This is a genomic window from Paenibacillus xylanexedens (genome assembly GCF_007676705.1).
In the GTDB taxonomy this organism is placed as follows: Bacteria; Bacillota; Bacilli; order Paenibacillales; family Paenibacillaceae; genus Paenibacillus; species Paenibacillus xylanexedens_C.
The window spans coordinates 1-57671 of record NZ_VEBF01000005.1 but is presented as its reverse complement, the minus strand read 5'-3'; the positions used below and the strand labels follow the sequence as shown (position 1 = coordinate 57671).

At 44.5% G+C, this 57671-nt stretch carries 39 protein-coding genes (1 of these 39 running past the window's edge); 35 read left to right on the top strand and 4 right to left on the bottom strand.

Going from position 1 to position 57671, the window contains the following annotated elements:
* From FS628_RS23130 to FS628_RS23110, 5 genes are all read left to right on the top strand, one after another.
* On the top strand, nt 1–235 hold the final stretch of the coding sequence (locus tag FS628_RS23130) for a nitrite reductase (RefSeq protein WP_186327934.1). The gene continues 395 nt to the left of window position 1, outside the view; 235 of the gene's 630 nt are visible here — the last part of the coding sequence; the start codon falls outside the window, past its left edge; its stop codon occupies nt 233–235.
* Nucleotides 236–240: 5 nt separating this feature from the next.
* Nucleotides 241–444: a heavy-metal-associated domain-containing protein gene (locus FS628_RS23125; RefSeq protein WP_145325339.1), complete on the top strand. Its 204-nt coding sequence runs from the start codon at nt 241–243 to the stop codon at nt 442–444.
* Nucleotides 445–477: 33 nt separating this feature from the next.
* The gene (locus tag FS628_RS23120) at nt 478–717 is read left to right on the top strand and encodes a glutaredoxin family protein (RefSeq protein WP_145325338.1); all 240 of its coding nucleotides are present in this window, start codon (nt 478–480) and stop codon (nt 715–717) included.
* Between the two features lie 92 nt (nt 718–809).
* Nucleotides 810–1043, top strand: coding sequence for a ferredoxin (locus FS628_RS23115; protein ID WP_145325337.1), 234 nt, complete (start codon nt 810–812; stop codon nt 1041–1043).
* 77 nt (nt 1044–1120) lie between these two features.
* A complete protein-coding gene (locus FS628_RS23110) occupies nt 1121–1450 on the top strand; it encodes a metal-sensitive transcriptional regulator (RefSeq protein ID WP_047843212.1) in 330 nt (109 codons plus the stop codon).
* A gap of 1002 nt (nt 1451–2452) precedes the next feature.
* Here the strand turns inward: FS628_RS23110 and FS628_RS23100 are convergent.
* Nucleotides 2453–3823 (bottom strand): TolB family protein, encoded by a 1371-nt coding sequence (locus FS628_RS23100; RefSeq protein WP_145325336.1) that lies wholly within the window; start codon nt 3821–3823, stop codon nt 2453–2455.
* Between the two features lie 147 nt (nt 3824–3970).
* Here FS628_RS23100 and FS628_RS23095 point away from each other — a divergent pair, with 147 nt between their 5' ends.
* The 10 genes from FS628_RS23095 to FS628_RS23045 all read left to right on the top strand — a co-directional run bounded on the left by FS628_RS23095 (nt 3971) and on the right by FS628_RS23045 (nt 22512).
* Nucleotides 3971–4906 carry a copper amine oxidase N-terminal domain-containing protein gene (locus FS628_RS23095; RefSeq protein ID WP_145325335.1) on the top strand — a complete coding sequence of 312 codons (936 nt, stop codon included), beginning with the start codon at nt 3971–3973 and terminating at the stop codon, nt 4904–4906.
* Between the two features lie 928 nt (nt 4907–5834).
* The gene (locus FS628_RS23090) at nt 5835–6803 is read left to right on the top strand and encodes a LacI family DNA-binding transcriptional regulator (RefSeq protein ID WP_145325334.1); all 969 of its coding nucleotides are present in this window, start codon (nt 5835–5837) and stop codon (nt 6801–6803) included.
* A gap of 180 nt (nt 6804–6983) precedes the next feature.
* The gene (locus tag FS628_RS23085) at nt 6984–7934 is read left to right on the top strand and encodes an ABC transporter permease (protein ID WP_145325333.1); all 951 of its coding nucleotides are present in this window, start codon (nt 6984–6986) and stop codon (nt 7932–7934) included.
* Between the two features lie 12 nt (nt 7935–7946).
* Nucleotides 7947–8843: a carbohydrate ABC transporter permease gene (locus FS628_RS23080; protein WP_145325332.1), complete on the top strand. Its 897-nt coding sequence runs from the start codon at nt 7947–7949 to the stop codon at nt 8841–8843.
* Nucleotides 8844–8957: 114 nt separating this feature from the next.
* Nucleotides 8958–10574, top strand: coding sequence for an ABC transporter substrate-binding protein (locus tag FS628_RS23075; RefSeq protein WP_145325331.1), 1617 nt, complete (start codon nt 8958–8960; stop codon nt 10572–10574).
* 166 nt (nt 10575–10740) lie between these two features.
* A complete protein-coding gene (locus FS628_RS23070) occupies nt 10741–12264 on the top strand; it encodes a glycoside hydrolase family 32 protein (protein ID WP_260871170.1) in 1524 nt (507 codons plus the stop codon).
* A 29-nt stretch (nt 12265–12293) separates the two neighbouring features.
* Nucleotides 12294–14543: a GH32 C-terminal domain-containing protein gene (locus FS628_RS23065; protein ID WP_440131308.1), complete on the top strand. Its 2250-nt coding sequence runs from the start codon at nt 12294–12296 to the stop codon at nt 14541–14543.
* 197 nt (nt 14544–14740) lie between these two features.
* Complete coding sequence (locus FS628_RS23055) at nt 14741–19327, top strand: GH32 C-terminal domain-containing protein (RefSeq protein ID WP_260871152.1); 4587 nt, start codon at nt 14741–14743, stop codon at nt 19325–19327.
* 93 nt (nt 19328–19420) lie between these two features.
* On the top strand, nt 19421–21091 hold the full coding sequence (locus tag FS628_RS23050; protein ID WP_145325328.1) for a glycoside hydrolase family 172 protein: 1671 nt from the start codon (nt 19421–19423) through the stop codon (nt 21089–21091).
* On the top strand, nt 21088–22512 hold the full coding sequence (locus FS628_RS23045) for a glycoside hydrolase family 32 protein (RefSeq protein ID WP_145325327.1): 1425 nt from the start codon (nt 21088–21090) through the stop codon (nt 22510–22512). The genes FS628_RS23050 and FS628_RS23045 overlap by 4 nt, the downstream gene beginning before the upstream one ends.
* Nucleotides 22513–23104: 592 nt before the next feature.
* Here the strand turns inward: FS628_RS23045 and FS628_RS23040 are convergent.
* Complete coding sequence (locus tag FS628_RS23040) at nt 23105–23899, bottom strand: helix-turn-helix transcriptional regulator (RefSeq protein WP_145325326.1); 795 nt, start codon at nt 23897–23899, stop codon at nt 23105–23107.
* 217 nt (nt 23900–24116) lie between these two features.
* Here FS628_RS23040 and FS628_RS23035 point away from each other — a divergent pair, with 217 nt between their 5' ends.
* A complete protein-coding gene (locus FS628_RS23035) occupies nt 24117–26354 on the top strand; it encodes a helix-turn-helix domain-containing protein (RefSeq protein WP_145325325.1) in 2238 nt (745 codons plus the stop codon).
* A gap of 63 nt (nt 26355–26417) precedes the next feature.
* Here FS628_RS23035 and FS628_RS23030 read toward each other — a convergent pair whose 3' ends face one another.
* Nucleotides 26418–27302 (bottom strand): carbohydrate ABC transporter permease, encoded by an 885-nt coding sequence (locus FS628_RS23030; protein WP_145325324.1) that lies wholly within the window; start codon nt 27300–27302, stop codon nt 26418–26420.
* A gap of 419 nt (nt 27303–27721) precedes the next feature.
* Between FS628_RS23030 and FS628_RS23025 the strand changes: the two genes are divergently transcribed.
* The 7 genes from FS628_RS23025 (at nt 27722) to FS628_RS22995 (ending at nt 39712) form a co-directional block, all read left to right on the top strand.
* Nucleotides 27722–28579, top strand: a complete 858-nt coding sequence (locus tag FS628_RS23025) for an ABC transporter permease (RefSeq protein WP_145325524.1) — start codon at nt 27722–27724, stop codon at nt 28577–28579.
* 80 nt (nt 28580–28659) lie between these two features.
* Nucleotides 28660–30165 (top strand): extracellular solute-binding protein, encoded by a 1506-nt coding sequence (locus FS628_RS23020; RefSeq protein ID WP_145325323.1) that lies wholly within the window; start codon nt 28660–28662, stop codon nt 30163–30165.
* Between the two features lie 33 nt (nt 30166–30198).
* Nucleotides 30199–31341 carry a glycoside hydrolase family 88/105 protein gene (locus FS628_RS23015; protein WP_145325322.1) on the top strand — a complete coding sequence of 381 codons (1143 nt, stop codon included), beginning with the start codon at nt 30199–30201 and terminating at the stop codon, nt 31339–31341.
* A gap of 225 nt (nt 31342–31566) precedes the next feature.
* Nucleotides 31567–36672 (top strand): pectinesterase family protein, encoded by a 5106-nt coding sequence (locus tag FS628_RS23010; protein ID WP_145325321.1) that lies wholly within the window; start codon nt 31567–31569, stop codon nt 36670–36672.
* A 24-nt stretch (nt 36673–36696) separates the two neighbouring features.
* Nucleotides 36697–38301, top strand: coding sequence for a glycoside hydrolase family 43 protein (locus FS628_RS23005; RefSeq protein ID WP_145325320.1), 1605 nt, complete (start codon nt 36697–36699; stop codon nt 38299–38301).
* A gap of 254 nt (nt 38302–38555) precedes the next feature.
* A complete protein-coding gene (locus tag FS628_RS31490) occupies nt 38556–38732 on the top strand; it encodes a hypothetical protein (protein ID WP_186327933.1) in 177 nt (58 codons plus the stop codon).
* Between the two features lie 176 nt (nt 38733–38908).
* Complete coding sequence (locus tag FS628_RS22995; RefSeq protein WP_145325319.1) at nt 38909–39712, top strand: undecaprenyl-diphosphate phosphatase; 804 nt, start codon at nt 38909–38911, stop codon at nt 39710–39712.
* A 123-nt stretch (nt 39713–39835) separates the two neighbouring features.
* Here the strand turns inward: FS628_RS22995 and FS628_RS22990 are convergent, their stop codons facing one another.
* Nucleotides 39836–40438 carry a hypothetical protein gene (locus tag FS628_RS22990; protein WP_145325318.1) on the bottom strand — a complete coding sequence of 201 codons (603 nt, stop codon included), beginning with the start codon at nt 40436–40438 and terminating at the stop codon, nt 39836–39838.
* Nucleotides 40439–41571: 1133 nt separating this feature from the next.
* Here FS628_RS22990 and FS628_RS31480 point away from each other — a divergent pair.
* From FS628_RS31480 to FS628_RS22930, 12 genes are all read left to right on the top strand, one after another.
* Complete coding sequence (locus tag FS628_RS31480; RefSeq protein ID WP_440131307.1) at nt 41572–42678, top strand: exosporium leader peptide; 1107 nt, start codon at nt 41572–41574, stop codon at nt 42676–42678.
* Between the two features lie 870 nt (nt 42679–43548).
* The gene (locus tag FS628_RS22980) at nt 43549–44967 is read left to right on the top strand and encodes an MFS transporter (protein ID WP_145325316.1); all 1419 of its coding nucleotides are present in this window, start codon (nt 43549–43551) and stop codon (nt 44965–44967) included.
* A 138-nt stretch (nt 44968–45105) separates the two neighbouring features.
* On the top strand, nt 45106–45774 hold the full coding sequence (locus tag FS628_RS22975; protein ID WP_145325315.1) for a transaldolase family protein: 669 nt from the start codon (nt 45106–45108) through the stop codon (nt 45772–45774).
* A gap of 110 nt (nt 45775–45884) precedes the next feature.
* The gene (locus FS628_RS22970; protein WP_145325314.1) at nt 45885–46556 is read left to right on the top strand and encodes a DUF4867 family protein; all 672 of its coding nucleotides are present in this window, start codon (nt 45885–45887) and stop codon (nt 46554–46556) included.
* Between the two features lie 37 nt (nt 46557–46593).
* On the top strand, nt 46594–48630 hold the full coding sequence (locus tag FS628_RS22965; RefSeq protein WP_186327932.1) for an alpha-glucosidase: 2037 nt from the start codon (nt 46594–46596) through the stop codon (nt 48628–48630).
* 114 nt (nt 48631–48744) lie between these two features.
* Nucleotides 48745–50148, top strand: a complete 1404-nt coding sequence (sftI, locus tag FS628_RS22960; protein ID WP_145325312.1) for a sulfoquinovose isomerase — start codon at nt 48745–48747, stop codon at nt 50146–50148.
* Between the two features lie 30 nt (nt 50149–50178).
* Nucleotides 50179–50910 (top strand): GntR family transcriptional regulator, encoded by a 732-nt coding sequence (locus tag FS628_RS22955; protein WP_145325311.1) that lies wholly within the window; start codon nt 50179–50181, stop codon nt 50908–50910.
* Between the two features lie 20 nt (nt 50911–50930).
* On the top strand, nt 50931–52364 hold the full coding sequence (locus FS628_RS22950; RefSeq protein WP_145325310.1) for an aldehyde dehydrogenase family protein: 1434 nt from the start codon (nt 50931–50933) through the stop codon (nt 52362–52364).
* A gap of 79 nt (nt 52365–52443) precedes the next feature.
* Entirely contained in the window at nt 52444–53346 is a 903-nt protein-coding gene (locus tag FS628_RS22945) for an AEC family transporter (protein ID WP_145325309.1), read from the top strand.
* 352 nt (nt 53347–53698) lie between these two features.
* Nucleotides 53699–55192, top strand: coding sequence for a spore germination protein (locus FS628_RS22940; RefSeq protein WP_145325308.1), 1494 nt, complete (start codon nt 53699–53701; stop codon nt 55190–55192).
* A gap of 3 nt (nt 55193–55195) precedes the next feature.
* On the top strand, nt 55196–56290 hold the full coding sequence (locus FS628_RS22935; protein WP_145325307.1) for a GerAB/ArcD/ProY family transporter: 1095 nt from the start codon (nt 55196–55198) through the stop codon (nt 56288–56290).
* Nucleotides 56287–57414: a Ger(x)C family spore germination protein gene (locus FS628_RS22930; RefSeq protein ID WP_145325306.1), complete on the top strand. Its 1128-nt coding sequence runs from the start codon at nt 56287–56289 to the stop codon at nt 57412–57414. The genes FS628_RS22935 and FS628_RS22930 overlap by 4 nt, the downstream gene beginning before the upstream one ends.
* The last annotated feature ends 257 nt before the right edge of the window (nt 57415–57671 follow it).

The following is a 57671-nucleotide window of genomic DNA, read 5'->3' as shown; positions in this document are numbered from 1 at the left end:
GGTCGTAAAGATGCGCGATAAGTTCGATGTTTATGTTGGTGGCGAGTCGAAGGGGCTTAAAACCTCCTTCGCCATGCTGCTAAGTTCCGGACTAACGGAGGATCAGCTTGTTCCCTTCGTTACCGCAATTATTGATTATTATAAGGTGCATGCGAAAGCCAAAGAAAAGTTCAGCAAATTCATAAATCGAATGACACTGGAGAACTTGAAGGCTATGACGCTTGAAAGGGGGTGAAAATATTGAAAGAAGCAACTGTAAAAATTCAAGGTATGTCTTGCCGTTCTTGTGTATCTAAAATTGAAGGTGCAATTAGCGCTCTTGGCGCTGAAGGTCACGTTAATTTTGAACAGGGAACAGTAGAAGTTCGATTTGACGAATCTAAAGTTCAAATCGCTGAAATTGAAGAAGCGATCCGTAGAAAAGGATATAACGTCGGAGCGTAATATATATTGAAATACAAGGGAGAGTAATTGGGCATGACGGAATCCATTCAGATTTATTCAATCCCAACCTGTAGCGATTGCAATTATGCTAAACGTTACTTTAAAGAGCGTGAGCTTCCCTATACGGATTACAATTGTGAAGAAGATGTCAAGTACGCTGAGGAAGTCTGGAAGTTGACTGGCAAGCAGGTTGTTCCAACCATTGTCATTGGAGATAAGGTCTTTGTAGGCTTTGCCGAAAATCTCACTGAAATCAGTGAGTTAGTGAAGTAACTCTTATGACCCCGGTCAACATTCGACCGGGGTTATTCTTAATAGAAATAGACCGTTGACTGATATATCGTAGTAGGAGGGGAGGGTATAATATGTCTAAATATACTTGTGTAGATAAAGATACTTGCATCGCTTGTGGTGCATGTGGAGCAGTAGCGCCTGAGATTTTTGGTTATGATGATGAGGGTTTGGCACATGTGATTTTTGAAGGAGACGACAACCGCGGTATGTCACTAATAGGTCCGGGTTGGCTGGAAGACTTACAAGATGCAGTAGATGGTTGCCCAACCGATTCGATCTTGGTTGATGACAAGCCGTTCTCTTAGCACGTACCATGATACTTCTTGCTCCCTTTACATAGGGTAGGGGGGGATGGTAATGTGTAATAAAGGAGTTGATCTACTTGGATGATACGATACTTGAGGCCGCCTCATGTGACCATACATCTTCAAACGAGCGGAAAAGCCATCATTCGGAGAGTACGAAGCGAAAATTAATTAGCCGGTTGAATCGGATTGAAGGGCAAGTGCGTGGAGTAAAAGGAATGATTGAGAAGGATACGTATTGTGATGACGTGTTGCACCAAATTGCCTCCATTCAATCCGCGTTGAATGGAGTAGGAAAGCAGCTTTTGGAACATCATATGAAAAGCTGTGTCATTGAACGCATTTCAGAAGGCGATCACAAAGTTTTGGATGAACTGATGATCACTGTAAATAAGTTAATTAAATAAGTTAGAATCAGGGAGATACCCTCTTGTTTTATTCAGGCAAATGGCCCATCCAGGCTTACATCAACGTTATTTATTATGGCTAGTGATGAAAAAAATGTCGGGAACAAGAACATGTTCCCGTTGGAGTCGCTATTTTAGCGGCTTTTTTGTTTTATCGGTACAAGTTCGTGTACCGATCCAAGGACAAGAACTTGTACCGTCACATCAATTGACAAGCCAAACAGGAGAATCAAGATTGTTCGGGCAGAAGAAGATTACAGTTGGCCTAAATCAAGCAAAAGAGAAAAGTTGATCCTCAATTAACTCATAGCTATTAATCATCGGAACACACTGTAGCATTGAAACTTTCGGGTCCCAGGCGAACGTTGTTAACACTGAAGCTTGGATTATAGGTGAATGTAGCGTACGCAGAATAAATAAGTTGACCATTTCCAGGGGGAGGCACATTGTAATCAGAACCTTCGAAACTTGCGATTATAGTGTTGGTGGAAGTGAATAAAGGCTGGGAAACGACATAAATAGGTTGGCCTGTATTAGTGGCCCCCCTGAAGATTTCCAGTCGAATAGTAGAGGGCAACGAAGATAAACTGGCCACTGAGAATCGATAGGTCCCATTAAACTGAGTACGGATGAGCGGTCCTGGATTAACAATGTTGAGTCCCACGATCCCAAGCAGGGTAGGTGTGTTTGATGGAAGTGGGATGTTGAGCGGAGTAATCCCTGTGGATGCGAGAGAAGACAGAAAACGGAATTGAAAAGTACACTGTCCCGCCCTTTTTTAACAATTTCGTTATTGAACCAGGGAAAGGTAATCCTCCGTATATAAGGGTTCGATTAGAAGCAACGTGGCAAAGAAGCAATCAACCGGAGGGGATAGTAGAAACAAATCTTTATTTTGTTACAGCTCCTGAATCAACTCCATTGAGTCCTCAAAACAAAAGACCTATTTCTCAAACACAAATATCCCAAACAAAAATAATTTATGGAGACTTATTCAACGTATTAACTTTGATAGTTAAAAGTAAGTGTCTTTCCCAGTGAAATCAAGTGATTTTGATCAGCCCATAAAATGAAATATGAATACGTATTTCCCTGAATCACAACGGGAGCAGGATATTTTACAATAAGTGCCGCCTGATTTCTCATTTCCACGGGTTGGTCTTCCGAAGGAAATATGAAACAGGCTTCTTGTGCTTGAATAACAGCAGGGAAAATTCGGGGGTTTGCCCCGTAGGGTTTCAACATATGAAAAGCTTCCGCTCTGCATACCTCGTGAATTCCTTCCTCAGAAGAGATCGCGGATATCTGAAAAAATCCGTCCGCTCCTTCGAATCGTTCTTCGGTAACTTTGTGCCAGCTTCGCGGATAATAGAAAGATACCTTGTATACCTGATTGAAATATAATCCATTCGGATGAACATCATGCACTCGTGGTGACCATCTAAGAGCTGTAATCCACCTTGCTTCAACAATTTTGATCGGATTATTAGGGTTTCTTATATCAATAATCCAAATTTCGGTTGCTTGTTCTTGATTATTGCATCCTGATAAGTAAGCGATTCGGTTCCCATCCGGCGACCAACTTAAAGGGGTAGAGAAGCAGGTGGAGACCGCCCATGTTTTTTGTTGCCCTCCAACTCGGCTGTCGGTCTGGATTAAAGAAACATATTGATTATCCACGAAGTCGGTGGCACTGTATGCGATGAGTGAAGAGTCCGGGGACCATTCGGGGAAATAGTTTTTCGCCTGAGGGCCACCATTAAGTTGGTAGCTCGCTCCTGTTGTCAGGTTCACCGTCGTGATCAACGAAATGCTGGCTCCCGGGGATGTATATAGGGCAAACTCTCCGTTAGGTGATATTCTGACATTGTGGAGAGGACCCTCCGTATTTTGAGTTAATTGATGTTTGTTCATGCCATCTCGGTTGATTTTATATAGTTGGGTATTGCCTGCTTCATCCGGAGCTGCAAACAGGAGAGCCTCTCCTGAAGGAAACCACTGGACATCGGTGGCTCCTTGTTGAACGATTGAACCGCTGGCATGGGAGTAGATATTGTAGATCACAATTCGTCCGTTTTTTACATAACTCAAGTATAGACTATCCGGCGACCAGCTCAGTAAAGTATAAGGGTCAATCTGATCAATTTGTGCCCATGCCCTGCTGTTTAGATTAAATACATACACGATATTTTTCTTGCCGATAAAGGCGATGTTCCGGACATCTGGCGACCAATATGGAATTGTAAATGCCTCACCAAGATCCTGGGTTAGTTTAATGGTCTGACCTGTTAAAGGTTGATAAAGCCAAATGTCGTACGAACCACCCCCAACATTTGAAGTAAAAAGAATCGCTTCACGATAAGCAAAATTCATATTTGATGCCGCCCTTCAGGTTTGATTTCACTACATTGTATTCAAGAAAAGGAGATAGGCGAATTATTCGTAAAATTCCTATCAGAAAGTATTTATTCTGCCGATAATGAAGGAGCATATATTTTTTTACTTCAGGAGGAATCGTCAATGAAAAAAACAGTCATCTTGCTAACCAGTCTGGCGCTAATGCTTGCCACCGCCGCAGGCACAACCTCAGCCAAACCGGGAAACACTCCACCCGGACAATCAGGTAAAGAGGTATCGTCAAAAGCACCAAAAGACAAAGAAACTCAAATTGAGGAGAAACAGACCGAGGAAGTCGAGTCTGCTGACACGGTCAGCACTGAAGAAGACAAAGTTAAGGATCCCTCAACATCGGAGACAGAGAATACAACCAACAATACAACCGAACCAACCGAATCCAAGAAAAAAGGCTCCAAAGGATACAAAGGTTTGCTAAATGCTATTCAACATGTGGAAGATAAACCGGCAGGTGCTGTACTAGCCGATATTTTGATTACAAAATATGCGACTGAGCTGACGGACGAACAAATCAAAGAACTTGAAGCCATCATTGAAAAGGACAAGGCGTTGGAAACTGCAGCAGAAATGCTCGAAAAAAACGGTAGTGTGACTGACGCGGTGTATTTGCAGGAAGAGGCCATTAAAGCCAATTTTAAAAACCTGGACCTGTACAAAACAATGGGAAAACTCAATGAAAAGGCGGGTAAAAAGAATGGGGTGAAGCTGTATGTGAACGGGGAAGCTTCTGACTCCGAACCTTTTGTCAAAAAGGGCAACACGTTTGTTCCTTTTCGCGCCATAGCTGAGTCTTTGAAAGCCGAAGTGGCATGGAATCCCGAAGAACGCTCCATCATTGTCACGAAGGATGGGGTGAGCATTAAACTTGTGGTTGACAGTAAGACTGCAACAGTTAATGGCAAAAACGTCTCTTTGGATGCGCCAGCCACTATTACAAAAGGCAGTACTTATGTACCCGTACGTTTCATAAGTGAGGCATTGGATGCAACCGTGCAATGGGAAGAAGAAAGTAAAACCGTCGTTGTTTATGAAGAAGAATAATATTGGATGATTAAAATTCGACTTAAAGAGGGCTTGGTTGCTATGGGCAAGACGATTACCGAAACTCTTGAAGGAAATGATTATCAAGATATATTTGCAATAAATGTAAATATACTAATGTGAGACAATAGTTCAAAAACAAGGAGGCAGCCGATCAACGTGATCGGCTGTTTTTTGTTTAACTAACTTGAATGAAAACTGTGTTACAGGTGGGAGTTCTCATGATGGAGAAGTGTCGCGGGACAAGAACTTGTACCGATTGCCGAAAAAATGGCATTTGATTGAACGCCCTGAGCATTAAGCCAGATTAGCTCATGATCGAGTAGAGACCTCGTCTGGGTATAAACAAGCCTGCAAGGAGGTAATGGTAAGAAACGCACGTTTAGTTTAAAAAACACACAATGGTAGTGAAGCACGAGTCATTTTTAGGTTGTTGTTACACAAACTCCTTATCACGCGACCTGCAACAGTTGTTTGAAAGAAATTATATCGGCAGGGTACTGCGATTTTGTATTTCCGTTCGTAAAAAATTTTCATAAAGAGAAGGATGCTACCCTTGTAATGAAACGTTGCTCCAACATTGTTGTATAACGTTTACATAGTACCAACTCCGTCTTATACTTGCCAAGGACATGATAAAAATAGCTAAACGGAGGCAAACATGAAAAGAAAACTCATCCAACCTGAAATGCTTGACAATCATTAGCTGGTTTTTGTTTAAACGATGCAGCTTCTTGTCCATAGCTTAGAACTTGAACTGACAAGAACTTGCATCTATAGCCAATTAGATAATTACCTAAATGTAACCGTAACCAATCCCCATTCAGTAGGTAACCTAAACAGAAGAAAGCGGTTCAAAATTTATATTGAAACGTTTCCAATTCGATGATATGATGATTTTCATAAAAGAGATTAAGTGGGGGGTTAAATGTCAAGTATTAAAGATGTAGCCACCTTAGCTGGTGTAGCTGTGGGGACTGTGTCCCGAGTCATTAACAATTCAGGCTCTGTTAAACCCTCAACACGCAGAAAAGTTGAGAAGGCTATACAAGAGTTGAATTATATCCCTAATGAGATTGCACGAAATTTCAAAATGCGGAAGTCCAAGATGGTAGCCCTATTGCTCCCAAGTATCTGGCATCCCTTTTTTTCTGAACTGGCTTATTACATCGAAGATGAGTTGGACAGGGAAGGTTTTAAGCTTATGCTGTGCAACAGCGGCGGCAAACCTGAAAAGGAAATGTATTATCTGGATATGCTTCAGCAAAATAAAGTGGCAGGTATTGTCGGCATTACGTACAACGATATCGAAAATTTCGTAAGCAATGACATTCCGATTGTCAGTATCGACAGGCACTTCAACAAGAAAATCACATGCGTTACTTCGGACAATTATGAAGGTGGACGTCTGGCGTTAAGGGAACTTGTCAAAGCGGGAGCCCAAAAACCGGCTTTTCTGGGAAGTGTCACATCCGTTTTCAGCGAAACTATGAATCGGAGAGAAGGTTTTATTCATGAAGCCAAAGCAATGGGAGTCGACTATGTTATATACGAAAAGCCAGACCCGGTTGTAGATGATGATGCCTATTTTGGCGAGTTTCTAAAAGATCATCGGGATGTGGACGGCATTTTTGCCATTACCGATATGTTCGCCGCCAAATATATTGAAAGGGCAGGCAGGCAGGGCATTCGCGTTCCGGAGGATGTAAAAGTCATCGGATATGACGGCATTCAGGATCATACTTATTTCCATCCGATATTGTCAACGATCAGACAACCTGTAGAGGAGATGGCTCGTACGACGATCAGACTGCTCTACAAAAAGATCGATGGCGAAACATTGGACAGTGAAGTTTATCGTCTTCCGGTCATATTTAGACAAGGCGAAACGACTTGATTATTCCTCGAAAAAAATAATATACCTTTTAATTATTACTAGAAAAACATCAGCTGTTACGGCTGTTTCACCGGTGGAATTACCGGATGACGTTTTTCTTATACTAAATTGGAAACGTTTCATTTTTTTTGGAAACGTTTCAAAAACAAAATACATTCTATGAAGAAAGGGAGTATGAGGATGAATTCAAGAGATTTCGGGGGAGATCCACCCCTGATCAAAGAAAATCGCAAAACTTGGAGTCGAGTCAAACGCGACTATGAACTGTATCTGTTCCTTCTACCGATCATTCTGGTTTACCTCCTGTTCAAGTACTATCCGATGTACGGAGTACAAATTGCATTTAAGGATTTTTCACCGAGCCAGGGAATTTGGGGCAGTGAATGGGTGGGGTTCCGGCATTTTGTTGATTTTTTCAATTCTTATAACTTTTGGGCGATCATAGAAAACACGGTAACACTTAGTTTTCTATCGCTTGTGTTCAGCTTCCCTGCCCCAATTATTATCGCAATCATGCTGAATCAGATGTTGGGCAAGCGATACAAGAAATTTATCCAGACGGTCATTTATGCACCGCACTTTATTTCTACTGTTGTCCTCGTCGGTATGCTCCATGTTTTTTTATCGCCAAACAGCGGGATCGTGAACCACATTATTACCTGGTTCGGTGGAGAACCCATTCTATTCATGGCTGACGAGGGATGGTTTCGTCCTTTGTACATTTTGTCAGGGATATGGCAAGAGACTGGTTTTGCCACGATTATTTACCTGGCTGCCCTTGCCGGGGTTAATCCCGAACTGCATGAAGCCGCGATTGTGGATGGAGCAAGTAAATGGAAGCGTGTATGGTACGTTGACATTCCGTCCATCTTGCCGACCATCGTTATCCTGCTAATTCTCGCACTCGGGAACGTCATGAGCATTGGTTTCGAGAAAGCATTTCTTATGCAAAGCGATCTGAACTATGCCACCTCGAATATTATTCCAACCTATGTATATGAATTGGGGATTCAGAAGGCGCAGTACAGCTTTTCTACCGCGGTCGGACTGTTTAACTCTGTCATCAATATCATCCTGATTGTCATCGTCAATCGGATCGCCAAAAAATTAACGGAAACCAGTTTGTGGTAGGAGGGATTCACTTTGAACCAATTTTTGAAGAGAAAAACCAGAGGGGACGCATGGTTTGACGCTATCAACTATTTTTCTTTGACCGTAGTTATGCTGATTGTTTTATTTCCGCTGTATTTTGTACTGATTGCTTCATTCAGTGATCCCAATCTGATTTATTCGGGGGAAGTATGGCTATTTCCAAAGGGCTTCACGCTCGATGGCTATGAACGAATATTCAGTGACTCTTCCATATGGATCGGATATGCCAACTCTTTGTTGTACGCGGGTTTAGGAACCTTGATCGGAGTAGGTGTTACCGTATTTGCAGCTTATCCGTTAGCTCGTAAGAATCTGGTTGGAAGATCCGCCATCATGTGGTTTTTACTAATCACCATGTTTTTTAGCGGCGGGTTGATCCCTACGTATTTGTTAATCAAGGATCTTCATATGCTAAATACGATTTGGGCACTTGTGATCCCCGGTGCTGGCGGCATCATGAATGTCATTATTGTAAGGACTTTTTTTCAGTCCTCCATCCCCGATGAAATGTGGGAAGCCGCTTCAATCGACGGTTGTTCAAATACCAGATTCTTTTGGAGTATTGTATTGCCTTTATCCAAGTCAATATTAGCCGTCATGGTGCTGTATCATGTCGTCGGGTTCTGGAATGGTTTCTTTGACGCTTTGATCTATTTAAACGACGAAAATAAATATCCGCTACAACTGGTGCTTCGCAATATTCTCGTCCAGAATCAGGTAAACTCCGGCATGATGGTAGATGTGGAATCCTATGCGGCGAAGATGCGCGTAACGGAACTGATCAAATACGGTGTCATCATGGTATCCAGTCTGCCGCTGCTGATTTTGTATCCTTTTCTGCAGAAATACTTTGTCAAAGGCGTAATGATCGGCTCGATCAAGGGATGATATTGTCATGGTACTTGAAAGGGGGGATGTGCAGCAGTTTCGATACATCAATACAGAGGTAGGTCAAAGAAAGGTATCTAGCTTGTGCAATGATCTAAAGGGAGGTTATGTACGATGAAATCTGTATTCAAAAGAGCGGGAATTCTTATGATGGCCGGAGCTTTTGCGCTGAGTGGATGTTCAGGAGACTCCAAGAACCAGTCGGAAAATTCCGATCAGGCTGCGAGTTTTAACAAAACGGGTCTTCCAATTGTGAATGAACCAGTATCGTTAAGGATGGTGTCCCCGAAAGCTGCTTTGGCACCGGAGTACTCGCAAATGGAAATTTTCAAGCAGCTGGAAGAGCAAACCAACGTTAAGATCGAGTGGGAGAACATCCCGGATACCGACTTTACCGAGAAGAAAAATTTGCTGCTGGCCAGCGGAGATTTACCTGACGCTTTTTATGGAGCCGGATTCTCGGATTACGAGCTGGTTAATTACGGCACAGACGGAACGATCCTTCCGCTGGAGGATTTAATCGATCAATATGCGCCTAATCTGAAAGCGCTTTTAGAACGCAGACCTGACATCAAATCCTCGATCACGGCACCGGATGGGCATATTTACGGACTGCCTTCTTGGGAAGAGAACAATCTTGGAACGAACCCCTTCTTTCACGTCATCAATAAAAAATGGCTCGACAAACTGGGCATGAAAATGCCGCAAACATTGGATGAATACACGGAAGCATTGGTTGCCTTTAAGACACAGGATCCAAATGGTAACGGCAAAGCCGATGAAATTCCGTTAAGCTTTATGCACATGCAGTGGTGTATGGATATTGCTGGCATATTCGGAGCTTTCGGACTTCCGGATAATATGGAACATCGGGTCGTGCGCGACGGAAAAGTGATCTTTACCGCTACGCAACCTGAATATAAGGAAGCATTGAACTATTTTCATGAAAAATGGTATAAGCAGGGCCTGATTGACCCTGAATCGTTCACCCAGGATGCCGCTCAGTATCTGGCCAAAGGGAAAACGACAATCGAAACGCTTGGCTCCTACATCTGGTGGGAAGCCGATGAGGTTGTCGGATCGGAGCGAAGCAAGGTTTATGCTTTACTGTCTCCGCTCAAAGGACCGAACGGGGATCAATTGATCGGTCGCGGTAATGGTGGCGGTCCAGGACGCGGCGCTTTCGTGATTACAAAAGAGAACCAGAATCCGGAAATCACAATGCGTTGGATCGATCAGCAGTATGAACCGTACATGGCTGCTCAAATCCACTGGGGTCCGCTGGATATCGTATTTAAGAAGGACGAGAATGGGAAGTTGGTAAACCTGCCGCTTCCTGAAGGAACTTCCGCAGGCGAATTCCGTCAAAAGGTGGCTCCAGGGGCAGGCGGACCTGGCGTTATTACCATCGAAGACTTGGGGAAAGTAGTTGATTTGGAGCCTAGAGCCCAACAGCGAGTTAAAGATTTGGAGAAATATTACGATCCCTATATGGAAGAGGAAAACTATCCGAGTATCTTCTTTGAGCCGGAGGAACTGGACAAAATCAATAGAATTGAGCCCGAATTGATTAAATATGTAAATACCCAACGAGGAAAATTCATTGTTGATGGCGACGTGAATGAACAGTGGGACAGCTATTTGAAGAACCTGGAGAAGATGGGATTGAACGAATTGATGGAGATCTATCAAAATGGGCTGGATCGTTATAACGCAAATTTAAACAAATAAATAATCAAACGTTGGGTGGGGAGAATCTGTGCTTGATGTAATAGCCGACGAGGGAGTATTGATAGACTTATAAGTTGCTGACTTTGCCAATGCTGGCGGTGCGTTATTAACAATACGGAAAGGGGCTCTTCAGTCTATGCCGACAACAGATGAAATTAATAAGATAATGCAGTTAAATAAACAGCATGTGGATGATGGATCTAGACCGGGATTTCATTTTTCGCCTCCATCTCATTGGATGAACGATCCGAACGGATTAGTCTATTACGAGGGAGAATATCATCTTTTTTATCAACATCATCCCTATAGCAATACATGGGGGCCAATGCACTGGGGCCATGCCGTAAGTCGAGATCTGATTCATTGGCAGCATGAACCTATCGCTCTATTCCCGGACGAACATGGAGCTATTTTTTCCGGATGCTGTGTGGTTGACTTTAACAACAGTAGTGGATTTTTCGAAGGTGCTCATGGATTGATTGCAATCTTTACCCATGCGGATACATGTCCAGAGACCGAACAGCCGCGCCAGCGGCAAAGCTTGGCTTACAGCAGTGATAATGGAAGGACCTGGCACAAATATAAGGGGAATCCGGTGCTTGCCGAACCTGCTCTGGCAGACTTCCGGGATCCGAAGGTGTTCTGGCATTCGCAAAGTGAGCGGTGGGTCATGACGATTGTCGCGGGAGATCATGTTCGGTTTTATGGATCGAAAAACTTGCGTGAATGGTCACTAACAGGGGAGTTCGGTCATGAGGAAGGCTCGCATGATGGCGTTTGGGAATGCCCGGATCTCTTTGAATTGTCAGTCGATAACAGTGGGCGTTCCAAATGGGTACTTGTCATTAGCATTGGGGATAACCCCTCCTGTCCGGAAGGATCACGCACGCAATATTTTATTGGAGAGTTTGACGGAAATACCTTCATCAACGACAACCCTGCCGATCATATCATGTGGCTGGACCACGGTCGGGACAACTATGCAGGGGTCACCTGGTCGGATATGCATGAACTAGACGGACGTCGCGTGATCATTGGCTGGATGAGCAACTGGAAATATGCCAACGAGACGCCTACGGGAGACTGGAGAGGTGCCATGACGCTGCCTCGTTTCTTGTCCTTAACCAATCGGGATGAGGGTATCGTGTTAACCCAAATGCCTGTCCAGGAAATAGAGCAGCTTCGAAAAGAATCGATAAGCTGGTCTGATACCACGGTTACTCCGGAGGTGCCGTTTAGGCTAAAGACAAAGGATGATCTCCTGGAGATCGAAGCGGATATCGATATTAGATCTGCGGGAGGGGTTCGTATCCAAATGCAATCGTCCGAGCAGAGTGAAACCATCATAGGATATGACCCTGGGCGCCAATGGCTATTCATTGACCGATCCAAATCGGGCATAACGGACTTCCATCCTTCGTTTGCATGTCAGCATGGAGTCAGGCTGGTTCCGGAAAACGGGAAAATTAAGCTACATATCTGGCTGGATCGCAATTCGGTTGAAGTGTATGCGAATGAAGGCCTGGTTGTGCTGACGGATCAAATTTTTCCGGATGCCCCGATGGATCATATTTCAATAAGTACGGAATCAGGGCAAGTTGTACTGAATTCGCTGTATGTCCATACACTTCAGTCCATCCATATTTCTAATAACAACACAACAAAGACATCCAGGAGGGATGAATCGTGAACGAAATACCCGACAATCAGGGTTTGATTATGTCTTGGGCCTTCGATGAAGGAACCGGAGCCAGCACGATGGAGAACGTCTCTCTAGATCGGGATGATATTCAGTACGTATTTAATCAAACGGAGTTTACCGAACCGTGCGATCCGCAGTGGAGACAGGGAGTTTTGGGAAGCGGCCTCCTGTTCGACGGTTACTCGACTAGCATTGCTCATACATTCAAAAAAGAGGGAGATTCGAACCGCGAGCCGGAATATCGGTCAGCGCTAAGTATCGGAGTATGGGTAGCGCCCCGCTCCTATGAATGGGGAGATGAAGGCAAGTTATCCGCCATTGTGAATCGCTACAACATGGATCGCAAGCAGGGTTATCTGCTTGGCATGTTTCGTCACGGCACCTGGTCCTTCCAAGTCGGTCTGGAAGGGGGGAGCTGGAAGGAAGTTTGGTCGTCGGACGGCCATGAACTGTCTAAGAATGAATGGTCTTACGTGAGTGCCGTGTTCGATGGGGACCAAGGGGAAATGAAGCTGTATTTGAATGGCAGCGAAATCGCTTCGGCCGTCTTGCCTCGTGGTTCCCGCTTGGCCGAGGCTGTGGACGAGGATCTGCTCATCGGCAAAAATAATCACGGCAGCCTGCTGGCGGGAGTATTCAGCCTGCACATGTTTAGCGGTATCATCGATGAGCTCAAGATTTATAATCGGCCTCTGAGCGCGGACGAGGTGGCCGCTTCCTATCGGCATGTGCTGGACACCGCCCATGGAGGAAGCCATCCGCAATTAACGTATGATGAGATCAACCTGGATCGGACGCCTCTGCTGCAGGATCGGCACAGACCACAATATCATGTCAGCCCGCCGGCCCATTGGATGAATGAACCCCACGCGCCGATCTATTTTGACGGACAATATCATTTATTTTATCAGCACAACCCGCTCGGACCTTTCTTTCATCAAATCCACTGGGGACATTGGGTAAGCAAGGACCTGGTACATTGGCGGGATCTTCCCGTGGCCCTAGCACCCGAAAAAGATCAACTCGCACCGGACGGGATTTGGTCGGGAAGCGCGACCTATGATGCAGAAGGCCTGCCTGTCTTGTTCTTTACGGCGGGAAATGACAGTGCTTCGCCGAATCAGAGCGTGGCGCTTGCCCGAAGCACCTATTCCAGAGATGGAGATCCGGATCTGGTTCAATGGGTCAAACATCCGGAGCCGTTGATTGTACAGAAGAAGGGCATGGGCGTATTCGGAGATTTCCGGGATCCATTCGTGTGGAAGGATGATGAAGGTTGGTTTGCCTTGGTCGGGTCCGGGATCGAAGGCGAAGGTGGAGCAGCGCTGGCATTTTCGTCCCAGGATATGCTGAATTGGACGTACAAAGGGCCATTATTTAAAGCGGAGATTCAGAAGTTCCCTTATCTTGGACCGATCTGGGAGCTGCCCGTGCTTCTTCCACTTGGCAGCGATAAACAGGGAGTGAACAAGCATCTTTTACTGGTCAGCCCTGTGGGACAAGGAGCGGATGTCGAGGTATTCTACTGGATTGGGCAGCTCGATAAACAAAATCTTTCGTTTATTCCAGATCAAGAGGAGCCGGAACTGATTGATGTCGGTGATTTCCATTTTACCGGCCCGAGCGGCATGGTGGACCCGAAGACCGGCAGAAAGATCATATTTACAATAGCCCAAGGCGACCGGACGTCTGAGCTTGAATATCAATCGGGCTGGGCTCATAACGGAGGCTTGCCTCTCAGCGTGTATTTGCGGGATGACGGACGGCTGGGAATCGAGCCGATTCAAGAGCTTCAATCCTTGCGTGGTGCCAAACGGCTAGCGCTCCGGGACAAATCATTGGCTGAGGCTAATGAACTGCTTCAGGAAGTTCAAGGCGACATGCTTGAGATTCAAGTGGAACTGGAGCCGGGCAGTGCCAGCCAACTCGGAATCAAAGTCCGGTGTACCCCGGATGGAGAAGAAGAAACGCTGCTATTTTATGATCTAAATGAAGCTAAGCTCTTGGTTGATCGGACGAAAACGACGCTGCATCCGGGAGAAAGGTGTAACGGGGTTCAGGGAGGTCAACTGGAGCTGCTGGGGGAGAATCTGAAGCTGCACATCTATTTGGACCGCTCCATGGTCGAAGCATATGCCAACGGATTGAAAAGTCTGACGACCCGGGTGTATCCGAGCCGTAAGGATGCTCTGGGACTTGAGATCTGGGGCGATGGGGAACCGCTGGTTAAGTCCATGGAAATATGGGATATGCAATCCATATGGTAACGTGAGCGCCTAGGCGCTCCTTACTATACCATATGGGTAATGTAACTAACACTTAAGCCACTTAGCACCCCTCGGGATGGAAACGCTTCATTCACGCCTCTCTTACTTCATGACTATGCATCCTTGTATACGGAGAGCCATTTCAAAATTACGTATGAATGTTTGCATGAATAAGAAATGACGAAGGAGGCTCGTAGATGAGAGAAGCCAAAAGAAACAAAGTATGGATCTCCAGAATGGTTATAGGGGTGATGGTTCTTCAGCTTGCAGCTCCCGGAATCTCGGTCGCAGCCGAATCCATGGCTGATGTTGAGGAAGCACTCAGTCTACAGGTGAACATGGGATTGTCGGTTACGGATTCGGTCTATCATATTCCCAAGGCTGACGAGGGGTTGTCAGTTACGGATACAGTCTATCAAATCCAAAATCCAAGCTTCGAAACTGGGGATATGTCAGGCTGGACGGTTGTCAGAGGTCAAGCGTTCGGTCAGGACAGCGTATCGAATGAAACAACCTGGTGGGCGGAACAAATCCCGTACAATCAGGAAGGTACTTATCATCTAAACGGCTGGAAGCATGACGAGGCTGCGACCGGTGTGCTTCGTTCCAGCACCTTCGAGCTGGGCGGCAGCGGCTGGATCAGCTTCAAGCTTGGCGGTGGCAAAAATCCAAACAAGGCATATGTAAATATCGTGGAAGCCCAGACGGGGCAGGTCATTGCCCGGTATGGCAATAGCGCCTTCGCTGACGTTGGCTTCCCGAATCCCGACCAGGGCTTGCGGCTTGCCAATATGGAGCAATATAAGGCGGATCTTTCCGAATATTTGGGCAAAAAGTTGTACGTGGAGATCGTCGATAATGCAACCACGGACTGGGGCGTGATCTTTGCGGATGCATTCTTCATGTATCATGAATCCGAGCCGGCTGAAGGAATTATCGCCACGGATATCAAGCCGGATTTCAAACGCTATCAAATTGAGAATCCCAGCTTTGAAACCGGGAACTTAACAGGCTGGACGGTTGTAGAAGGAGAAGCGTTTGGTCCGAACAGCGTGTCGGACGAAACCACCTATTGGGTTGAACAAATCCCGTATAACCAGGAAGGCACATATCATTTAAACGGATTGAAGTATAACGAGACTGCGACAGGTAAGCTTCGTTCCAGCACCTTCGAGCTGGGCGGAACAGGCTGGATTACCTTCAGACTGGGCGGAGGCAAGCATACGGATCAAGTGTATGTGAACGTCATCAATGCGGACACAGGTGAACTGATTGCCAGGTACGGCAACACCGAATTTAACGAGTCCGGGTTCCCGTATCCGGCACAGGGCCTGAGACTCGCGAATATGGAGCAATATAAAGCCGATCTCTCCAAGTATATCGGGAAGAAGCTGTATGTGGAGATCGTCGATAATGGGCACGCGGATTGGGGAGTAATCTTTGCGGACGCCTTCCACACCTTCAATGAACTCGTGCCGGAAGAAGGAGTCATGGCAGATAACATTATGCCGACTGAAATCCAGAATCCCAGCTTTGAAACCGGGAATTTAGAGAGCTGGACCGTTGAGGACAACGCTTTTCAAGTGAAGAATGATGCCCAAGCTGGTAAAGAAGGTAACTATTATGCCAAATCCTCCTTGGAAGGACAGGGCTCGATTACCTCCAATACCTTTACGCTTCGAGGGACCGGGACAATTAACTTCACTGTTTTAGACATCGTTAATCCACAGGAAGCCTACGTGGCATTATATGATGCCAGCACTAACACGTTGCTTGAGAAGACCGGGGATGTCAATGCGAATGAGAAGATTTCATGGAAAATGCAGAAGCACTACAATAAGAGACTTTATGTCAAAGTTATCGATCAATCCAATCAAGCACGTATATCCGTTGACGCTTTTCAAGCGAATAGTACGGGAACCATTTTCTACATGAATCTTGATGAAGGCGTAGGAAAAAAGGCGCTTGAGCAAGTAAGCAATCTTGAGCATGATGTAAACTACGTGTTTAATAATGCCAGATATATGGACTCCAAAGATCCAAGATGGACTCCGCGCGGAGTAAAAGGTGGCGCCTTGCTATTCGATGGATACTCAAATGATATCGAGGTCAACGCAAAGGATGCCGTGCCAGTAAGTGACGCGTTAACGCTTGAAGCATGGGTCGCTCCGCGCAGCTACGAATGGGGAGACGGAAACAAGCTGTCTGCTATCGTAAACCAGTCTGATCAGGATAAGACAGAAGGATTTGCTTTGGGGATGTACCGGCACGGCACATGGTCAATGCAGGTCGGAATTAGCGGACAGTGGATTCAGGTATGGGTCAAAGACCATCCACTCGAAAAATACAAATGGAATTACGTGGCAGCTACGTTCGACAAAAAGGACGGAATCATTAAATTATATTTAAATGGTCAGGAAGTAGCTTCTCAAGCAACCCCTGTCAACGTTCCGATTACACCTTCTACGGAAAAGCTGATAATCGGAAAAAACAATAGATCTGCAGAGTTTGCGGGATTATTCTCCTACAATATGTTCAGCGGACTTATCGATGAAGTGAAACTGCAGAACAAAGCGCTCACGGGTCAAGAGATCCTTGCTGAGTATGAGAATGTGAAGGCGCTTCACGGCGGTGCGGTTCCGGAAATTCCAAATGGTGACATTGACGAGGATCCTAGTGTGTTTGAGGGTGATCAGCACCGTCCGCAGTATCATGCGATGCCTCCTCAAAACTGGATGAATGAAGCGCATGCACCGATTTATTATAACGGCAAGTATCATTTATTCTATCAGCATAACCCGCAAGGTCCATTCTGGCATCAAATCCACTGGGGACATTGGGTGAGTGACGATATGGTGCATTGGGAAAATGTGAGGCCTGCACTTGCACCAGAAGCGGGAACTCTTGATCCGGACGGTGCATGGTCAGGTAGCGCAGCGTATGATCGTGAGGGCAATCCTGTTCTGTTCTATACCGCTGGAAATGACTCTTTGTCACCAAATCAAAGAACGGGCCTGGCGACTCCAGCTGATCTGTCGGACCCTAATTTGGAGCAATGGGTGAAATATCCTGAGCCGGTAACGGAGCAGAACGGCAATGGTATCCATAATGAGTTCCGTGATCCTTTTGTATGGTATGACCAAGAGACCGACAAGTGGTATCAGCTGGTGACATCCGGTCTTAAAGACTTCAGTAGTGGTACAGCACTGGTGTATGTGTCTGACGATATGTACAACTGGGAGTATAAGGGACCGTTGTATGTTAGTGATAGAAATCTTTATCCAGAGCTCGGTACGGTATGGGAACTGCCAGTATTACTGCCGCTAGGTGAGGATAGTGCAGGACAACAAAAATATATCTTTATGGTTAATCCCCATGAGAAGCCAGAGCATGTTCCTCCAGCTGACGATGTACAAAGAGATGTTGAAGTCTTTTACTGGATTGGAACCTGGGATAGAGATAACTTCAAGTTTATACCTGATCAGGACGCTCCCTCCAAAATGGATGTGGGGGATGGTTATTTGACCGCAGAGAGCGGAATGGTTACACCTGATGGAAGAACGGTCGTATACTCCATGGTGCAAAATGTGAGAACGCCGCAGGCTGAATATCAGGCTGGATGGGCTCATAATCTGGCACTGCCGATTTCCCTGAGCTTGGATGAGAATGATGAATTGCGCATTGAGCCTATTGAGGAATTGCAGAGTCTACGGGGAGATAAGGTGGTTGATTTCGCAGACAAAAATTTGGCTGCCGCCAATCAATTGATCCAAAATGTCAAGGGTGACATGCTGGAGATCGTGATGGAGATCGATCCAGGCGAAGCTCAGAAATTCGGTCTCAAGGTGCGACGCTCCGATAACGGCCAAGAGGAAACTCTGATCTACTACGATAAGACCGACCAGACATTCAATGTGGACCGAACTAAGAGCAGCATTGATCCGGATGTGCGCGTGGACGGCATTCAAGGAGGGTACGTAGATCTTGACGGGGAGAATTTAAAGCTGCATATCTTCCTCGATCGCTCGGTTGTTGAAGCCTTTGCCAATTACAAGAAAAAACTGACAACCCGCGTCTACGTAGGTAGATACGACTCCTTGGGCTTGCAGGTCTGGGGCGACAACGATATAACGGTCAAGTCGATGGAAGTATGGAATATGAATGCCTTGATGGGTGAACCGGCTGCTCCGGTCGATGTGCCTGACAACTGGGACAACTCCGTATACACCGATATTACGGACCTGCCTAACCATGATTTTGCCACAGGCGACTTAACAGGCTGGATTACAGAAGGAGACGCGTTCCAGAATGTCCATGTGACCGATGCCCAGTTTTTCTGGGACACGATTTATTTCAATCCGTCCCATAAAATTCCCGGAGGCTATCATTTGTGGGGCTTCAATGAGGAAGCCGGCGGTGACAGTTTAACGGGAACGCTTAAATCACAGAACTTCATCCTTGGCGGGAACGGTAAACTCAACTTCTTGGTCAGCGGCGGGCGTGATATCGATAAACTGTATGTTGCGCTGGTCCGGGCGTCGGACGGCAAAGAGCTATTTAAAGAGACTGCCACCAATTATGAGGAGTATCAACGGAAAATTTGGGATGCGTCGCAGTATATCGGCGAGGAGCTTTATATTAAGGTGGTTGACCAATCCACAGGTGGTTTTGGACATATTAACGTCGATGACTTCAATGTACCGGTTAAGGTGAATAACCCGACTACTCCAAAATACCTCGGCCAATCCAATCGATCCAGCCGGTCCTACCAGCCCTCCGAATAACTCTGTGGTCACCGCAAACAAACCGAGCAGTCAGAGCAGCTTGTCATTCGAAATGGAGAAGATCAACAGGTAAGCAAGAAGGGAGTATACAGCGTGACTCAAGCCAAGCAAGGGCAGCAATCTTATTTATATAAGGACCTTGTGAGAAGACTGTATGACTTTGAATCGCTGACGGTACCGCCGCAGGCCGGTGAGAAATCAGGATGCTTCTCAAGCTTTGACCGAAGTTCTGTTTATAATGCCGAGACCGGCTTATACGAGAATTGGGGAGCCAACAATGACGGAGGAGGCTTCATTCGTAAGGAAGGGGACAGCATCGTCGCTATGGAACTGGACGGTCCTGGCGTGATCTGGAGATTCTGGTCTGCGCTTCCGGAAGATGGAAATATCCGGATTTATATTGATCATGCCGATACCCCTGTGATCAATCAACCCTTCCGGGATTATTTTGAAAAATTCAACCGGGAAGGGCCCCCGGCCAATTTTCCGAATCTGTCGCCTACATTATCCCGCGGAAGAAACAGCTTCATTCCGATTCCCTTTCAAAAACATTGCAAGGTGCTGTTGGATAAAGGTTGGGGCGCTTATTATCACATCACTTATACTTCGTTCCCTTCCGAAGTCAAACTGCCGTCCTTTGATGGTAGAATCGACAAGGAGTCAGCTATTGCACTGGCCGAAGCGGATCGGGTATTACAGCAAAGAGGAATCGATTCTTTCTTGAATACGGAAGGGTCTTCCCTCGAGAACGTTACGGTATCCGTACCAGCAGGGGGCAAGGCGGTGCTTTTTGATAAGCAGGGGGCCGGCGCTATCTCCATGATCCGGATCAGGACTGACCTTGGACGAAAGAGCGAGGAACAGCAGCGGATCTTGGTTAGGCAATTGGCCATCTTAATGAAATGGGACAATGAAGTAGATCCCTCCGTATGGGCTCCACTGGGTGATTTTTTTGGAAGCGCTCCTGGCATCAAGCCGTACCGCTCTCTGCCTCTAGGTATGAATGAACATGAAATGTACAGTTACTGGTATATGCCGTTTTCGGAAGGCGCCAGGATCGAAATTGAAAATGATGGAACGCAGCCGTGTGAGATATCAGCTGATATCCGTTATTTTCCCTTAAGAGCATCTCATACTAACGATCTTCTGCGTTTTCATGCGAAATGGCACCGGGACGATTATCTGGATCTGGACATGGAGCGCTTCAAAGAAGGAGGGGATCGCTGGCCGGATTGGCCTCTGCTGCTGACGAAAGGCCGGGGAAGGTTCTGCGGCGTTCACCTTCACGTGTACAATACCTGGGAGAAACCCGATGAGGAAGCCGAAACCTGGTGGTATGGGCGTTGGGATCGAAAAACGATTGATTGGTGGTGGGGAGAAGGGGACGAGAAATTTTTCGTGGATGGCGAATCCTTTCCGTCCACTTTCGGAACGGGCAGCGAGGACTACATCGGCTATGCCTGGGCGGCTGAGCCTCCCTTCCCGATGTTTGACAGTGCTTTCGCCAGTCAGCCGTTTATCGAATTGGATGCGAACGGACATACCTCGGTTAGCCGATTTCATATTTGTGATAACATTCCCTTCATGAACTCCTTCGAGGGATTTATTGAGAAATATAAAGAGAATCAATGGGGCCCAAATAACCAATGTTTGTATGCCTCCACGGTTTATTGGTATCAGGAGCGGTGCACAAGCGATGATTATAGGCCTGTTTCGGTCAATGACCGCTTAGTTACTTTAAACACCAGGAGGGATAAAAGATGAAGGAATTTTTCTATCGGCCGGATAACGCATGGGTAGGAGACGTTATTCCATATTATGAAGACGGGGAGTTTAAGCTGTTCTATCTGCACGGATGGAGAGATAACTACCGGGAGGGCCTGGATCACGGCTGGTATCTTATTGGAACGAAGGATTTTGTGAATTATCGGGAAGAAGGAGCTTGCAAGATCGAAGGCGGCACCGGTCACGTTCTGAAAGTGGACGACATCTACCATATGTTCTATTGCATATTTCCTGAAGGCAAGCAGTGGGTATGCCATGCGATAAGTAGAGACTTCAAGACATGGGAGGCGATCCCTGAGGATACCTTTACCGCTGACGACCGCATATATGAGCTATCCGATTGGCGTGATCCCTTCGTATTCTGGAATGAAGAGGAAGGCCAGTACTGGATGTTGCTTGCAGCGATGGCAAAAGGGCCAACTAATCGAAAGGGATGCACCGCACTGCTATCATCCAAGGATCTTAAAGCTTGGGAGTACCGCGAGCCCCTGTACTCGCCAAATCTGCACGTGGGGGCACACGAATGTCCCGATTTGTTTCGGATCGGGGATTGGTGGTATTTGATCTACTCCTCTTATACCGGACGATTTGCGACTTTTTACCGGATGAGCCGTTCCCTGGAAGGCCCTTGGATTACTCCAAAGGAAGATGCCTTCGACGGTCGTGCCTACTATGCCGCCAAATCCGTTTCAGACGGTGAGAAGCGCTATCTGTTTGGATGGAATCCGACGAAGAATGACGATTTATTCGGCTGGAATCCGCCGAAGTCCCTTGGCAAGGATTACGACACTTGGGACTGGGGTGGGAATCTGATTGTTCATGAAATCGTTCAACGGGCGGATGGCACCCTTGGCGTAAAAGTACCGGAAACAGTTGATGCCGCTTTTGCCAAAACGCTGCCTGTTCAATTCAATGGTATTATTGGAGAGTGGGAGTTCGCAGACGGATCGATCTCTTGCGAGTCACCGTATAGGTTTGCCGGTTGTACAACTCCGGAAGATTTACCCGATCAATGTAAAATATCAGCTATTGTCTCATTCTCTGAACAAACTCAAGGTGTTGGGTTCATGCTCCGGACAAAAGACACTCTAGATGCGGCCTATTATGTCACGCTGGAACCACAGCGGAACCGCATTACCTTTCGGGGGGCGATTATGCAGTCGGAAGAAGGGGGAAAGACGTTCCCTTATGAGGTTGAGCTGGAACGCCCCGTTCAGCTTGTTCCCAATCGTTCTTATGAAATCAAAGTGTATATTGACGGATCGATATGCGAAATTTACGTGGACGATGAAATTGCGATGAGTGCCAGAATGTATGATATTCTTCAAGGGAAGCTAGGCTTGTTCGTCAGTCAAGGCAGTGCTCAACTCAGCAATGTGAAAATTGCGATCAGAGAATAATATAACTCTCTGAATGTTTCGTTTGAATTAGACAAGAGTTACAGTTCGATTATGGCGAATTGTGGTTTTGCAGAGCCGCGGTTCGCCCCCACCATATTAATCCACAACCGTAAGAGGTTGTGGATTTTTTACATTTTCAAAGTAAGAGCTCCACATGCTCATTGAAGCATGGTGTTTTAAGTTTACATTGCATTGTTTTAGTACTCTTTGAATAATAATTTCACTAAGGAGTGAACGAAAAGTAATGAAGCATAAGTGTTACAAAAGACAATAGTGATTGCATCCATGGTAACGTGGACAGCACAGAGTATAGTTGGAAAATTGATTGCCACTAAACAGTATGATTTGATAAACGAACAACTTTATGAGCTTCTAGACAGCCATGGTGTACTTCCTGAGCTTGTCCGGATCAATTGGAACTTGTCAAACGATCCAGAAAAACAAGGAATCTACTTAGAAAAGAATTACAAGTATAGTCCGATTACCGATCAGGCATATAAGTAATTATTCTGTACCTCCTTAATTCATAAAGCTACAGGCGGGTAAATCAGTGCGGTTTTGCAACACAAATATATTTTCAAAAGCGGAAACGTTATTTTAAATAGTTGTGGACATTGTTTTTAAAATCTCGCGGTGTCATTCCATAAATGGCTCGAAATACACGATTAAATGTACGTTGGCTATCAAAACCTGCGTTCACACATATCGTGGTTAAAGAAGCATCCGTTGTACGAATCAGCATGGAAGCATACTCTACCCGAAGCATGGAGAGATAGTTTCGAAGGTTTATTTTGATCTTATTGGAGAAGATACGAGAAATATAATATTTACTTACATTAAATTCGGCAGCGAGTGAATCCAACGTAATCGGTTCCGTAAAATGATTAGACAAATACTCCATTAATTTTTTGGACAAGTCTTGTATAGGAGAGCGCTGTATTTGTTTGAATTCAATCTCTCGTAATAAATGGGACATGATGATGTGGGTCCAGCCTAGTTTGATCGCATAATCATCTTCCCGCTTTATTCTTTCAAAAGCGCTAACGACGTCCTCATGGACAAAGGGTTGGGTAACGATTGGGTTCTCCGGGTGAAAGCGGGTGAGATCAGGAAACAGGCCACCAAAAATTTTGGGGTGAATAATCAATAATACTTCGTTGGTGGTAGGATACCCGCTTGTTTCATAACGATGAATTATATCTGGAAAGATCAGTGCCACATCACCCTTATGTAACTCGTACATTTTTTCGTTAATCTCAACCCGTTGAGACCCTGATAGCACGTATAGAATTTCTATGTAACCGTGCATATGTGCGGGGAAAGATATCTGCTTGGCATTTCGAATTACAGATAAATCATCTTTGCGAATCTCGTAAAATGGTAGCACCTTTCATGTCCTCCTTGTGCAATTTTTGGCTAGTTTCTAATGCTTTATGTCCACACTCTTGTCGATTGCCATGTTAAAATTCAAGAGTGTGGTGTTTATATAATTCATTAGAAATATTTTTGTGCTGATATTTGCAAGCGATTACAAAACAATGAATACGTCTCGTGACGACTGAATACAGCTTGTTGACGAATTTCATAATGGAGGGGGCCATTTTGTGCGTAAGAGCAAAACCTTTACCAACATCTTTGTTCCTGTTCTCCTCTTAAGTATCGGAATTGTTGTTGCTTTTGGAAGCTATATCTATGTCTCCACTACGAAATCCGTCATTGAACGGGTAGGGGAAGGCCGGCAAAGTCTGATCATGCAAGTGCGCAACACGTTGGAGCAGAAAATTCAAACGATTGAATATGCTTTTGCCACGTACAGCACAACGCCATCATTTCGTACAGTCATTAATAGTCCACTTACCGGTCAGGATTACGAGGCTTATCGGGAACTGAATTCACAGCTCGGTTATATCTCGACGATGGGCCTTGATGGCGTGCAATACACGCTCGTAAGCCTGAGGCAAAATTGGAGTCTGTCCAACGGGTCGTTAACCCGAATTACGGATGATGAGAAACAGGAGATGCAGGATTTGTTTGCTGATCCGGACGGCAATGGATTGTACTGGAGCAAAACCCAGGATGGCCTCCGGTTACTACATACCTTACCTGTCTACTCCAAGGAAAAACAAGCGATCGCCATGTCGGATATTTCTTTGCGTACACTAAATCAATCGTTGCAGACCCCATCGGAAGCCGCCATCTACATTCTAAATAAAAAGGGCGAATTATTGTATGCAACGCCAACAGACCAAAAAGCCATGTCGAGCGAGCAAATGAGCTGGCTCAGTAAGCAGATAGTCAGCGAACCGCTGACTGGAAAGATGGAGATTCCTGATGAATCCGGGGATGCTCGTATTGGCCTCTATGCCCGTTCCACCTACAATGGCTGGACTTACGTCACCTTGCTCGATCAGAAGGAAATCAGCCAGGCCTTATCAACGACCCGCATTGGCTTAATCGTGATGGCTGTAGTGATTATGGGACTGATGGTTGTTCTTGCGTACATTATCTCCTTGCATCTTGCCAAGCCATTCCGCAAAATTCAGCACAGTCTTGGGGGACACACCGAGAGAACGGTCAAAGATGAAGTCGATTGGATTATTCAGTCCATCCACTCCATTGTATCCGAGAAAGAACATTTGGAGCAGCTTATTCATCTGGAAAAACCGAAGCTCGAAACCCAATTCGTTCTTAATGTACTACAGAATCGTATAACTCGGGAAGAAATTATAAACAACCTTGAACGGTTCGCATACCTCAATACGTCCGATGGTGTGTTCGCTACCATGCTGATTCAGATTGATCGGTGCGGAGAAGGTCCTTTGTCGGACAGAGATACGTTGCTGCTTACAGTGAATCAGTTGGTGCAGGAGATCATTCCCCCATCACAGCGCTTGCTGCCTGTCGTACTGAACGATCGGACGCAGGCAACCGTATTGCTCTTTGAATCGGAATCTCCTCAGATGCGAGAGGTCATCATGCGCTATGCCAAAAAGATCATTATGTTGTCCCGTGAATATTGGTCTGCTTCAGTCAGCGTGGGCATTAGTGCCCCGTACGAAGATTTGATGAATACCCGGGAAGCTTGTGATATGAGCCTTGAAGCATTATATCAACGTCTCAAGCTTGGCAAAGAGTCTGTTGTGTTCTACGAGGATATCTCACGCGGCAGCAGCGGGCCTACGTTATTGCATTATCCAACAGAGCTTGAAACCCGACTATTCGATGCCATTCGCCTTGGGGACAGAGAAGAAGTGTCGCGCACGTTATATCCACTTCTGGCTGATATGATGAAGCACAGTCCTAATCCGATGAACCTGGAAATTACGCTGATTCGTTTTGTGAACAATCTGATACAATTGGAACAATTGATTGGTGCAGACGTACTATTAACCCAGTATAACTCCACGTTGTACCACAGGCTGTTAAACACGCTTAACCCGGAAGAGATTGAGCATATTCTTGTGCATGAGGTCATCTATCCGATGGTTGAGAGCATGCAGGAGAGGGCCAACCAGCAATTTCGCACCATTGCAGATCGGATGGCATCCATCGTTCGCACAGAATATGATCAGGACTTGTCGCTCGAATTGATCAGTGAACGTTTGCACTATACGCCTAACTATCTAAGCAGTATTTTTCGTAAGGAGTACAGTATGACCTTTAGTGAGTATCTGATGAATTTCAGACTGGACGTGGCAAGAAAGTGGCTGGTGGACACTAATATGCCGATTAAAGACATTGCCGAACGTCTGGGATATCAGAACTCCCAAAACTTTATTCGCTCCTTCCGTAAAAAAGAGAATCTCACCCCTGGTGCTTACCGCAGGATGAGAATGGATTAGAATCCACGTTCAAATCCCCTCAGGTTAATAACCCGAGGGGATTGTTCGTTCTCAGTAGAGTGTTTACCCTTTCACCGATCCGAGAAGGGCTCCCTTGGTAAAGTGTTTCTGTACAAATGGGTACGCAATCAGCATCGGTACGGTAGCTACAACGATCACACTCATTTTGATTGTTTGCGATGGAGGTACGATATCTACAACGGAGCTATTGCCATCCATACCACTGGAGACAATGACAATCTGGCGGAGCAGTACCTGAAGAGGCCACATTCTGGACTCATTGAGATACAAAATAGCATTCATATAGGTATTCCAATAGGATACGCCATAAAACAGGGACAGTGTAGCTATCGATGGCAAGGCCAGTGGAATCATGATCTGCAGCAGAATACGAAAATCATTGGCTCCGTCGATCTTGGCTGATTCCTCGAGACTGTCGGGGAGAGCCTGAAAGAAATTGCGCATGATGATCAGATTAAAGGCGTTGATGGCTGTAGGAATGATCATGGACCAGTACGAGTCGATTAACCCAACAGCTTTGACGACCAAAAAGGTAGGAATCATGCCGCCACTGAACAACATGGAGAAAACGATCAGGAAATTGATAAAGTTTCTGCCCAGAAGATATCTCCGGGATAACCCGTAAGCCATGAGCGCTGTTAGTGTCATGCTCACAATAGTTCCTGCCAGCGTGATGAATATGGATACGCCCAGTCCTTTGAAGATGGTAGGTGTAGAAAAGATATAACGGTAGGCATCCAGAGAGAAGGTCGTGGGGAACAAAATAAACTTCTTTTGCACAATCTCTTGTGTGGAGGCGAAGGAACTGGCAACGACATTTACGAAGGGCAACAGACAAGCCAGAGAGAAAAGAAGCAGCAGCGTATAATTCATTACGTTGAATATGACGCCTCCGAGGCGTTCCTTTCGAATAGCGATTTTGGACATATGGATTGTTCCTCCTTGATGGATAATGATCTGCCCTAACCATAACAAGCAAAGATTATTACGTATATAATCCTCACCTACTGAACTTGAAGAGGGTGAGAATCGTGATTTTTGAGGATAGAGAACCCTGATAATCAGCAGGACGAATAATAATCCTGAACTACAATCAACCAATACAAAAATGGCCTAGAGCCCCGGTACACGCGGAGTTACTCAACCACAATAGCTAATGATTATGTACGTAATCGCTTACATGAAATATGCTTGGGAAGCAATCAACGCAAAATCCAGATCGAGGAGGTTAGCAAGCAGTGAGAGAATCAGAACCCGGAGTCGTTTCGTTGCAACGCAACGCATACGGAAAGACCGGACTAACTCATTATTTAAGAAGGGCTGCATCCAACAAACTTCTCTATTTAATGATTCTTCCCGGCTTCGTGTACTTTGTGATCTTCAAGTATTTTCCCATGGGCGGACTTATCATTTCATTTCAGGATTATCAACCGTTTCTCGGAATCAAGGACAGCCCATGGGTTGGTTTCAAGCATTTTATTCGTCTGTTTACGGAGCCGACCTTTGCCATGTTGCTTAGCAACACTTTGATTTTGTTTGCGCTGGAGTTGGTGATCTTCTTTCCGATTCCCATTATACTCGCCCTAATGATGAATGAAGTACGGCACAAGATGTTCAGAAATTCCATTCAGACCATCGTGTACATTCCACACTTCATGTCCTGGGTAATCATCGTATCCATCACATATGTATTCCTCAGCGTAGATGGGGGAGTCGTCAATGAAATTATTGCAGCCTTTGGAGGAAGCAAAATCAGCTTTTTGACATCACCGGAGTGGCTTCGTCCGATGTACATCTTACAGATTATATGGAAGGAAGCAGGCTGGTCTACGATCATCTACCTTGCAGCCATTACCGTGGTGGATACGCAACTCTATGAGGCCGCAGACATGGATGGTGCATCACGGTTGCGTAAAATGTGGCATGTGACCTTGCCAGCCATTCGTCCCGTCATTATTACATTGCTTATTCTTAAAATCGGCAACACGCTTGAACTCGGATTCGAACATATGTATTTGCTTCTGAATTCGCTAAATCGCGAAGTGGGAGAGATTTTCGATACGTACATCTTCACCGCCGGCTTAAAGAACGGTCAATTAAGCTTCAGCACCACAGTAGGGTTGTTCAAGGGCTTGGTTGGACTGGTACTCGTTATGCTCGCTAACCGGTTGGCGAAAAAGTTGGGTGAGGACGGGGTCTACTAGTGAACGAAGTGCAATGTCGAAACTTAATTGAATCGTGAGGATGTAGGCTCTACAAAAAAATATGAAAAGGGGAGTTACACATGAGATTTAGATCCTTCAAATTGTTAGCGTTTACGTTATGTGGAACCTTACTTCTCTCCGCTTGTTCCGGGGGGAACAACGATACGGGCATCAATGCCGATGGAAAGACAACGATTAGTTGGTTGAACATCATGCATACTGCTTCGCCGCCGACCGATACGGTACTTAATAAGATTGAAGAGTTCACAGATGTAGATATCCAATTTTCATGGATACCCGATGCTTCCAAGGAAGAACGCCTAAATACCTCACTTGCTTCAGGTTCACTGGCTGATATCGTCTCCCTGACCATTCTGGAAAACTCTTCGGTCCGAAATGCGCTGAAAGCAGGCGTCTTCTGGGAAGTTGGACCTTATCTCGATGAATATCCAAATCTGAAAGGCATCTCTCAGGATATGCGTAATTCCGCATCCATTGAGGGGAAGTTGTACGGTATACCCATGCAAAAACAGGTTGCACGTAACGGTGTCATTCTTCGTAAAGACTGGCTCGATCATGTTGGATTACCTGTACCCAAAACAACTGCCGAATTAATGGAAGTTGCCAAAGCCTTCACGGAGCAAGACCCTGATGGCAATGGAGCCAACGATACGACAGGATTTATTGATCGGAGCGACTTGGTATTCGGTGCATTCAAAACACTGAGCTCCTACTTTGGCACCCCAAGCGGCTGGGCCATTAGCGAGGATGGAAAAGTGACACCCGAGTTCGAAGCGGAGGGTTATATCCAGGCCATGGATTATATGAAAGAGCTGTACCAGAATGGATACATTAATCAGGATTTCGCGGTAACCGCCAAGAAGGATCAACAAGAGGGATTTGCTCAGGGCAAAGCCGGGATATATGTGGGAGCATTGTTTGACAGCAAAGGCCTGTTTAATCTGGCCAAAGGCGTACAGGACGACATGGAACTCGTTATGGTGAATGATATTACATCAACGGGAAATGAAAGTGACCGGGCCATATGGTCCACGTCCAATGGTGTAGGAGGACTGCTTGCTTTCCCAAAATCGGAAGTTAAAGACGAAGCTGAATTGAAACGGGTTCTGAAGTTTATGGATGATCTGATGAGTGAAGAGGTGTTCACCTTAATGACCTACGGTATCAAAGATGTGCATTATAGCCTCGACGAGAACAATGGTGCCACAATTATTGATACCAAGCTATGGGAGCAAGAGGTACAGCCATTTTCTTCCTCGCGACCCAACGAGAACGGGTATGCCATTATGGATGCTGACCCGCTCCGTATTGAATCTACACGGTTAATTGAGGAAAATACAACCTTTGCCGTGCTGAACCCGGTGTACTCGCTGGAATCACCAACGTTCTCAGAACAAGGCTCTGAATTGCAGAAAATCATCACGGATGCGACTTACAAGTATATCCTGGGCAAGCTGGATCGTGCTGGCTTCCAGAATGCAATTGATACCTGGAGAAAATCAGGTGGAGACAAAATCATTACCGAATATGAGGCAGCGCACCAAGCCTTATTAAACAATAAATAAACAGCAAATAAGTGCGGAGGAGGAACTCTACAGATGCTTGAAACGAAATCTGTTAAGGATTTATGGGCAGCCAAAACAGCCGCATCCATCATGGAGCGAACCCCTAAGCTTTATGAAGAAAACGGGCACCACGCCAAGTGGTCTTATGATTATGGAGTAGTGCTAAAAGGATTTGAACGGTTATGGCAAGCGACAGGTGATGAGCAATATGCGCAATACATCCAGCATAATATGGATTATTTTGTTCAAGATGATGGATCTGTTCGGGGATACCGGATGGAAGAACATAATATCGATCATTTGAATAATGGCAAGCTGATGTTCGGCCTTTATGACAGGACAGGGAAAATGAAATATAAGCTTGCAGCAGGTCTGTTACGTGAACAACTTGTGACTCACCCGCGCACGTCAGAGGGAGCTTTCTGGCACAAGCAAGTATATCCCTACCAGATCTGGTTGGACGGTCTCTATATGGGAGCGCCGTTCTATCTGGAGTACTTGCTTCGTTGGGAACCCGAAGAGGAATTATTGAATGATGTAACCAAACAATTTATTTTGTGTGCCAAACATACCCGAGACGATGCTACAGGACTGCTCTATCATGCTTGGGATGAAAAGCGCGTTCAGCCTTGGAGCCATTCGGTAACAGGGCAATCGCCTAACTTTTGGGGCAGATCTATCGGCTGGTTTGTTATGGCTTTAGTGGATGTTCTGGAGTTATTACCGAACCATCATCCCGATTTTCACAAGTTGGTTGAGATTTTCACGGATACGATGGCCGCTCTGCGCACTTATCAGGATACAACTAGCGGGGTATGGTATCAGGTGGTGAATGAGGGGAATCGCAAAGGGAATTACCTGGAAGCGTCAGCATCCAGCATGATTGTATACGCCCTGGCCAAAGGTATTCGCCTAGGATGGTTACCACGGGAATGGGAACCGGTATTGAATCATGCTTATGCAGGATTAATCTCTGAATTCGTAATGGAAACCAATCAGGGTTGGGTGAATCTCTACAAAAACTGCCAGGTGGCAGGGCTCGGTGGAGATACCCGACGTGACGGAAGTTACGCTTATTATATAAGTGAGCCGATTATAACCAATGATCAAAAAGGATTGGGTGCCTTCTTGCTCGCATGTACCGAATACGAGTACCTGCTGCATGCCAAAGTTTAATTGCCTATGACGAGAACCGGTGTATCGGAAACCTAGAACGTGATCGCAGGAAGAATACGGATAGGTTTCGGATTACAACCGGTTTTCGCACTTTTTTTTACTGATAACGCTTACATAATGTTGAGGAGGTGATGCCAGGTAACAGAAAGATTTACTGCATGAGCATCTGGTTCTCAGTGGGGTAACATCTGCACAAATACATGTAAACCGGAGGAGGAAGATTCGTTGAAAAGAATTGTATCATTCGTATTGGTCGTTGCAATGTTATTTAGTGTGCTACCAGGTATGGTTGCTGCAGAAGATGAAGCTACTCCATTATTACCCGCATTTCCCGGTGCTGAAGGTGGCGGTAAGTACGTAACAGGTGGTAGGGGAGGATCGGTGTATGAAGTCACCACCCTCTCCGATTCCGGCCCCGGATCTCTTCGAGATGCCGTTAGTCACAGCGATACAACCGTTGTATTCAGAGTGGGAGGAACGATTCATCTGGAATCCCCTCTGGCGATTACCGGTTCTAATATCACGATTGCTGGACAGACAGCTCCAGGAGAAGGCATCACCGTATCGGATTATTGGACTACATTCCAAGCGGATAACATTATCGTCAGACATATGCGCTTTCGGCTCGGGGATAAGCACCCAAGTGAGGATGACGTATTTGGCGGGCGATACCACAAAAACATTATGATCGACCACTCATCGTTTACCTGGTCTGTCGATGAAGTGCTGAGTATGTACGCCAACGAGAATACAACTGTGCAGTGGTCTGTCATTGCTGAGAGCATGCTGATGACCACGCATCAGAAGGGTCGACATGGATATGCAGGCATCTGGGGCGGGAACAACACGTCTTACCATCACAATATCATTGCTCACAATGTGAGCCGTAACCCAAGATTTGCAGGAGCTCCTGGTTTTAATACCGAGTCCTACAACAATATTGTCTATAATTGGGGGTTCTTCTCTGCTTATGGCGGTGAGGAAGGCAATTATAACCTCATGAATAACTATTATAAATATGGTCCGAATACGTATCGCAACGCCCGGGATCAAATTTTCCTCGATGTTGGCCCTGATACACGTATACATGTGAGTGGCAATGTCGTGGACGGTTATCCCGATGTCACAGCGGACAACTGGTTAGGTGTGGGTGAACTTGCGAATCCAGATTCCAAACTACTCTCGCCAGTGCAGATGGCTAATCCCGCATCCATTGACGATGCAGAGATAGCCTATGAGCAAGTCCTTGCAAAGGCAGGTGCAAGTCTGCCAAGACGAGACGCCATCGATGCACGAATCGTAAATGATGTGAAGAATCGCACCGGACAACATATTAATTCGCAAAAGGAAGTCGGGGGTTACCTTGAGTTCGAGGAAACGACGTCAGCTCTGGTTGACTCTGATCATGACGGTATGCCTGACGAATGGGAGATCAGCATGGGACTCGATCCTAATGATTCTGCTGACCGCAATGAGATACATGAATCAGGTTATACCTATCTGGAAGTATATCTGAACAGCATTGCTGGCAATGGATCTATTAATCCTACGGTTGAAATTCAATCACCTGCCAACCATACCGTTCAGACAGAAGGCTCTTCCGTTGAGATCACTGCTTTTGCCTCTGATGCTGACGGTAGCATTGCCAAAGTGGAATTTTACCAAAACGATGTGAAACTGGGGGAAGATGATACAGCGCCTTACACGTTGACTTGGGAAAATGTGCAGGATGGCACACATTATCTCACTGCCCGAGCAATTGATGAATCAGGTACTTCAACGCAGTCCAACAATGTCACGGTACATGTTCACAAGCAGAACAGTATTGCCCCTTGGTCATCCACCGATATTGGAGAACCGGGCATTACGGGTCATACCCAATTGGGAGCTAACGATACTGACGTTACGGTAAAATCAGCTGGAGATATCAGTGGAGAGACGGATCATTTCCACTATGCTTACCAAGCCTTAGAAGGCAATGGTGAGATTGTAGCTAGAGTTGATCAGGTGACAGCTACCGATGATGGTGCGGAAGCAGGTGTCATGATTCGTAAAAGTCTGAATGCGTCATCCCCGTTTATTGCCGCCATGGTCACTTATGTGAAGGGTGGACAACAAGCAGTTAGCCTCGTTCGTGATGGAGCAGGTAACGAAGTTGTACATCAGGAAAAAGGTGGTATGGTTACACTCCCGTATTGGGTAAAGCTTGTGCGACTTGGGGATCAAGTGAACTCACTCGTATCCCAGGATGGTAACGACTGGTTTGTTATCGATTCACAATCATTCCCAGCAGACGAAACGGTCTATATCGGATTGGCAGCCGATGCTTCCAAACCGGATGATGAAGTTGATAAGCTCAATACATCTGTTTTCTCCAATGCATCTGTTCAGGAGTTGCCTGCTGATTTCCCAATAGCACCCACTGAACTTGTAGCTGAGCCAAATCTCAAGTCCATTCACTTACATTGGGATGAAGTGCAAAGTGCGGACTCTTATTCGATATATAGATCAGAGATTCCTGGTGGGCCATACACTTTGCAGCAAGAGGGTATCACGATCACCAGCTACACAGATCCCAATCTAACTGTAGGTAAATCCTATTATTACGCTGTAAAGGCTACGAATGATCATGGCACAAGCTTCTACTCAAATGAAGCTAGTGCATCAGCGGAAGGAGAGCCGGAGACAATTCATGATATAAATGATGATTTTGAGGATATCGAAATAAATACAACCCCAGCAAGTTACACTGTATTACCTGATCCACAGACAGCCGATCTCAAAGTCGTTGTGACGCCTGTTCCTACAGGAACAACGGGGAACTCATCTTCTAAAGCGCTCATGCTGTACGACAATGGGGTTGGCATTTCTCAATTCGTGAGATCCTTTCCAGCACAACGGGACAGCTTTGTGTTTGAAGCTGATATTATGTCTCAAGGCTGGCCTGGCACATCAACGGTACTGCAATTGCAAAATGGAACGGGAAGTCGCACCGCACTCTCCATCGAGCTACGCAAACCTTCTGCTCCGGTAGCAGAGGACCAATATACGCTAATTTACAAAAAAGACGGCAAAGATTACAAATTAATGGATGCACCGGTCAATAACCGCTGGTACAGCTTCAAGATCGTTGGCAATGTAGCCTCGCAAAAAGCGGATATATACGTTGATGATGTGCGCGTCGCAGATAATGTGCCGTTCCAGGCCGATGTGGCTGCTGATGGTGTTGGACGAATGTTTGCCAGAACACCAGGCACGGGTAAAGGAACGTTGTTCTATGACAATGTAAAACTCTATGTTGAACCAGTTAGTTCTCCTAAAGGGCTACGCTCGGAGCCAGGCAATGGTATGGTGAGATTACACTGGGAGGAAGCGGATGGAGCTTCTACGTACAATGTAAAGCGTAGTATCCAGTCCGAGAACGACTATGAATTGATTGCTTCTGAATTAACTGAGACAACCTACATTGACGAAGAGGTCACCAATGGAACGACCTACACATATGTCGTGACGGCCGTTGGTCCTTTGGGCGAGAGCAGCAACTCGAATACGTCTTCAGTGACACCCTCGGAGGATGCTGTGCGGCCGGAAGTGCCTAAGAGTCTGATGGCTGTTGCTAGAAATGCACAAGCAGAATTAACGTGGGAAAAAGTCGAAGCAGCTAACTACTATACAGTAAAACGAAGTTTGCAGGCTGAAGGCCCGTATACAACTGTGGCGTCTCGTACGTCTGTTCCTACGTTTCGGGATGGGGGACTGGATAATGGAACGACCTACTATTACGTCGTATCTGCCACTGGTATTGGAGGAGAGGGAGCAGATTCTGCCCCTGTTGCTGTAACACCGACCATGGCTCTATCTACCCCTAAAGTCACAGTAGAGCCTCTTCCCGAATCCGTTTCTATCACGTGGGAAGCTATAGAAGGAGCTTCGACTTACGTGATCAAGCGTGCAACGTCCGTGACTGGAACTTACGAAGTCATTGCTGATCAGGAATCTGGAACTTCCTATCTGGATACAGGACTAGTGAACGGTAAGCCCTATTATTACAAGGTGACTGCACTTGCTCAAGGTACACGAAGCCTTGACTCCGCAGCCGCTGGCACTCGACCAGCATTGGATGATGGTAGGCCTCAGCCTCCGTCGGAGATTCGTGCAGAGCCAGATGAAAGTACAATCTCTCTTGCTTGGCAAGAAGCCGAGGGAGCTGAGTATTATGCAGTGAAACGAAGTGAATCACCCGAAGGGCCGTTCGTTACTGTAGCTTCCAGTGTAGATGATACTTCATTTTCTGATACACAGTTAATCAATGGCACTGCCTACTATTACGTCATTACTTCGTTTAATGAAGTTGGCGAGAGCATGTCGTCCGCTCCAATATCTGAAATTCCTGCACCCGTTCTAACAGTGTCATCTGATGGAAGTGCACAATATGAACAGGTTCAGGAAGCCATTCATGCGGTTCCTGACAATAGCACGCTTCCTACCATCATACGAATCAAGGACGGAGTCTACCGTGAGAAGCTGGATGTACCGTCCAGCAAAAAACATCTGCGAATCATTGGCGAGAGCCGGGAGGGTACTGTGCTGATCTATGGTGATTCTGCCAGCACATTGGATTCATCCGGCAATCCTCTCGGCACCTCAGGCAGCTATAGCTTTCGGGTGCAGACAAACGATTTTACGGCTGAGCATCTGACAATACAGAATGATGCTGGCGACAATGCAGGTCAAGCGGTTGCTCTGTTAGCTCGCGGTGATCGTCTGGTATTCCGGGACGTTAGCCTAAAGGGATGGCAGGACACACTCTATGTAAACGATGGAAGACAATATTATGTGGACAGTTATATTGAAGGTGATGTCGACTTTATCTTTGGCAATGCAACTGCATTGTTTGAGAACAGCGTCATTCACAGCTTAAGCAGTGGTTACGTTACAGCAGCATCCACTGCGGAAGAGAAGTCTGGTTATATATTCCTGAATAGCCGCATTACTGGCGAATCAGGTCTTGCTGGTACGATACCTCTTGGCAGACCGTGGAGACCTTATGCCAATGTAGTCTATATCAACAGCTATATGGATAATCACATCAGTTCATCCGGATGGAATAACTGGAGTAACTTGGATAATGAACGTACGGCACGTTTTGCCGAATTTGCCAGTTATGGGCCTGGAGCGACTCCCAAAGCACGTTTTAACTGGACGACTCAGTTGACTGCAGAAGAAGCAGAGAAGTATCTGCCTGACCAGCTCTTTGCAGGAGCGGATGATTGGAATCCGGCTTTAGAACTTTCAATCGTGCAAGAGAATGCTGAGATCGATAATCCATAACATATTAATGAAGGAGAACTTCACGTGAAAACATTTCGCAACCCTGTGTTGCCGGGATTTCATCCAGACCCGTCGGCCATTCGTGTAGGAGAAGATTATTATCTCGTTACGTCCAGTTTTGAATATTTTCCGGGCGTACCGTTATTCCATAGTAAAGATCTGGTTCATTGGCAGCAGCTAGGCCATGTTCTTGATCGTACTTCACAGCTTAATTTGGATGGGATTATGCCTTCTCGGGGCATATGGGCTCCAACGATTCGTTATCATAACGGCACATTCTATATGATTACTACATTTGTTGATAACGAAAAGAAGGAACATAACTTCTATGTAACTACTACTGATCCGTCAGGTGACTGGTCTGATCCGATATGGCTGGATGATGCGCCAGGTATTGATCCGTCACTTTTCTTTGACGAAGACGGGCGAACCTATTACACCGGGAATCGAATCCCACCAGCTGGACAGGACTATCCCAAACATATGGATATCTGGCTCCAGGAAATTGATTTGAAGCAGGGCAGGCTTGTTGGTGAAAAAGTGAGCATCTGGCAGGGGGCGCTCAAAGTTGCCCATGCTCAGGAAGGACCTCATATCTATAGAAAAGATGACTGGTATTACCTGTTAATTGCAGAAGGAGGAACCGGCCATACACATGCGGTAACGATTGCACGAAGCCGCAACATCACAGGTCCCTTTGAAGGTCACCGAGCCAATCCAATTCTCACACATCGGCATCTTGGTAGAGATTATCCAATCGTGAATGTAGGCCATGCCGAATTAATTGAGACCCAGCAAGGCGACTGGTGGTTGTTTTGCCTTGCATCCAGAACGGCTGGAGGATATTACCGGAACCTGGGTCGGGAAACATTCCTGACTCCTGTTCGATGGGAAGAGGAGTGGCCCGTTGTCAGTCCGGGTGTTGGCAGACTGGAACTGGAAACAATATCGCCAGACTTGCCTGAAATGAAGTGGCCAAATACACCTGTTAGAGAGGATTTCGACGAGGCCCGTTTGTCTCCAGAGTGGAATTTCCTGCGAACTCCGCGCGGCGAGTTCTGGAGCTTAACTCAGCGACCGGGACATTTGCGATTAAGATTGAAAAGCGACCAACTGACGGATTCAGGAAACCCGGCATTTGTGGGACGCCGTCAACAACATTTGTGCTTCTACGCAGCAACACAACTGGAATTCAAACCGCAACATGAAGGAGAAGCAGCCGGTCTTACTCTTTTTCATAACGCGGATCACCATTTTCGATTTGAGTTAACACTAAAACAAGGAGAGCCTGTCATTCAACTTGTGGAGCGCGAAAATGGTGAGGAAAGGCTGCTGGGTTCAATACCTTGGAACACCAGCATCATCCAGTTGAAAGTGGAGGCTCAACAACAGCAATACAGTTTTTATTATCGTTTAACTAATGTTGAGGAATGGGAAGTGTTAGTCGAAAATGCCGATGGTCGGTTGCTCAGTACGGATCGTGCTGGGGGATTTACGGGAACATACATCGGCATGTATGCGAGCACACAAGTCGATTTAAACTCAGTAGACAGTGTTGATCAATTACACTACGAGATCACAAATTCTTCTTTTGTTGATTTTGATTGGTTTGATTACAAAGGGGATTGAGTTTTAACTGAATGCTATTCTTCAGGTAATCACCTCAAGTTAACAATATACCAAGACAACATTCAAACTGTAGCCGTTTCCTAATCTTCCTCCAGGGAACGGTTATATAATTTCATCTGTAATCATGTAGCCTTGTATTAATAACAAAGTCCAGCAATACTTGCCGAGAGACGTTAGTTAAAGCAGGTTAGAAGATTAAAACCTCTCTTTGGAAGCAAACCTAGATGTATTAGCTTCTAAGGGGAGGTTTTATTATGAAGTTAAGTGAGTTGTGGTATCTAAATGAGGCTGATAAACGAATTCAGGGATATAGTCCAAGAACATTGAACGCCTACGTCCTCCAGTACATAATGCTAATGACAGAATTAGATGATCCCGAGATAGCGGAGATTACATTGACAATGCTGAAGAATCTGCCGCTATTCAACTAAAGGGCAGGTTAGTTTAACAAGATACATCAATATGATCTGTATATCATTTAAATGATGTGACAATAATGTCACACTGAAATGAATATTGTTATGCTAATCGATGGGAATATATAGTCATTTACTCTTATACTTGAACTTGTTAAGCGAGTTTATTTTCGTAAAGGGGATATCTGCTAATGACTGATGTAATAAAAGCAATAATACTTGGCATAATAGAAGGCTTAACTGAATTCTTACCCGTATCGTCTACTGGACATCTTATTTTAGCAGGCAATTTACTTAACTTTGAGGGAGACGCGGCAATAACCTTTAAAATTGTTATACAGTTGGGTGCAGTGATGGCAGTTCTAATTCTTTATTGGAAAAGGTATATGGAGATTGGGTCAAACTTAATTAAAATGGACTTTTCAAAAAGTAAAGGATTAAACGTAATACATATGATTTTGGCTATGTTACCAGCATTAATCGTATATCTTCTACTAAAGGACACTATAAAAAGTCAATTATTCGGCCCTACACCTGTCTTAATTGGTTTAGTTGCTGGTGGTTTGTTAATGATCATCGCAGCACAGAGTAAGAGAACTACCAGCGTTGATACAATTGATATGATTAGTTACAAACAAGCTTTTGGGATTGGCTTATTCCAATGTCTAGCTTTGTGGCCAGGTTTTTCGAGATCGGGTTCGACGATTTCAGGTGGACTTTTGCTCGGTACTAGCCAAAAAGCTGCCGCAGATTTTACGTTCATTATTTCTGTACCTGTTATGTTTGGTGCTACCTTGTTGGACTTATATGATAGCCGCGATTTACTTAGTTTAGACGATTTTTATCTAATGTTAATTGGCTTTATGACATCCTTTCTTGTGGCTATGATTGCGGTAGTAACGTTTATTAGACTGATCAAGCGACTTCGATTGGAGTGGTTTGCTCTATACCGTTTTGGATTAGCAGCCCTTTTCTATTTAATCGTCATACTGTAACTGTAAACTATAATTTATAAACTCTCTTATTTTATCGGTATTTCACCCATAAATTCATTAAGCTAACGGGCAGGTTAGTTTAATGGAATTAACTTATTTGAGTGACTTTCAGAGCAAATTTGATCAACTTTTTGGATCTAGTTGAATGGATTTAGTATTCCCTTTAAATGGAGTTAAGGATTGTCCGATCTTAATCATATACTCTTTTGCTTTATCTTTACTGATATTATTGATTGAATTAACATTATTGATTGATTTAACATTCTTCTTGTCAATAAGAATCATGTAATTTCTACCTTCATTATCAAAACTCAATGCATAAAGGAAATGGTTTTCCTTATACTCAGCCTTTGTTTTATCATTTATGTTGATTGTATTACTCTTGCTAAAATCTGACCGTTCTATTTGTGGATTAACATGAATTCGAACTTTCAGATCTTCACCTACGTATTCCATTGTTAGAATAGCACCATCACCAACAATGAGTATACTTTTCAAATATGATTCACTGGGTAACCATGTTGGTATTAATACAGGATTTTTAGATGTTAATTTTTGATATTCTTTAACTGCTTCACTTAGTGAATCAAAATACGTAATCGGATAGTGAGCTTCCTTATCAACTTTAGGCAATACAGCTTCAGAATAAGCACTAATGGAAGGGATTATTCCTGTTATCCCATACCCAATAAGTACTAATAAGAACTTCATCATTAATCTCTTCATAAACATCCTCCTTGAAACTACTGAAACCTTTGTTTGAGTTATTTATCTGCTTATCTCGACTTTTTATTCAGACCGCTCAATAAAAGATTAAATACCTGATGGGCGATTCCCAGTCATAAGCCGATCCGGAGGTAATGCCTAATTTAATCGGCTCGGGTCTCCACAAGTATCATCGATACGAAGTCAATTACAGCAGTAGATGAGCCGAATAAGGAATTAATTCATGAACATTCATGTGTTACCGATCCGATCCATTTAAGTTTTTTGGGAATGACAGTGATGAAAGGAGAGCAGCCAGAAACAGTTCAGATGACGTTTCATCGAGATGGTTTTAACGGCTATAGGGTAGATGATATTAAAATGATTGTTACTTAGGAACAAGATTAAGCTAACGTAGAAACGATAGCATAATAATACAAAGAAAGCAGCAGATCAATGTGATCGGCTGCTTTTGTTCAACTAACGGGCAGGATAGATGGAATAAAAAAATAAGTCCGCCAATAACCTGGCAGGTTATTAGTCCATTCCTAGTATAAACAACTCACATACACTGAACCACGGCTTATATGGAGGTGTTGTTGTTGAGTGGTCTGAAAAGAAAGAAACGTTGTAAAAAAATAACCATAATCGATTGCCCACCAAATGGGAAAAGAAAGTTACGTCGTCTTCAAGTTAATAAAAAATTTATACGAGTGAAGTGTCCTCAGCCTAAGGTGATTGTTAGATCCCGAAAGCTTGTAGGACAGCAATTACTACAAGGACTTGCAGGAGCAATTGCAGAAGCTGGTCCTCAAGGAGTTGCGGGAGCCCTGGGACCCCAAGGACTTGCAGGAATTGTAGGAGCAGTTGGGGAACTCGGTCCCCAAGGAATTGCGGGAGCCCTAGGACCCCAAGGACTTGCAGGGCTTTTAGGAGCAATTGGTGAACTCGGTCCCCAAGGAATTGCGGGAGCCCTAGGACCCCAAGGACTTGCAGGGCTTTTAGGAGCAATTGGCGAACTCGGTCCCCAAGGGATTGCGGGAGCCTTGGGACCCCAAGGAATTGCAGGGCTTGTAGGAGCAATTGGCGAACTCGGTCCTCAAGGAATTGCGGAAGCTCTGGGAACCCAAGGAATTGAAGGGCTTGTAGGAGCAATTGGCGTACTTGGACCCGAAGGACCAGCAGGTGTATCGGGTCTGCCGGGACTGCCGGGACTGCCGGGTCCTCCGGGTCCGCAAGGAATGCCCGGATTACAAGGTCCGCAAGGAATGCCGGGATTGCCAGGTCCGCAAGGTCCGCCGGGTCCGGGGTGTATCGAACCGCCGCCTGTAGCTACCCAAATCGTCTATGTGAATAAAGCTGGTAACGATCTGACCGCCGACGGATCGGAATGTCTACCATTTTTGACGGTCACGGCTGCGATGGCGTCCATCGTTGATGCAACGCCAACAAAACGGTATGCAATTTCGATTGGTCCGGGTACGTACACGGAACCACTCGTTCATCTGAAGGCCAACGTCCAATTGGTGGGAACGAGTACGTTATTAACGAGATTGGCCATTCCCTTCGACATTGTCGATCCGTCTTGGTTTGAAACCGGGTTCGTGAATGATAACCGTTCGGGCTTTGTGGACCTGACTTTACTGACAGGGCCACTTGATTTTAACTTTGCGACAGCTAGCAGCTTCAGTGGAAAGCTGTTCTTTGTCAGCGTGAATATGACACCTACGCCGGTTTTTACGGCGCTAACCACTTCCGTCAACCAGGTGAATATCCGGGATTCAATGCTTTCCGCAGGATATACGCAAAACGGAATCAATATGGTGATGTTTGCATCCTTCGTCTCCAGCGGAAATATTACGATCAATTCACAGGCTACGACAGATACACAGGTAAATTTAGTTGGCGGTGGAATAAATGGGAATGTCATCGTTAACGTGCAGTCTGGTCATATTCCAATCGATCCGTTGAATTTGACCAGCTTTGCGATTACGGAGAACATTTTTAACCCTGACCCGAACTCGGGAAGATTGATCGTAAATGGCGTTAACAACGTCGCGACCCGGGTGCGGGCGACTGTTGACTCGATCCCGATACGCACCCGGGTCACACTGATCGGAACGGGGACAACGTTAATTCGGGTTGACGATGCGTTCGGATTAGCGTATATACCAGCTAATCCGGCGAACTGGAGTGCTCCCGTTCCCACAACAGTGCAAGAAGCATTGGACCGGATCGCAGCAAAGTTTCCGCCATTTTAAAGTGGTAAGTAGCAAGCACTGAAACACTCTAAGCTAACGGGAAACAATAGCTCAATAATACAAAGAAGCAGCTGATCAATGTGATCGGCTGCTTTTTGTTCAACTAATGGGCAGAATAGTTCAATCGGTTCTCGGGTATTTTATAGTTTGGATAATTTTAGAAGTTTGAGTATACTTCAAATTATTGCCTTAGTTTTATTATTAGCTTCTGTTTGTTATGTATCGCTTGAACCGAATTTAAAAAAACTTCGGCCTAAGAACAAGACACTATCGTCATAACAGATTTATGTGAGACTTAGAATATTCGTTCGAGACCCATCATCCAATCTTTCATTGGTAACGGTGGGTCTTTGTGTATTAAGTTCTGACACCGTGAGGGACAAGAACAATGTGACATTTCGGATCAGGTGATTATCTAAAAAAGTATCATGATGGAACTCATAAAGCGAGATTAAAGTACATTATATTAAGCTTCGCTAAATAACGTTTTTTTGTATTAAGAGCCATTTTTCTAAAATAAGGCAAGAACTCAGTTCCACGCGGAAATTAAGAACATGGTACCAACGTTGATGAGAATATTTAACTGTATTTAACTGTTTCATTTCTCTATGAAAATCCTTAGTATAATTTTAGATACAAAATTGATTTGGTGTTAGTGAAGGCACTACCTAATTTAAATGAAAAAAATTCCAATCAAAGGTCACTACTTTTACTCTAAAGATAACTATGTTATAATCCAAACAAACGCATAACCAACTCACCTTTAGAGAGGGGCTGTAAAATGGAAAAAAATCGATTTATGTAGTAGATGCATTTTTTTATTTTTAATTGATAGCGCATTCATTGTGTGAACAGAAAGGGAGAATTTCCATGAAAACAGATCTTGCCACTTCCGGTCAGACGGCTCCAAGTGCGCCGCTCAAGACATCACAGAAGAAATTAACGCTCAAGGAAAAGATAGCATACGGTATGGGGGATGTTGGTAACAACTTCATGTTCGATTTAGGGCAGATTTATCTTCTTAAATTCTACACGGATGCACTTGGTCTGCCGTCTGCAACTGCTGGACTTATTTTCTTGATCACCAAGATCTGGGACGCTTTCGCGGATATTACGGTAGGAACTTGGGTGGATAACCGAAAAAAAATCGGACCTAGAGGTAAATTCAGACCATTTATTCTTTATACTGCGATTCCACTTGCTCTAGTTACTGTCGTAAGTTTCATAAATCCGGACTTCACCTTAACAGGTAAAATGATTTGGGCTTATGCGACCTATATGTTATTTGGTACCGTATATAGTATTTCTAACATACCATACGGTTCAATGGTACCCGCAATGACGAAAGATCCCGTAGAGAGAGCGCAGCTTGCTTCCTTCCGTCAAGCAGGTTCGAATTTAGGGCTGCTAATTACTACGGTTGGTTTTATGCCGATTGTACTGATGTTTGATAGCCAGTCCACAGGATATTTGGTTGGAGTTGTTGTTTTTTCCCTGGTGGGGGTGCTCTTTCAACTATATTGTTATGCCAACGTGAAAGAACGATTTGTTTATGAAAAGCCTCACCAAGATAAGAAGAAAATTAATCTTATTGATAGCTACAAAGGCTTATTTAAAAACGCACCCCTTCTGATTCTTTGCCTGGTTAATCTATTTACTTTTTCAGCTTTTAACGTAAAACTCGCTGTTCAGATCTATTATGCGCAATACGTCCTTCAAGATGTTTCCATTATTCCGTATATGGGCTTTTTCAGTATCGGATGTGTATTTATCGGTGTTGCCCTTGTCCCAAGTCTCGTTAAAAAAATCGGTAAAAAATATACTTATATTCTAGGTTGTGCAATTTGGGCAGCCGGTGATGGACTCGCCTTTTTCTTTGCGAATAATGCAACGACCTTTATTATTATGGCTTGCTTGGCTTTCTTTGGCAGCTCTTTCGTGAACAGTCTCAACTGGGCACTCGTATCCGATGCTGTTGAGTACGGTGAGTGGAAGACAGGTACTCGTTCGGAGGGTGTTGTTTATTCGTTCTTTACATTTTGCCGTAAACTCTCGCAAGCGCTTGCAGGATTTATTCCTGGGGTAGTACTTGGAATCGTAGGTTATGTGCCTAACGTGGTACAGAGCAGTGAAGCCATTGCTGGTATTCGTGGACTGATGTTTATTTACCCAGGTGTGCTAGCTCTTGCTACGATTATCGTTATGGCTTGGTTCTATAAACTGTCTGAAGATAAGTATAAACAGATTGTGTCGGATCTGAGTGAACGGAGAAATGAGGCGTCGGTTTAAAGGTCAGTTTGATTATTAATGACAAATTTTAAACACCCCCTTGAAAAATGAGTGGCATTTACTTATGATGATATAAAGGTTACTACCTATAAAAAAAGATAATTATGTATACCACATTATTCTTAGGAGGAATTGGATATGAAATATTTTTTAGACAGTGCTATTCTTGATGAGATCCGTTATGCATATGAAAATTGGGCTATTGATGGAGTGACAACAAACCCTCGCCACGTTATGAATAGCGGCAAACCTTTAACTGCATTGCTAGATGAATTCGCTTCGGAATTTAGAGGCGTCAAAAACTTCCCGATTTCGGTTGAAATCAATCCTCACCTCGATGATGCGAAAACCATGGTAGAGGAAGGCAGAAAACTTGCCAAGTTGTCGGACAACTTTGTTGTTAAAATCCCTTGCATTGAATCCGGTCTCATTGCAGCTAAAGAGCTTGAAAAAGAGGGGATTAAAACGAATGTGACCCTTGTATTCTCTGCCTCCCAAGCGCTTCAACCTGCAAGAGTCGGAGCAAGTTTCGTATCTCCATTTGTTGGATGGAAAGAAAATAGCGGTGATGATACTACGCAATACATTCAAGATATAGCAGACATCTACAAGAATTATAAGTTTGATACCGAAATCATTGTGGCTGCTCTTCGTAACGGTAAACAAATTGTCGATGCTGCAAAAGCCGGTGCAGATATCGTAACTTGTGGCTTCGACGTATTCAGAGAAAGCTTCCATCATGCGTTTACAACCTATGGATTGGATAAATTCCGCAATGCTTGGGATCAAACCAAGACTGAAGAATAAGTGCTCTCATAAGTTATAGACGTTCCATTATAAGTGCCTCCAAGTCCAAGTCATGCACCTGCGGCGCTGGAGGCAGCTTTTACCGACATCGTAAAGGGGAGAGAATGATCTTGACTGTATATGAACGGCTTCGACAAAAGAACAATCATCTTTCTTTTTATCATGTTCAAGATACAGCTTTCCTGGAATACGGGAACATTATTGAAGGTTATTCCTTTGATGAATTACTGCCATACATGAACAATCTGCAGATTCCTCAAGATCAGAATGAATACGTAGCATCAGTTCCCGAGATGGAACAATCAAGGGTCAAAACACAGCTTGAAGCCTCCTTCTACGGAGAAATACCTATTCAAATCGGATATTGTAATGGTGCCAATTCGACGCTGAATGGGCTGGAATATCACAAAAGCAGCGAGATCAATATTGCTGTAACCGATATGGTTCTTTTAGTTGGGAAAGTTCAAGATATCAATAACAAAACATATGATTCAGCTCAAGTTGTTGCATTCTATGTCCCTCAAGGCACTGCTATTGAATTATATGGTACTACGCTGCATTTTGGTCCTTGTAAGGTCGAAGAGGAAGGATTCAAAACCGTTGTCATTTTACCAGCTGGCACGAATGAGCCCTTAAATCTTACGTGCGAAAAGCGTAGAGATGAAGATCAATTACTGTTTATGAAAAATAAATGGCTGCTTGTCCATCCTGAGCGAGAAATGCTCGTTCGCCGAGGGGCTCATGTGGGCATTGAAGGCGAGAACATTCGTATATATACCTAAATTCGTAAACGTTTTCAAATAGAAAGGAGAGAGTTTGATGTCAAGTATTAGCATGTCAAAAGGGTTGAAAGTTTCAGTGTTGAATCAAGGCTTTGAAGTCCATTTTAACGGAGTTCTTCTCCTGCAACATAGTATCGAGCAACCTGCATTTTATGTAGGATACGGTGAAGAAAGCATTGACATGTATCGGGGTAATTTCAATATTAAGGACTATATCTCTGAGCGTGTGGCTCTACGTTATACCCAAGTTCAGGAAGAGAACGGGGAATATCACATCGATTTTTGTGGACATGAGAAGGGCGAGCGCGTTCTTTCCCTTCAGGTCAAGGTCGAGAGTGATCGATTGAAACTTGAGTATACGAAGCATGACACCAAAATCAATCGTTTCTGGGTTCGTATAGTCGCAGATCCGACTGAGAAAGTGTATGGCTGCGGTGAACAATTATCACACTTCAATTTGAGAGGCAAAAATTTCCCTCTGTGGACATCAGAGCCCGGAGTAGGCCGGAACAAAAATAGTTATATAACCTGGCAAGCGGATGTTAAAGACAAAGCGGGCGGAGACTATTATAATACGAATTTTCCTCAGCCTACGTATGTTTCTACCCAAAAATACTACTGTCACACAGAAACAACAGCTTACGCTGATTTTGACTTCCGTAATGATTCTTTTCATGAACTTCAGGTTTGGGAAGTCCCACAGTACATGCTGTTTGAAACTGCGGAAACTTACCTTGGTTTGGTCGAGAAGATCACAGCGCTATTTGGAAGACAACCCGAACTGCCAGATTGGGTATATAACGGAGTTATTCTTGGGATCCAAGGCGGTACCCATGTTGTAGAAGAGAAACTGGCTACTGCAGAAGAAAAAGGAATTAAAGTGGCAGGCGTATGGTGCCAGGACTGGCAAGGAAAGCGTATTACTTCTTTCGGAAAGCGATTAATGTGGAATTGGGAATGGAATCCACAGGAATATCCAGAGCTCGATACGAAAATTCGGGAGTGGAAAAGCAAAGGAGTCCGTTTCCTCGGATATATTAATCCTTATGTTGCTGTTGAGGGTGAATTATATAAAGAAGCTGAACAAAAAGAGTATCTTGCACGGAATCAAGAAGGCGGAACGTACCTTGTTGATTTTGGTGAATTTTATTGTGGGGTTGTAGACTTCACAAATGAACAGGCAACGGAATGGTACAAGCAAGTGATCAAAGAGAATATGATTGATTTTGGTCTTGACGGGTGGATGGCTGACTTCGGAGAGTATTTGCCGACAGATGTTGTACTCAGTGACGGTAGTGATCCCAAACTCATGCATAATGCCTGGCCAACGATGTGGGCGAAAACCAATTATGATGCTGTCTCTGAAGCAGGTAAACTCGGTGAAATTGTGTATTTCATGCGTGCAGGTTATACCGGCGTTCAGAAATATTCCACCATGCTGTGGGGTGGAGATCAGAGTGTAGATTGGTCGCTTGACGATGGTCTTGCTTCGGTCATTCCGGCTGCATTGTCCTCGGGCATGATTGGATGCGGATTGCATCACAGTGATATTGGGGGATACACCAGTCTGCATGGCAATAAACGTTCCAAAGAATTACTGATGAGATGGGCGGATATGGGCGCTTTTACACCTATGATGCGTACCCATGAAGCCAATCGTCCCGATGATTGTTTTCAATATGACGGAGATGAAGAAACACTCGAGCACTTTGCAAGAATGTCGAATATTTTTGTAACACTTGCTCCATATACGAAGTCTCTTGTTAAAGAAAATGCAGGACGCGGGATACCTGTGCAACGCCCGTTATTCATGCATTATGAGAACGATCCGAAGACGTATGACATCCAATATCAATATTTGTTCGGTAAAGATATGCTCGTCGCTCCTGTTCATCAAGAAGCACAAAACGAATGGGAACTTTATCTGCCAGAAGATGAGTGGATTCATCTATGGACTGGTAAAGAATACAGAGGTGGGACGGTAACCGTTGCAGCTCCTATAGGTCAACCTCCTGTTTTCTATCGTAAGGATTCAATGTGGAAGGATCTTTTTAATACAGTAGGACAATTGTAATCTAACGTTTTTTCACTTCGACACGTAATTACCTCGTGCAAAGGTAATGATGTATGATATTATGATAGTTACCAATGTTCGAGGTGGTTATATTAGGGAGGCAAAGGCAATTCCATGACACAAACCACTATTTTATATGTACCTATTGGACGATTAACATTTGATATGGAAATAGCGGAAACCTACTATAGAGAAAGTTTAGATTGGCTGACGAAGTTATATGGAGATGGGGTAATCGCCCCGAATCAGATCCTGACCTCGCCAGAATATTTGAAGGACTTTTTAGAATCGGTGAAAGATCAGGAGATCGATACAATCCTTTATCAAAGCGTCACTTTTGCCGATGGAGAATTCATGGTCAAAATTTTGGATTATTTCCGCGAACCTGTGATTGTATGGTCGGTCCGTGAACCGAGTGTAGGCGGGCGATTGCGCTTAAATTCACTCACCGGAGGAAATAGCACAAGTAACGTGCTACGTAATCATAACCATCCTTTTGCTTTTGTGCTTGGAAATCCGGATGAGGAAGCTCTTCAAATCCGTTTGTTCAAAGAAATGAAAGTCATGAAGGTCATAAAAGACTTAAGCAAAATGAAAATAGGCGTTGTTGGTGACTATCCCCCAGGTTTCTTTTTCTCGGATACCGATGAACCTGAACTTAAAAAGGCGCTTGGCGTTTCTTTGCAGAAGTTTGATCTGCAACAAGCATTTGATGAATGCGTACATCTTCCCGAAGAAGAATGGACCCCTGAAGTTGATCGAGCAGAAAAGCAAGTTATTGGACTTAATCGCAAGGATGAGACGGTCAAAAAGTTTGCTCAGTTCTCAACGTATATCAAAAAGCAAATTGAACATGAAGAAATTAGTGCCCTTGCGATGCGCTGTTGGCCGGATTTCTTTAATGAACTAGGAGCAGCACCTTGCTCTACACTCTCTCAATTTACGGAGGATGGGTTGGTTACATCATGTGAGTCGGATATTCACGGCTCCATATCCATGTTTATTTTAAGAGAACTTTCTGGAGGAAATGCACCATATTTGGGCGATCTTGTTCATGTGAATGAAGATTCCAATTCGGTTGTGTTCTGGCATTGTGGTGCTGGTGCCTATTCTCTCGCTAACCCAGCGACAGGTGCTACAGCTGGTGTACATCCGAATCGAAAAATAGGTTTTGCCATGGATTTTGGATTAAAAGCAGGAGAAGTGACTATCTTTAGAGTAAGTCATACTCCAGAAGGATATCGCCTTTTAGTTCTTAGAGGAAAGGCACTAGATGTGGAGCAGCCCTTTTCAGGTACTTCAGTTGAAGTCGCTTTACAAACAGATGTAACGGAAACTCTCTATGAGATGATGCACGCAGGTTATGAACCTCACTTCGCGCTCGTATATGGAGATGTTGCAGATGAACTCATTGAATTAGGTCGTATGCTTCGTATTGATACCAAACTATACGCTGCACCGCGAACTAAAGAGAAAAGGGCCTCTTATTTGCTAACTGGTGTTGGATCCGAGAATTAAAAGATCCCAAGAAAGCAAAAGGAGTTTGATATGTTGAAGAACGTTCCTAATAAGCAGGCAGCTCTGTACTTACAAGTGAAAGAAGTTCTTATCCAAAGAATACAAGATAAGATATGGACACCAGGTAACCTTATACCGACAGAGCAGGAGTTAATGCAAGAATTTGATGTGAGCCGTACAACACTTCGACAGGCTATCAATATGCTTGTACAAGATGGTTTGCTGGAGAAAACGCAAGGTAGAGGAACCGTTGTTAAGGCACAGCCTCTTTTCGGAGGGAGTTTAGGTAGATTAAAGGGTCTTGCTGAAGAAGCGACCGAACGAGGATTGACACCCAATTCCAGATTGTTACGTGTTGGTTTTATGAGTCATCTATATTATGAAACTTCGATGCTTGAGCTGGAGGAAGGGGAAGAGATTCTTGTTATTGAACGAATTCGTTTTACGGATGAGACTCCGATCGCCCTTGAGCGTTCTTGTTGGCCAGCTTCCATAGGAAAGATTTTGGAGAAACATGATTTAAATGATGCCAAATTTTATGAGATTCTTGAGAGTAACGGTGTGTATTTAAAACGAGCTAAGGATAAGGTGTCTGCAATTAATGCGACTTTATACGAGGCCGACTTACTGGGTATTCGTGGTGGAGAAGCTTTGCTGGAAATGCAAAGACTAAGTTTTGGTTATGATGATAAGCCACTTGAATATACAACGACGAAATTCCGTAGCGACAAATATCATTACGATATTGAGCTTACACGATAATGCTAGGAGGAGTGATCTGAATGGTAAACGAAATAGAAGTGAAAACATACGGACTGTACATTAACAGCGAGTGGGTAACAACTGCAGAAACGATGACGGTGCAAAATAAATACACCCAAGAACCTGCTGCTAAAGTCGCTGTGGCGACGCAAGCACATGTTGACCAGGCAGTGAAGTTCGCCAAAGAAGCATTGAAAGAGCCGTTTGCTCCTTATGAACGCTATAAAGTATTGATAAAAGCAGCTGATTTGCTCCTCGCAAGAAAAGAGCAATTTGCTCAGATTTTAGCAGCAGAAGTTGGCAAACCCATTAGAGAATCCCGCGGTGAAGTAGAGCGTGCAGCACAAACGCTGCAGGTATCTGCTGAAGAAGCGAAACGAATTCAGGGCGAAGGTGTTCCGGTAGAAGCAGCCCCTGGTTCGGAGAATCGATTGGCTTTTACCGTCAAAGTCCCTGTTGGTGTTATCGCAGCCATTACTCCATTTAATGTGCCAATGAATCTCGTGTGCCATAAGATTGGGCCTGCGCTTGCAGCGGGTAACAGCGTAGTATTAAAACCAGCAGAAGTAACCCCTATATGTGCAATCATGCTAGCAGAAGTATTGAAAGAAGCTGGTCTACCCCATGGACGTTTGCATGTACTGACAGGCGATGGAGCACAAATAGGAGAATGGTTATTGGAAAACGATGATGTCAACATGTTTACTTTTACAGGAAGTCCTCGTGTCGGGGAGTTAATTCGATCCAAGGCAGGACTCCGTAAAGTGGCACTTGAACTAGGGAATAACTCCGCTACTGTCGTTCATCGAGATGCTGACCTAGATAAAGCTGCTGCGCTTGTCTCGCAGAAAAGTTTTAATAATGCAGGTCAGGTATGTATTTCAGTGCAACGGATCTATGTGCATGAAAATGTATATGAATCTTTTCTTGCCAAGTTCATTGAGAATACGAAGAAAATCGTAGTTGGAAACCCCTTGGATGAGAAAACGGATGTTGGTCCAATGATTCGTCTCAGTGAAGCGCAACGGGTAGAGGCTTGGGTTAACGAAGCCGTTGAACAAGGAGCGCGGATTGAGATTGGTGGCAAACGTGAAGGGTCCATGTACTATCCTACCATTTTGAGCAACGTTCTCGATGATATGAAAGTGTGCAGACAAGAAGTCTTTGGACCAGTGGTTGCTGTTGCTACTTACTCTAGTGAAGAAGAAGTCATTTTACGTGTGAATGATTCCGAGTATGGTCTGCAAGCAGGTTTGTTCACCAATGACCTGAACTTCGCCATGAAGGCAGCGCGTGAAATTGAAGTAGGCGGTCTTATTGTGAATGATGCATCTGCATATCGTGTAGACCATATGCCATATGGTGGAGTCAAGAAAAGTGGTAATGGTAAAGAAGGCCCTAAATATGCAATAGAAGAAATGACAGAGGAACGGATCATCGTCTTTAATCTGTGAGTTATGGATACCCAGCCTAGAGGCATATTTTGTTTCTAGGTTTTTTTCTATGCAATTAACTTAAATGTAGGTGAATGAAATGCAATTTCTATCTATACTACTCCCTATATTCGGAATCTTTGCGATCGGTTATGTAGGGCAGAAGAGAATAGGATTTGAAACGAAAAATATATCAAAAATGGCGTTATATTTAATGTCTCCGGTATTGGTATTCCGCACGTTTTATACGACAGATTTTAATATGGATTATTTGTATCTTACGATTTATACGTTTGCCTTGTGCTTTTTCTTAATCTTGATTGTTTATCTGCTCGCATATTTTCAAAAGTATTCGATGAAAGAAACTTGTGGCCTTATTCTGGCTTCTTCCTTCATGAACAACGGGAATTATGGTACTCCTGTCGTGCTGTTGTTATTCGGAGCGACCGGGCTTGATGCAGCTATCGTCTTAATGGTCATTCAACAGATTGTGATGTGTACAGTAGGTGTATATTATGCTGCCAAAGGAAGTCCGGAAGGAGATGGAATCGGCTCTGCATTACGAGCGGTTAAGCGGATGCCAATTGTATACGGAGGTATCTTGGGGGCCTCATTTCAATTGTTACAAATACCGCTGAGCAGTGCTGTGTTAGAGGCGGTTAGTTTGGTCGCGGATGCCGCTATTCCTACGATCATGATTGTGCTAGGGATGCAGCTTGCTAATATTTCACTTAAGAACATGAAGGAAACAAGACTTGGCTATTCTTTGCTAGTTAAGCTTATGATCTCCCCGTTTATTGCATATCTATTCACCTTAGTACTTCCAGTGGATCCAATGGTAAAACAGATCATGATTATTATGGCGGCCATGCCGACTGCAGCGAATACGACAATGTATGCCCTCCAATATGGTACTGAACCTGAATTTGTTTCGGGTGCCACTTTGGTAAGTACTGTGGTAAGCCTTATTACACTTCCGATTGTTTTTTCATTTATTTTGTAAGATTTCAAAAGGAAGGGGAAGAGGCTGACAGCAAGAAAAAGCACATCTAATACAGAACTCTCAGAGCGTTTTAAGGAGCAGCCCGCAAGGGCTGCTTTCTTGTATGTGTACTTATGATGAATACTGAAGTGCAGGATAAAACGAAATATGATTGTATCTTTACTCCGATGATATGTAACTGTTTTTCGGAAACGGAATATTTGCACATAAATACCTTTCGAAATAGTGATCTGACGGAGATGAAACGTTGACTTCAAATTGTAAAGTGTACCTGCGAACAAACCGCGATGTATATCGAGGAGAATAATCGTCATAATAAGGAAATGTTGCTGGAAGAAGGGAGGTAAGGGTAATGGATGAACAATCTGCCATGAACACGAAAGAGGAAAATATCACCAAAAGTTTGAATGAATCCTTGGGTAGAATTGAAGAAATCTTTACGAATACTCCCGACTTAATCATCCGAAAATTATGCATAAAACAGACCGGAGAACTAGCCGCTATAATCTATATGGAAGAATTGACAGACAAAACGTCGCTTAATCAAAATGTTCTTGCTCCGCTTCAACTAGAAACCGGAAATCCCTCCGGAGATTTCATTACAACAGTGGGTTATGTAAAACCTCACTCCAAGTGGGAAGAGCTCAGACTTTCCATTATACTCGGCTACAGCGTGTTATTTATTGAAGGAAGAAATACTGCATACGCATTGGATACAAAAGGGTTTCCGCAACGCGCTGTTGAGGATCCTCAGCAGGAGCCCTCACTGAAAGGGGCACATCAAGGATTTATAGAGACAGGTTCTCAAAATATAGCCATGATCCGTCGTTATATTGCGGACAAAGAGTTAAAGGTGAAGCGGTATATTGTTGGACAGCGGGGACAAACGCCAGTATCTTTGCTTTATTTGGAAGATGTGACCCAACCGGACATCATTAAAGCGCTCGAAGAACGGATTCAATCCATCGAGGTGGATGCCATCATTAACACTGGAGAATTGGCTGAATTTATTGAGGACCAACCGCTTGCGTTGCTTCCCCAAATGATTACGACAGAGAGACCGGATACGGCTGCTTCTCAAATACTGCAGGGCCGTTGTGTGGTTGTAGTCGATGGTTCGCCAAGTGTTCTGGTTGCACCGGCTACATTCATGTCTTTTTTTCAGACGGTTGATGATTACAGTTCCCGATGGTCCATTTCGTCATTCCTCAGAATATTGCGCATTTTTGCCTTTTTCATCGCTATTTTTTTGCCTGGAATTTTTATATCCGTCATTTCGTTTCATTTTGAGATTATACCAATGAAGCTCCTATTAACGCTTGGTGAGTCACGAGGGCAAGTTCCTTTCCCGCCATTTGTAGAGGCGATTATTATGGAAATAACACTTGAGATACTAAGGGAAGCGGGAGTTCGCCTTCCAGCTCCAGTAGGACAAACGGTAGGAATCGTCGGTGGTATTGTCATTGGACAGGCAGTTGTGGAGGCAGGGTTGATCAGCAATGTAATGGTTATCGTGGTGGCTTTTACGGCTATTTCATCTTTTATTATTCCCAATCAAGACATGATGGCAGCTGTACGCATCATGCGGTTCATGATGATGATACTAGCTACCTGGTTCGGGTTTGTCGGACTGGTCGTGGGCATGATGAGCTTCATCGGCCGGCTAATAACATTAAACTCGCTCGGTATCTCCTATAGCACGCCTATAGCCCCATTTAGGGCCATGGATTGGAAGGATACCATACTGCGGGTACCTTTGTGGATGATGAACAACCGCCCAGTAAGCACGAATTCACGCCAGTCAAAAAGACAGGGGAAAAGCAGAGGATGGAAGGAGAATAAATAGAACATGAAGTCATTACGCCCGGTAACGATGCTTCAATTCATTCTTATCATTTCTTCTTTCCAAATCAGTGTTGCTTTTTTGTCTATTCCAAGAGAACTTGCAAGGCATGCGGGGACAGATGGCTGGATGGTGATTTTTTTGGGCTGGGGGCTGGCAACATTAGCCTCCATAGTGATCGTCAAGCTGATGAAATATAATCCAGACAGCACAATACTCGAATTGATTCAGCGTTATATCGGCGTGTGGGCAGCAAAAGCAGCTTCTTTTATATTTATGGCCTATTATTTGCTTCTGGCATATGACGGTTATATGATTGCTTCACTTGTCATTAAATTATGGTTATTGCCGAGTACATATATCTATGTTCTAGTCCTGCTGCTGCTCATCCCCACATTCCAGATTGCGCAGCATGGCTTTCAGGCAATCGGGCGGTACAGCGAAATTGTCACGATACTCTCCTTATGGATTCCGTTCATTTATGTATCTACACTTAGTCGTGCACATTGGCTCTATTTACTGCCGCTTTTTAAAGAGGGATGGTTTCCTGTTCTTTCATCCATAAAATTTATGATCTATCCGATGCTCGGCATCGGTCTGGTTTTGTTTCTCTACCCCCATCTAGTTAACAAAGAAAAGGCACTACCTGCCATGATAATCTCCAACACGCTCACTTGTATTGTTTACTTGGGGATCACCCTGATTTGTTACGTGTATTTTAGCCCTGATGAGATCGGGGAGTATAACGATCCGGTAATTAGCATAATGAAGTCCATTGAATTTCAGTTTATTGAGCGGGTAGAGGTAGTATTCATTGCATTTTATGTGTTTGTGTTCTCATGCATATGGATTCCCTCCATGTATCTCGTATCGAGATGCTCTGCGTCGCTGGTGGGAAAAGGGCAGGAAAGATACCACCTTGCCGTGTGGTGTATTGTCATAGAAATTAGCTTTTTCCTCTATCGGCCTGGCTTTATTGAATCTGCGCAAATAAACTACGCACTTAATTACATTGGATTTATCATGGAGTTTGTTCTGCCTGCAGGCGTTCTTCTGTATGTAGCGATCCGCAAAAAGATGGGAGGGGGGCAACGCACATGAGATGGGTCGGGAAATTCATTATCTCGATGGTGTGCTGTATATTATTGGCTGTGCTCGCAGGTTGCGCCAATGACAAAACCAATTTAGAAGATGCAACGGTTCCCTTGGCTCTTGGATTGGATGTCAAAGATAAAAAGCTCCACTATTATGTTTCAGCACCTGTATTCAGCAAAGACATTCAAAAGAAAAGCCGCGAAGGGGAAGGAATTGCAGAAGGTTTAAGACAGTCGAGGAATCAGCAGGATGCCCAATTTTCGGGTTCGCTTGCGGGACGTAATTTTCAAGTCATCATTGTAGGCAAACAATTGCTCCAATATAAGGATTGGTTTAAAATACTTGATGTCACGTTCCGCGATCCTCGCAATACGATTACCGACCGGATCGTTGCTTTTGACGGTTCTATTGCGGATATTTTCAATTTTCAAGCCAAAGATCAGCCGCCGTTACCTTTATTTGTAAAAGCGATTGTCGATTCAGGGAGCAGAAGTTCAGCTACTGTAAAAACAACCGCGCAGGAGCTACATAGACAACTGTATGATCGAGCAATGACGCCTTCCATCTCGGAAATCAAGATCGAAAATAATAAAATCATGCTAAAAGGCACGACTCTTTTATCCCGCAAAGGGGAGTACAGAACTTCCCTGACCTATCAGGAGACGTCACTTCTTCACATTTTGAAAAATGAAGCTGAACCAGGGGTCAGTCTCACTTTTCCAGTTGATGATTTACAACAAACCATGCCATTTAACATCGACAAAGTGAGTTTTACTTTAGGTGACATATCGGTAAAAACGAAATCCTCTCATGAAAATGGCAGATTTCAATTCAATATTAAAGTGAAGTCGATCGTCAGCATAACTGAAAAGTTTCTTGAATTTGAACTTTTGGGAAATTCCGAGGAAATGGCAAATAAATTAAGCAAGGAAATGAAAAAAAGCATGGAGGCGCTTATTAAAAAGTGCCAAAACTATAATATCGATCCTTTCGGGTATGGTTTTTATGCCAGGGCATATCAGTATCCCTTATACAAGGAAGCACAGGCCAACTGGGGGAAAGAACTATCCCGAGCACATTTTGATGTGGAAGTTGATCTTCGAATCGGCGCCACTGGAGCAGTAGAGTAATCGAGTATCCTGGATTCTTAAGAAACTAGTCATGCAGTCATGTAAATTTTTTTCTACACTTGGTTAGAAATTGCAGGGAAGCGGAGTATAAGATTTGCGTACCATCTTGGAAAGAAATTGAGCAGATGAGGGATCAACTTTCCCGATGTTGCATTCAAATACAACTGTCGAGGGACAAGAACATATTCCTATTGAAGTCGCTATTTTGGTATTATCCCCTTTTAGTAGACAAGAGAAAAAAGACATCTGTTAAGATG

Coding starts and splice junctions, on each gene's coding strand:
- FS628_RS23120 (WP_145325338.1), top strand. CDS start 478: ATGACGGAATCCATTCAGATTTATTCAATCCCAACCTGTAGCGATTGC.
- FS628_RS23115 (WP_145325337.1), top strand. CDS start 810: ATGTCTAAATATACTTGTGTAGATAAAGATACTTGCATCGCTTGTGGT.
- FS628_RS23100 (WP_145325336.1), bottom strand. CDS start 3,823: ATGAATTTTGCTTATCGTGAAGCGATTCTTTTTACTTCAAATGTTGGG.
- FS628_RS23095 (WP_145325335.1), top strand. CDS start 3,971: ATGAAAAAAACAGTCATCTTGCTAACCAGTCTGGCGCTAATGCTTGCC.
- FS628_RS23090 (WP_145325334.1), top strand. CDS start 5,835: ATGTCAAGTATTAAAGATGTAGCCACCTTAGCTGGTGTAGCTGTGGGG.
- FS628_RS23085 (WP_145325333.1), top strand. CDS start 6,984: ATGAATTCAAGAGATTTCGGGGGAGATCCACCCCTGATCAAAGAAAAT.
- FS628_RS23075 (WP_145325331.1), top strand. CDS start 8,958: ATGAAATCTGTATTCAAAAGAGCGGGAATTCTTATGATGGCCGGAGCT.
- FS628_RS23070 (WP_260871170.1), top strand. CDS start 10,741: ATGCAGTTAAATAAACAGCATGTGGATGATGGATCTAGACCGGGATTT.
- FS628_RS23065 (WP_440131308.1), top strand. CDS start 12,294: ATGTCTTGGGCCTTCGATGAAGGAACCGGAGCCAGCACGATGGAGAAC.
- FS628_RS23055 (WP_260871152.1), top strand. CDS start 14,741: ATGAGAGAAGCCAAAAGAAACAAAGTATGGATCTCCAGAATGGTTATA.
- FS628_RS23045 (WP_145325327.1), top strand. CDS start 21,088: ATGAAGGAATTTTTCTATCGGCCGGATAACGCATGGGTAGGAGACGTT.
- FS628_RS23030 (WP_145325324.1), bottom strand. CDS start 27,302: ATGTCCAAAATCGCTATTCGAAAGGAACGCCTCGGAGGCGTCATATTC.
- FS628_RS23025 (WP_145325524.1), top strand. CDS start 27,722: ATGATTCTTCCCGGCTTCGTGTACTTTGTGATCTTCAAGTATTTTCCC.
- FS628_RS23020 (WP_145325323.1), top strand. CDS start 28,660: ATGAGATTTAGATCCTTCAAATTGTTAGCGTTTACGTTATGTGGAACC.
- FS628_RS23015 (WP_145325322.1), top strand. CDS start 30,199: ATGCTTGAAACGAAATCTGTTAAGGATTTATGGGCAGCCAAAACAGCC.
- FS628_RS31490 (WP_186327933.1), top strand. CDS start 38,556: ATGAAGTTAAGTGAGTTGTGGTATCTAAATGAGGCTGATAAACGAATT.
- FS628_RS22995 (WP_145325319.1), top strand. CDS start 38,909: ATGACTGATGTAATAAAAGCAATAATACTTGGCATAATAGAAGGCTTA.
- FS628_RS22990 (WP_145325318.1), bottom strand. CDS start 40,438: ATGAAGAGATTAATGATGAAGTTCTTATTAGTACTTATTGGGTATGGG.
- FS628_RS22980 (WP_145325316.1), top strand. CDS start 43,549: ATGAAAACAGATCTTGCCACTTCCGGTCAGACGGCTCCAAGTGCGCCG.
- FS628_RS22975 (WP_145325315.1), top strand. CDS start 45,106: ATGAAATATTTTTTAGACAGTGCTATTCTTGATGAGATCCGTTATGCA.
- FS628_RS22965 (WP_186327932.1), top strand. CDS start 46,594: ATGTCAAGTATTAGCATGTCAAAAGGGTTGAAAGTTTCAGTGTTGAAT.
- sftI (WP_145325312.1), top strand. CDS start 48,745: ATGACACAAACCACTATTTTATATGTACCTATTGGACGATTAACATTT.
- FS628_RS22955 (WP_145325311.1), top strand. CDS start 50,179: ATGTTGAAGAACGTTCCTAATAAGCAGGCAGCTCTGTACTTACAAGTG.
- FS628_RS22950 (WP_145325310.1), top strand. CDS start 50,931: ATGGTAAACGAAATAGAAGTGAAAACATACGGACTGTACATTAACAGC.
- FS628_RS22945 (WP_145325309.1), top strand. CDS start 52,444: ATGCAATTTCTATCTATACTACTCCCTATATTCGGAATCTTTGCGATC.
- FS628_RS22940 (WP_145325308.1), top strand. CDS start 53,699: ATGGATGAACAATCTGCCATGAACACGAAAGAGGAAAATATCACCAAA.
- FS628_RS22935 (WP_145325307.1), top strand. CDS start 55,196: ATGAAGTCATTACGCCCGGTAACGATGCTTCAATTCATTCTTATCATT.
- FS628_RS22930 (WP_145325306.1), top strand. CDS start 56,287: ATGAGATGGGTCGGGAAATTCATTATCTCGATGGTGTGCTGTATATTA.